General features: G+C 32.5%; 53 protein-coding genes, 3 pseudogenes and 1 other annotated feature (1 of these 57 running past the window's edge). Of the genes and pseudogenes, 48 read left to right on the plus strand and 8 right to left on the minus strand.

Going from position 1 to position 57,671, the window contains the following annotated elements; all coding sequences use genetic code 11:
* Positions 1-176: 176 nt before the first annotated feature.
* Entirely contained in the window at positions 177-1,547 is a 1,371-nt protein-coding gene (locus tag HMPREF2953_RS07445) for a MocR-like pyridoxine biosynthesis transcription factor PdxR (RefSeq protein ID WP_070672647.1), read from the minus strand.
* Positions 1,548-1,642: 95 nt separating this feature from the next.
* On the opposite strand from HMPREF2953_RS07445, the gene pdxS reads away from it, so the two are divergent.
* Both pdxS and pdxT read left to right on the plus strand, forming a co-directional pair.
* Complete coding sequence (gene pdxS, locus HMPREF2953_RS07450) at positions 1,643-2,530, plus strand: pyridoxal 5'-phosphate synthase lyase subunit PdxS (protein WP_070672650.1); 888 nt, start codon at positions 1,643-1,645, stop codon at positions 2,528-2,530.
* Positions 2,531-2,533: 3 nt separating this feature from the next.
* Entirely contained in the window at positions 2,534-3,088 is a 555-nt protein-coding gene (gene pdxT, locus HMPREF2953_RS07455) for a pyridoxal 5'-phosphate synthase glutaminase subunit PdxT (RefSeq protein WP_002488406.1), read from the plus strand.
* A gap of 36 nt (positions 3,089-3,124) precedes the next feature.
* Here pdxT and HMPREF2953_RS07460 read toward each other — a convergent pair whose 3' ends face one another.
* A complete protein-coding gene (locus HMPREF2953_RS07460) occupies positions 3,125-4,339 on the minus strand; it encodes a NupC/NupG family nucleoside CNT transporter (RefSeq protein ID WP_070672653.1) in 1,215 nt (404 codons plus the stop codon).
* A gap of 154 nt (positions 4,340-4,493) precedes the next feature.
* Between HMPREF2953_RS07460 and HMPREF2953_RS07465 the strand changes: the two genes are divergently transcribed.
* The 28 genes and pseudogenes from HMPREF2953_RS07465 (at position 4,494) to tuf (ending at position 35,227) form a co-directional block, all read left to right on the plus strand.
* Positions 4,494-4,955, plus strand: coding sequence for a CtsR family transcriptional regulator (locus HMPREF2953_RS07465; protein ID WP_070672656.1), 462 nt, complete (start codon positions 4,494-4,496; stop codon positions 4,953-4,955).
* Positions 4,956-4,986: 31 nt separating this feature from the next.
* Complete coding sequence (locus HMPREF2953_RS07470) at positions 4,987-5,550, plus strand: UvrB/UvrC motif-containing protein (protein WP_002449058.1); 564 nt, start codon at positions 4,987-4,989, stop codon at positions 5,548-5,550.
* Complete coding sequence (locus tag HMPREF2953_RS07475; protein WP_002449052.1) at positions 5,543-6,550, plus strand: protein arginine kinase; 1,008 nt, start codon at positions 5,543-5,545, stop codon at positions 6,548-6,550. The genes HMPREF2953_RS07470 and HMPREF2953_RS07475 overlap by 8 nt, the downstream gene beginning before the upstream one ends.
* Before the next feature lie 15 nt (positions 6,551-6,565).
* Positions 6,566-9,037: an ATP-dependent Clp protease ATP-binding subunit gene (locus HMPREF2953_RS07480; protein WP_070672659.1), complete on the plus strand. Its 2,472-nt coding sequence runs from the start codon at positions 6,566-6,568 to the stop codon at positions 9,035-9,037.
* A 131-nt stretch (positions 9,038-9,168) separates the two neighbouring features.
* Positions 9,169-10,542 (plus strand): DNA repair protein RadA, encoded by a 1,374-nt coding sequence (gene radA, locus HMPREF2953_RS07485; RefSeq protein WP_049336749.1) that lies wholly within the window; start codon positions 9,169-9,171, stop codon positions 10,540-10,542.
* Positions 10,543-10,564: 22 nt separating this feature from the next.
* Positions 10,565-11,635, plus strand: a complete 1,071-nt coding sequence (locus tag HMPREF2953_RS07490; protein WP_049336748.1) for a PIN/TRAM domain-containing protein — start codon at positions 10,565-10,567, stop codon at positions 11,633-11,635.
* A 280-nt stretch (positions 11,636-11,915) separates the two neighbouring features.
* Positions 11,916-13,370, plus strand: a complete 1,455-nt coding sequence (gene gltX, locus HMPREF2953_RS07495; RefSeq protein ID WP_002449039.1) for a glutamate--tRNA ligase — start codon at positions 11,916-11,918, stop codon at positions 13,368-13,370.
* 354 nt (positions 13,371-13,724) lie between these two features.
* The gene (gene cysE, locus HMPREF2953_RS07500; RefSeq protein WP_172473782.1) at positions 13,725-14,384 is read left to right on the plus strand and encodes a serine O-acetyltransferase; all 660 of its coding nucleotides are present in this window, start codon (positions 13,725-13,727) and stop codon (positions 14,382-14,384) included.
* Complete coding sequence (gene cysS, locus HMPREF2953_RS07505; protein WP_070672668.1) at positions 14,368-15,768, plus strand: cysteine--tRNA ligase; 1,401 nt, start codon at positions 14,368-14,370, stop codon at positions 15,766-15,768. Before cysE ends, cysS begins: the two co-directional genes overlap by 17 nt.
* A 1-nt stretch (position 15,769) precedes the next feature.
* Complete coding sequence (locus HMPREF2953_RS07510) at positions 15,770-16,156, plus strand: Mini-ribonuclease 3 (RefSeq protein ID WP_049336745.1); 387 nt, start codon at positions 15,770-15,772, stop codon at positions 16,154-16,156.
* A gap of 8 nt (positions 16,157-16,164) precedes the next feature.
* Positions 16,165-16,914 carry a 23S rRNA (guanosine(2251)-2'-O)-methyltransferase RlmB gene (gene rlmB, locus HMPREF2953_RS07515; protein WP_070672670.1) on the plus strand — a complete coding sequence of 250 codons (750 nt, stop codon included), beginning with the start codon at positions 16,165-16,167 and terminating at the stop codon, positions 16,912-16,914.
* Entirely contained in the window at positions 16,911-17,441 is a 531-nt protein-coding gene (locus HMPREF2953_RS07520) for an NYN domain-containing protein (RefSeq protein WP_002449022.1), read from the plus strand. The genes rlmB and HMPREF2953_RS07520 overlap by 4 nt, the downstream gene beginning before the upstream one ends.
* A gap of 67 nt (positions 17,442-17,508) precedes the next feature.
* On the plus strand, positions 17,509-18,099 hold the full coding sequence (locus HMPREF2953_RS07525; RefSeq protein WP_049336740.1) for a sigma-70 family RNA polymerase sigma factor: 591 nt from the start codon (positions 17,509-17,511) through the stop codon (positions 18,097-18,099).
* Between the two features lie 80 nt (positions 18,100-18,179).
* Positions 18,180-18,322: pseudogene (rpmG, locus tag HMPREF2953_RS11075) on the plus strand (50S ribosomal protein L33).
* 43 nt (positions 18,323-18,365) lie between these two features.
* On the plus strand, positions 18,366-18,566 hold the full coding sequence (gene secE, locus HMPREF2953_RS07530; RefSeq protein WP_002449032.1) for a preprotein translocase subunit SecE: 201 nt from the start codon (positions 18,366-18,368) through the stop codon (positions 18,564-18,566).
* A 17-nt stretch (positions 18,567-18,583) separates the two neighbouring features.
* On the plus strand, positions 18,584-19,132 hold the full coding sequence (nusG, locus tag HMPREF2953_RS07535) for a transcription termination/antitermination protein NusG (protein ID WP_002449028.1): 549 nt from the start codon (positions 18,584-18,586) through the stop codon (positions 19,130-19,132).
* A 186-nt stretch (positions 19,133-19,318) separates the two neighbouring features.
* Positions 19,319-19,741 (plus strand): 50S ribosomal protein L11, encoded by a 423-nt coding sequence (gene rplK, locus HMPREF2953_RS07540; RefSeq protein WP_001832298.1) that lies wholly within the window; start codon positions 19,319-19,321, stop codon positions 19,739-19,741.
* Between the two features lie 206 nt (positions 19,742-19,947).
* Positions 19,948-20,643, plus strand: a complete 696-nt coding sequence (gene rplA, locus HMPREF2953_RS07545; RefSeq protein ID WP_002449030.1) for a 50S ribosomal protein L1 — start codon at positions 19,948-19,950, stop codon at positions 20,641-20,643.
* A 125-nt stretch (positions 20,644-20,768) separates the two neighbouring features.
* Positions 20,769-20,922, plus strand: a sequence feature (ribosomal protein L10 leader region).
* A gap of 30 nt (positions 20,923-20,952) precedes the next feature.
* Entirely contained in the window at positions 20,953-21,453 is a 501-nt protein-coding gene (gene rplJ / locus HMPREF2953_RS07550) for a 50S ribosomal protein L10 (RefSeq protein ID WP_002449049.1), read from the plus strand.
* Positions 21,454-21,492: 39 nt separating this feature from the next.
* On the plus strand, positions 21,493-21,861 hold the full coding sequence (rplL, locus tag HMPREF2953_RS07555) for a 50S ribosomal protein L7/L12 (RefSeq protein WP_049336734.1): 369 nt from the start codon (positions 21,493-21,495) through the stop codon (positions 21,859-21,861).
* 171 nt (positions 21,862-22,032) lie between these two features.
* Complete coding sequence (locus HMPREF2953_RS07560) at positions 22,033-22,641, plus strand: class I SAM-dependent methyltransferase (protein WP_070672673.1); 609 nt, start codon at positions 22,033-22,035, stop codon at positions 22,639-22,641.
* Between the two features lie 203 nt (positions 22,642-22,844).
* On the plus strand, positions 22,845-26,396 hold the full coding sequence (gene rpoB / locus HMPREF2953_RS07565) for a DNA-directed RNA polymerase subunit beta (RefSeq protein ID WP_002449020.1): 3,552 nt from the start codon (positions 22,845-22,847) through the stop codon (positions 26,394-26,396).
* A gap of 189 nt (positions 26,397-26,585) precedes the next feature.
* Positions 26,586-30,179, plus strand: a complete 3,594-nt coding sequence (gene rpoC, locus HMPREF2953_RS07570; RefSeq protein ID WP_176746040.1) for a DNA-directed RNA polymerase subunit beta' — start codon at positions 26,586-26,588, stop codon at positions 30,177-30,179.
* 147 nt (positions 30,180-30,326) lie between these two features.
* On the plus strand, positions 30,327-30,587 hold the full coding sequence (locus HMPREF2953_RS07575; RefSeq protein ID WP_002449063.1) for a ribosomal L7Ae/L30e/S12e/Gadd45 family protein: 261 nt from the start codon (positions 30,327-30,329) through the stop codon (positions 30,585-30,587).
* Positions 30,588-30,676: 89 nt separating this feature from the next.
* On the plus strand, positions 30,677-31,090 hold the full coding sequence (gene rpsL / locus HMPREF2953_RS07580) for a 30S ribosomal protein S12 (protein ID WP_049336728.1): 414 nt from the start codon (positions 30,677-30,679) through the stop codon (positions 31,088-31,090).
* Between the two features lie 69 nt (positions 31,091-31,159).
* Positions 31,160-31,630, plus strand: a complete 471-nt coding sequence (gene rpsG, locus HMPREF2953_RS07585) for a 30S ribosomal protein S7 (RefSeq protein WP_001137495.1) — start codon at positions 31,160-31,162, stop codon at positions 31,628-31,630.
* Positions 31,631-31,751: 121 nt separating this feature from the next.
* On the plus strand, positions 31,752-33,833 hold the full coding sequence (fusA, locus tag HMPREF2953_RS07590) for an elongation factor G (protein ID WP_070672679.1): 2,082 nt from the start codon (positions 31,752-31,754) through the stop codon (positions 33,831-33,833).
* Between the two features lie 209 nt (positions 33,834-34,042).
* Entirely contained in the window at positions 34,043-35,227 is a 1,185-nt protein-coding gene (tuf, locus tag HMPREF2953_RS07595) for an elongation factor Tu (RefSeq protein ID WP_070672682.1), read from the plus strand.
* Between the two features lie 182 nt (positions 35,228-35,409).
* Here the strand turns inward: tuf and HMPREF2953_RS07600 are convergent, their stop codons facing one another.
* Positions 35,410-36,576 carry a M20 family metallopeptidase gene (locus HMPREF2953_RS07600; protein WP_070672685.1) on the minus strand — a complete coding sequence of 389 codons (1,167 nt, stop codon included), beginning with the start codon at positions 36,574-36,576 and terminating at the stop codon, positions 35,410-35,412.
* A gap of 182 nt (positions 36,577-36,758) precedes the next feature.
* Between HMPREF2953_RS07600 and HMPREF2953_RS07605 the strand changes: the two are divergent.
* From HMPREF2953_RS07605 to HMPREF2953_RS07630, 6 genes and pseudogenes are all read left to right on the plus strand, one after another.
* Positions 36,759-36,899 (plus strand): annotated as a pseudogene (locus HMPREF2953_RS07605) (8-amino-7-oxononanoate synthase); the annotation flags it as partial.
* A 156-nt stretch (positions 36,900-37,055) separates the two neighbouring features.
* Positions 37,056-37,568 carry a GNAT family N-acetyltransferase gene (locus HMPREF2953_RS07610; protein ID WP_070508223.1) on the plus strand — a complete coding sequence of 171 codons (513 nt, stop codon included), beginning with the start codon at positions 37,056-37,058 and terminating at the stop codon, positions 37,566-37,568.
* 4 nt (positions 37,569-37,572) lie between these two features.
* On the plus strand, positions 37,573-37,992 hold the full coding sequence (locus HMPREF2953_RS07615; RefSeq protein ID WP_070672720.1) for an NUDIX hydrolase: 420 nt from the start codon (positions 37,573-37,575) through the stop codon (positions 37,990-37,992).
* Positions 37,993-38,301: 309 nt separating this feature from the next.
* Positions 38,302-39,255 carry an ornithine cyclodeaminase family protein gene (locus HMPREF2953_RS07620; protein WP_070672687.1) on the plus strand — a complete coding sequence of 318 codons (954 nt, stop codon included), beginning with the start codon at positions 38,302-38,304 and terminating at the stop codon, positions 39,253-39,255.
* A 389-nt stretch (positions 39,256-39,644) separates the two neighbouring features.
* Positions 39,645-40,601, plus strand: a complete 957-nt coding sequence (locus HMPREF2953_RS07625; protein ID WP_070672690.1) for an NAD-dependent epimerase/dehydratase family protein — start codon at positions 39,645-39,647, stop codon at positions 40,599-40,601.
* Between the two features lie 173 nt (positions 40,602-40,774).
* Complete coding sequence (locus HMPREF2953_RS07630) at positions 40,775-41,854, plus strand: branched-chain amino acid aminotransferase (protein WP_049431103.1); 1,080 nt, start codon at positions 40,775-40,777, stop codon at positions 41,852-41,854.
* A gap of 86 nt (positions 41,855-41,940) precedes the next feature.
* Here HMPREF2953_RS07630 and HMPREF2953_RS11660 read toward each other — a convergent pair.
* Positions 41,941-42,381 (minus strand): annotated as a pseudogene (locus HMPREF2953_RS11660) (tyrosine-type recombinase/integrase); the annotation flags it as partial.
* Between the two features lie 30 nt (positions 42,382-42,411).
* Between HMPREF2953_RS11660 and HMPREF2953_RS11665 the strand changes: the two are divergent.
* The 3 genes from HMPREF2953_RS11665 (at position 42,412) to HMPREF2953_RS07650 (ending at position 43,513) form a co-directional block, all read left to right on the plus strand.
* Complete coding sequence (locus tag HMPREF2953_RS11665; RefSeq protein WP_070672693.1) at positions 42,412-42,609, plus strand: hypothetical protein; 198 nt, start codon at positions 42,412-42,414, stop codon at positions 42,607-42,609.
* Between the two features lie 340 nt (positions 42,610-42,949).
* Complete coding sequence (locus HMPREF2953_RS07645; protein WP_070672696.1) at positions 42,950-43,135, plus strand: hypothetical protein; 186 nt, start codon at positions 42,950-42,952, stop codon at positions 43,133-43,135.
* A 195-nt stretch (positions 43,136-43,330) separates the two neighbouring features.
* Positions 43,331-43,513: a hypothetical protein gene (locus HMPREF2953_RS07650; RefSeq protein ID WP_033079969.1), complete on the plus strand. Its 183-nt coding sequence runs from the start codon at positions 43,331-43,333 to the stop codon at positions 43,511-43,513.
* 580 nt (positions 43,514-44,093) lie between these two features.
* Here HMPREF2953_RS07650 and HMPREF2953_RS11480 read toward each other — a convergent pair.
* Positions 44,094-44,270, minus strand: a complete 177-nt coding sequence (locus tag HMPREF2953_RS11480) for a hypothetical protein (protein ID WP_176746039.1) — start codon at positions 44,268-44,270, stop codon at positions 44,094-44,096.
* 176 nt (positions 44,271-44,446) lie between these two features.
* Between HMPREF2953_RS11480 and HMPREF2953_RS07655 the strand changes: the two genes are divergently transcribed.
* The 3 genes from HMPREF2953_RS07655 to HMPREF2953_RS07665 all read left to right on the plus strand — a co-directional run bounded on the left by HMPREF2953_RS07655 (position 44,447) and on the right by HMPREF2953_RS07665 (position 47,509).
* A complete protein-coding gene (locus HMPREF2953_RS07655; protein WP_070672699.1) occupies positions 44,447-44,701 on the plus strand; it encodes a hypothetical protein in 255 nt (84 codons plus the stop codon).
* A 658-nt stretch (positions 44,702-45,359) separates the two neighbouring features.
* Entirely contained in the window at positions 45,360-46,124 is a 765-nt protein-coding gene (locus tag HMPREF2953_RS07660; protein ID WP_070672702.1) for a hypothetical protein, read from the plus strand.
* 269 nt (positions 46,125-46,393) lie between these two features.
* Positions 46,394-47,509 (plus strand): hypothetical protein, encoded by a 1,116-nt coding sequence (locus tag HMPREF2953_RS07665; protein ID WP_070672705.1) that lies wholly within the window; start codon positions 46,394-46,396, stop codon positions 47,507-47,509.
* 1,531 nt (positions 47,510-49,040) lie between these two features.
* On the opposite strand, the gene HMPREF2953_RS07675 is transcribed toward HMPREF2953_RS07665, so the two are convergent.
* Entirely contained in the window at positions 49,041-49,235 is a 195-nt protein-coding gene (locus tag HMPREF2953_RS07675) for a hypothetical protein (RefSeq protein WP_049336707.1), read from the minus strand.
* 693 nt (positions 49,236-49,928) lie between these two features.
* On the opposite strand from HMPREF2953_RS07675, the gene HMPREF2953_RS07680 reads away from it, so the two are divergent.
* Together HMPREF2953_RS07680 and HMPREF2953_RS07685 are read left to right on the plus strand one after the other, a co-directional pair.
* Positions 49,929-50,159 (plus strand): hypothetical protein, encoded by a 231-nt coding sequence (locus tag HMPREF2953_RS07680; RefSeq protein ID WP_070672711.1) that lies wholly within the window; start codon positions 49,929-49,931, stop codon positions 50,157-50,159.
* Between the two features lie 280 nt (positions 50,160-50,439).
* On the plus strand, positions 50,440-51,141 hold the full coding sequence (locus HMPREF2953_RS07685) for an HAD family hydrolase (RefSeq protein WP_070548009.1): 702 nt from the start codon (positions 50,440-50,442) through the stop codon (positions 51,139-51,141).
* Between the two features lie 142 nt (positions 51,142-51,283).
* On the opposite strand, the gene HMPREF2953_RS07690 is transcribed toward HMPREF2953_RS07685, so the two are convergent.
* Positions 51,284-51,946 (minus strand): deoxynucleoside kinase, encoded by a 663-nt coding sequence (locus HMPREF2953_RS07690; protein WP_002449060.1) that lies wholly within the window; start codon positions 51,944-51,946, stop codon positions 51,284-51,286.
* Positions 51,939-52,556, minus strand: coding sequence for a deoxynucleoside kinase (locus HMPREF2953_RS07695; protein ID WP_070672714.1), 618 nt, complete (start codon positions 52,554-52,556; stop codon positions 51,939-51,941). Before HMPREF2953_RS07695 ends, HMPREF2953_RS07690 begins: the two co-directional genes overlap by 8 nt.
* A gap of 63 nt (positions 52,557-52,619) precedes the next feature.
* Here HMPREF2953_RS07695 and tadA point away from each other — a divergent pair, with 63 nt between their 5' ends.
* From tadA to HMPREF2953_RS07715, 4 genes are all read left to right on the plus strand, one after another.
* The gene (gene tadA, locus HMPREF2953_RS07700) at positions 52,620-53,108 is read left to right on the plus strand and encodes a tRNA adenosine(34) deaminase TadA (RefSeq protein ID WP_017175352.1); all 489 of its coding nucleotides are present in this window, start codon (positions 52,620-52,622) and stop codon (positions 53,106-53,108) included.
* A gap of 117 nt (positions 53,109-53,225) precedes the next feature.
* Positions 53,226-54,092: a Cof-type HAD-IIB family hydrolase gene (locus HMPREF2953_RS07705; RefSeq protein ID WP_070672718.1), complete on the plus strand. Its 867-nt coding sequence runs from the start codon at positions 53,226-53,228 to the stop codon at positions 54,090-54,092.
* A 28-nt stretch (positions 54,093-54,120) separates the two neighbouring features.
* Positions 54,121-54,687 (plus strand): NADPH-dependent FMN reductase, encoded by a 567-nt coding sequence (locus HMPREF2953_RS07710; protein ID WP_002455716.1) that lies wholly within the window; start codon positions 54,121-54,123, stop codon positions 54,685-54,687.
* 305 nt (positions 54,688-54,992) lie between these two features.
* Positions 54,993-57,671: part of an SdrD B-like domain-containing protein coding region (locus tag HMPREF2953_RS07715; RefSeq protein WP_141754093.1), annotated on the plus strand (this coding region is incomplete at its 3' end). The annotated region continues 912 nt past the right edge of the window; the window shows 2,679 of its 3,591 annotated nt.

The following is a 57,671-nucleotide window of genomic DNA, read 5'->3' on the forward strand; positions in this document are numbered from 1 at the left end:
GCCGATATTGAGACCGTGAGGTCTCTTTTTTTATTTTAAAATATATATCTATATATAATTAATTAAAAGATGACTAAATGAATATACACTATGGATGGTTAGCATAGTGACTTTCATAAAAAAGTCCACATTCAATGACTACCAATCCAAAATGAGTCAGAACTCATTTCCTCTATTTAAACTGTAAGTGCTTTAATAAGAGCATTAACATGCTTCTCTAATTTTTCTTCTGGGATACCTCCAAAGCCAATTAAGAAGGTAGGATGTTGTAGTTTTTCGTTGTTGTAAGGATAAGGTGTTAATTTAAGATTGCATTTTTTTGTTCTTTTTATGCATTCATTTATTGTCAAATTATTTTTAACTACAAGTGTGAAGTGCATTCCTGTTAGTGCGCCTTCAATTTTCAATTGTTCTTTATATGGTGTTAGTTTTTCTAAAATAAAAGTTAATTTATTTTTATATATTCTTCTCATTTTATTAAGATGACGTTCAAAGCTACCAGTTGCCATAAATTGTGCGACCATGTGTTGTAAATGTACAGGCACAGTATTGCTTTCAACATACTGCATCTCTCGGAATAATTTTAGCAGTTTATTTGGTAAGACAATGTAAGCCATACGACAACTTGGATAAAGCGATTTCGAAAATGTACTAATATATATTACTTTTTGTTTTTTATCTAAATTCTGTAATGCTGGAATAGGTTTTCCGAAATATCTAAATTCTGAATCATAATCATCTTCAATAATATATCGTTCCTTCTTTTGTTGTGCCCATTTTATAAGTTGTGTGCGCTTCTTTAAACTCATCACATATCCTGTTGGAAATTGATGAGATGGCGTGATATATAAAATATCATTATTTTTTTGAAAGACGTCATCGATATTAATTCCATCTTTTTCTACTCTAGCTTGTGTATAACTTATTCTATGCTTATCCAGTACATGTTTAATAGGTGGATAACTAGGTTGTTCTATAATAAATGATGAATCTTTTAATAAGTCAGTAACCATATTTAATAATTGTTCAGTTGAAGAGCCAATTATAATTTGATTTGGATGACAAGATACTCCTCTACTATTAAATAAATAATGAGAAATTTGTTGTCTTAAGTTAAATTCTCCTTGAACGCTTCCTTTACTCAAAAGAGCAAGTTGATCTTCTTCAAATACTTCTTTAGCATACTTTTTAAATAAATGACTAGGAAAATGTTTAGCATCAATTTCAGCTAAATTGAATTGATACTGATACATATTTTCCTGTGTAGCTTTATCAGTTTCTAATATATCACTTATTTCAGGATAACTATTTGTTACTGGTAATGATTGAATTTCTGAAACATAATAACCTGAACGTGGTTTTGAATATATAAATCCTTCATCTAAAAGTAACTGATAGGCATGCTCAATTGTAGTATGACTAAGTGATAAATGTTCGCTCAACTGTCTTTTAGATGGAAATTTATCGTTTGATTCGTATACACCTTCAATAATTTGTTTTTTTAACTTTTCATATAAAGAAATATATAATGATTGTTTCTTTGCCATAAATCTGACCCCTAATTTTTTATTGAAATTGTACCTTTTTAAACATCAGTTTATATTTTAAAATGGATTTAATCAATTGAAAAGGGGTTTTATAAATGTCTAAAATTGTAGGATCTGAAAGAGTTAAACGCGGTATGGCTGAAATGCAAAAAGGCGGCGTCATTATGGATGTTGTTAATGCTGAACAAGCTAGAATCGCAGAGAAAGCTGGAGCAGTAGCAGTTATGGCCTTAGAACGCGTACCATCTGATATTAGAGCAGCTGGTGGTGTAGCACGTAGTGCCAATCCTAAAATTGTTGAAGAAGTAATGAATGCTGTTTCAATTCCAGTAATGGCTAAAGCACGTATCGGTCATATTACAGAAGCACGTGTATTAGAAGCTATGGGTGTAGACTATATTGATGAATCTGAAGTTCTTACTCCTGCAGATGAAGAATTTCATTTAAGAAAAGATCAATTTACTGTACCATTTGTTTGTGGTTGCCGTAATTTAGGCGAAGCAGCACGACGTATTGGCGAAGGTGCAGCGATGTTACGTACTAAAGGAGAACCTGGAACAGGTAATATTGTAGAAGCTGTACGTCACATGAGAAAAGTTAATTCAGAGGTTAGTCGTCTAACTGTAATGAATGACGATGAAATTATGACTTATGCTAAAGAATTAGGTGCACCATATAATGTATTAAAACAAATTAAAGAAGAAGGTCGTTTACCAGTAGTAAACTTTGCAGCGGGTGGTGTAGCAACACCTCAAGATGCTGCCTTAATGATGGAATTAGGCGCTGATGGGGTATTTGTGGGTTCAGGTATTTTTAAATCTGAAGATCCAGAAAAATTTGCAAAAGCTATTGTTCAAGCTACAACTCATTATCAAGATTATGAATTAATTGGAAAATTAGCAGCTGAATTAGGAACTGCAATGAAAGGTTTAGATATAAATAAAATCTCATTAGAAGAACGTATGCAAGAGCGTGGTTGGTAATTTATGAAGATTGGTGTATTAGCGTTACAAGGTGCAGTACGTGAACACATTCGTCACATTGAATTAAGTGGTCACGAAGGTATAGCAGTTAAGAAAGTTGAACAATTAGATGAAATTGATGGTCTTATTCTCCCTGGCGGTGAATCTACAACTTTAAGAAGACTTATGGATTTATATGGCTTTAAAGAAAAATTACAACAATCTGATTTACCAATGTTTGGAACTTGCGCAGGTCTTATTGTGCTTGCAAAAGATGTAGAAGGTGAGACAGGATATCTAAAAAAATTAGATATTACTGTTGCGCGTAATTCCTTTGGTAGACAAGTAGATAGTTTTGAAGCTGAGTTAGATGTTAAAGGTATTGCAAAAGATATAGAAGGTGTCTTTATAAGAGCACCACATATTGTTAATGTAGAAAATAATGTAGAAATATTAAGTTCTATTAGTGATAAAATAGTAGCTGTTAAGCAAGGGAAGTACCTAGGGGTGTCTTTCCATCCAGAATTAACAGATGACTATCGTATAACTCAGTATTTTATTGAACATATAGTTAAATAAAAAAAGCTTGAGATCAAAATCTCAAGCTTTTTCTTATTAAATGAAGAATCCAGCGATAGCAGCTGAAATAAATGATACAAGTGTTGCACCGAATAATAACTTAATACCAAAACGTGCTACGACATCACCTTTTTCAGAGTTAAGTGATTTAATCGCACCAGAAATGATCCCAATAGAACTAAAGTTAGCAAATGAAACTAGAAATACAGACGTAATACCTTTTGCATGCTCAGAAATACCCTTCAAGCTTCCAAGTGATTGCATAGCAACAAATTCGTTAGATAATAATTTTGTTGCCATCACAGAACCTGATTTAACTGCATCTTGCCAAGGAACACCTGCTAAGAAAGCAAATGGTGCAAATACAAAACCAATTAACGTTTGGAAATCCCATTTGATTGCTCCGCCAGAAATTAAACTAAAAATACCACTTACAAGGCCATTTAATAAAGCAATGATTGCAATATAGCCAATTAACATTGCACCAACGATAACTGCTACTTTGAAACCATCTAAAATATATTCACCTAACATTTCAAAAAACGCTTGTTTTTTAGTTTCTGATTCATCCACTAGCAATTTATCATCTTCTTCATTAACTTTATAAGGGTTAATAATAGAAGCAATAATGAAGCCACCAAATAAGTTTAATACAACCGCTGTAACAACATATTTAGGTTCAATCAATGTAAAATATGCACCGATAATAGATGCAGAGACAGTAGACATTGCAGAAGCAGTTAAAGTATATAAACGTTGTTTAGGTATATATGGTAATTGTTGTTTTAATGAAATAAATACTTCAGATTGTCCAAGAATCGCAGCTGCTACTGCATTATATGATTCTAAACGCCCCATACCATTAATTTTAGAAATTAAGAACCCTAACACATTAATAATCCATGGAAGAATTCTAGTATATTGTAAAATACCAATTAATGCCGAAATAAATACGATTGGTAATAAAACACTAAAGAAGAACGGTGGATTGTTTGGATCTACAAATTTAAATCCTCCAAAAACAAAATTAACCCCTTCAGCAGCTTTTTGTAACAAATAGTTAAATCCATTTGAAATACCACCGATAATTGTAATACCAGCAGTCGTTTTCAAAAGAATAAATGCGAATATAAGTTGAATAATTAATAATAATCCAACATAGTGCCAACGAATATTCTTTTTATCTGAACTAAATAAAAATGCTAGCGCTAGAAAGACAATAATCCCAATAATCCCAATAAGAATATGCATAATTCTACTCCTTTAAAATTCTCTTTATCTTATATAATACAATAAAATAATAGAAGTAACATTAATATTTTTAAATAAAAAAAACAAATTGGTTGAAAAAGGTCAAAGTTGGTCATATAATATAGTCAAAGAAGGTCAAAAGAGGTGGTAAATCATGCACAACATGTCTGACATCATAGAACAATACATTAAACAACTATTTGAAGAAAGTAATGAAGATATGGTAGAAATTCAAAGAGCTAATATTGCTCAACGTTTCGATTGTGTGCCTTCTCAACTCAACTATGTTATTAAAACAAGATTTACAAATGAACATGGTTATGAAATAGAAAGTAAACGTGGTGGAGGAGGATACATCCGAATCACGAAAATTGAAAATAAAGATGCAACGGGTTATATTAATCATCTATTGCGATTAATTGGTCCTTCTATATCTCAACAACAAGCATATTATATAATTGATGGTTTGTTAGATAAAGGATTAATTAGTGATAGAGAAGCAAGAATGATTCAAGTGATTATTGATCGTGAAACACTCTCAATGGATGTTGTTTCTAGAGATATTATTAGAGCAAATATTCTCAAACGGTTATTACCTATCATTAATTACTATTAATAAATAATAAAGAAAAGCGAGGTGTCTATGTGTGCTTTGCGAAAATTGTCATTTAAATGAAGCAGAGGTTAAACTCACAGTAAAAAGTAAAGATGGTACCTCTGAAAAGTGGGTGTGTTCAGAATGTGCGCAAGGAGAGCATCCTTGGAATCAACAAGAACATGCTGCGTCACATTCAGAGTTCCAAGATGATATTGAAGAAGCCTTTGTAGTCAAACAAATCTTACAACATTTAGCAACTAAACACGGATTAAATTTTCATGAAGTAGCATTTCAAGAAGAAAAACGATGTCCTACATGTAATATGACATTGAAAGATATAGCTCATGTAGGTAAATTTGGATGTGCAAATTGCTATGCAGTATTTAAAGAGGATATTGTTGATATTGTAAGACGAGTACAAGGTGGACAATTTGAACATGTAGGCAAGATGCCTCGTTCTTCACATCATAAACTGGCAATAAAAAAACAAATTGAAGAAAAAACGAATTACTTAAATATATTAATTGAAAAGCAAAAATTTGAAGAAGCAGCTGTCATTAGAGATGAAATTAAAGCCTTGAAACATGAAAGCGAGATGGAGCATGATGAATGATATGGGTGCACATATTAGTGAATGGATGAAAGAAACAGATGAATCTCCCATTGTAATGTCTTCGCGTATTCGTTTAGCACGTAATTTAGAAAATCATGTTCATCCTTTAATGTTTCCATCTGAACAAGCAGGTTTTAGAGTAATCAATGAAGTGCAAGATGCACTACCTAATTTATCTTTAATGCGTTTAGATACCATGGACCAACAAAGTAAGATGAAGTTAGTGGCTAAACATCTAATTAGTAAAGAATTGATTAAACAACCAGCTTCAGCGGTGTTATTAAATGAAGATGAATCTTTGAGTATTATGATTAATGAAGAAGATCATGTACGAATTCAAGCAATGGGTAATGATTTATCTCTGATAGATTTATATCAAAAGGCTTCAGACATTGATGATATTCTTGATGAACAATTAGAAATTAGTTTCGATGAAGATTTAGGTTATTTAACGACTTGTCCTACAAATATTGGGACTGGAATGCGAGCAAGTGTGATGCTTCATTTACCTGGATTATCTATAATGAAACGTATGAATCGTATTGCACAAACAATTAATCGTTTTGGATTTACGATTCGAGGTATATATGGAGAGGGTTCACAAGTTTATGGTCATATTTATCAAATTTCTAATCAACTTACATTAGGTAAGACGGAAGAAGATATTATTGATCAGTTGACAGAAGTAGTTCAACAAATTATTAATGAAGAAATGCAAATTCGTGAACGTTTAACACAATATAGTGAATTAGAAACACTTGACCGTATTTATCGTTCGTTAGGAATATTACAAAATAGTCGTATGATATCAATGGAAGAAGCGTCATATAGATTAAGTGAAATTAAGTTAGGCATAGATTTAGGATATTTAAATTTAAGTAACTTTAAGTTTAATGAATTAATGGTAAGTATCCAATCTGCGTTTTTATATAATGATGAAGATGAAAACGTATCTGTAAATGAAAAACGGGCAAATATATTAAGAAAACATACAAATTAGGAGGTTGTAAACGATATGTTATTTGGTAGATTAACTGAACGCGCACAACGTGTATTAGCACATGCACAAGAAGAAGCAATTCGTTTAAATCATTCGAACATTGGTACTGAGCACTTACTACTTGGATTAATGAAAGAACCAGAAGGTATTGCTGCTAAAGTACTTGAAAGTTTTAATATTACTGAAGATAAAGTTATTGAAGAAGTTGAAAAATTAATCGGTCATGGTCAAGAACATTCAGGTACGTTGCACTATACACCAAGAGCTAAAAAAGTCATTGAACTATCAATGGATGAGGCAAGAAAATTGCATCATAACTTTGTAGGTACAGAACATATTTTATTAGGATTAATTCGTGAAAATGAAGGAGTAGCAGCACGTGTATTTGCTAACTTAGATTTGAATATTACTAAAGCACGTGCACAAGTAGTGAAAGCATTAGGTAGTCCTGAAATGAATACTAAAAATGCAACTGCAAATAAATCAAACAACACTCCTACATTGGATGGACTAGCACGAGACTTAACAGTTATTGCTAAAGACGGTACTTTAGATCCAGTTGTGGGTAGAGATAAAGAAATTACACGTGTTATTGAAGTATTAAGTCGTAGAACTAAAAATAACCCTGTACTTATTGGTGAACCAGGCGTAGGTAAAACAGCCATTGCTGAAGGTCTTGCACAAGCTATTGTAAATAATGAAGTACCAGAAACCTTAAAAAATAAACGTGTAATGTCACTAGATATGGGAACAGTCGTGGCAGGTACTAAATATCGTGGTGAATTCGAAGAACGTTTGAAAAAAGTCATGGATGAAATCCATCATGCAGGTAATGTCATTTTATTCATTGATGAATTGCATACACTAGTTGGTGCTGGTGGTGCAGAAGGTGCAATTGATGCATCTAATATTTTAAAACCAGCGTTAGCGCGTGGTGAGTTACAATGCATTGGTGCAACAACATTAGATGAATATCGTAAAAACATTGAAAAAGATGCTGCATTAGAACGTCGTTTCCAACCTATTCAAGTTGATGAACCATCTGTAGAGGATACTGTTGCTATTCTAAAAGGTTTACGTGATCGCTACGAAGCGCATCATCGTATTAATATTTCTGATGAAGCACTGGAAGCGGCTGCTAAATTAAGTAACCGTTATGTATCTGATCGTTTCCTACCAGATAAAGCAATTGATTTGATTGATGAAGCAAGTTCGAAAGTAAGACTAAAAAGTCACACAACTCCAAGTAATTTAAAAGAGATTGAACAAGAAATTGAAAAAGTTAAAAATGAAAAAGATGCTGCCGTCCATGCACAAGAATTTGAAAATGCAGCTAACTTAAGAGATAAACAATCAAAACTTGAAAAACAATATGAAGATGCTAAAAATGAATGGAAGACATCTCAAGGCGGACAATCAACATCATTATCTAAAGAAGATATTGCTGAAGTTATTGCAGGATGGACAGGGATTCCATTAACTAGAATTAATGAAACAGAGTCAGATCGTTTGCTTAATTTAGAAGAAACATTACATGATCGAGTAATTGGACAAAACGATGCTGTAACTTCTATTAGTAAAGCAGTTCGTCGTGCACGTGCAGGCCTAAAAGATCCTAAACGTCCAATCGGTAGTTTCATTTTCTTAGGACCAACTGGTGTAGGTAAAACAGAACTTGCCCGTGCATTAGCTGAATCAATGTTTGGTGAAGAAGACGCAATGATACGTGTTGATATGAGTGAATTTATGGAGAAACATGCTGTGAGTCGTTTAGTTGGAGCGCCTCCAGGTTATGTAGGCCATGATGATGGTGGTCAATTAACTGAAAAAGTTAGACGTAAGCCATATTCTGTTATCCTATTTGATGAAATTGAAAAAGCACATCCAGACGTGTTTAATATCTTATTACAAGTACTTGATGATGGACATCTAACTGATACAAAAGGACGTCAAGTTGATTTCCGTAATACTGTTATTATTATGACATCAAATGTAGGAGCACAAGAACTACAAGATCAACGTTTCGCTGGATTCGGTGGCGCATCTGAAGGACAAGATTATGAAACAATTCGTAAAACGATGATGAAAGAACTTAAAAATTCATTCCGTCCTGAGTTCTTAAACCGTGTAGATGATATTATTGTTTTCCATAAATTAACAAAAGATGAACTTAAAGAAATTGTGACTATGATGGTAAATAAATTAACAAAACGTTTATCAGAACAAGATATTAATATTGTAGTTACTGATAAAGCTAAAGAAAAAATTGCTGAAGAAGGATATGATCCAGAATACGGCGCTCGTCCATTAATTAGAGCAATTCAAAAAACGGTCGAAGATAATTTAAGTGAATTGATACTTGATGGTAATCAAATTGAAGGAAAAGAAGTCACAATTGATCATGATGGCAATGAATTCAAGTATGATATCCATGATAAACAAGACAATAATATAGAAGATACAAAAGAACCAGCAACAGAAGAATAAAATGAGTTTAAATTCAGAGTCTAGGAGTCATTAAATCCTAGGCTCTTCTTTTTATTTATATATATTTAAATTTGTCATTATAACTGGATACATATAAAATAGATATGTTCAAAAAAATCGGAGGTGCAGTTTTGGCCAAGAAAAAAGTAATTTTCGAATGTATGGCTTGTGGATATCAGTCTCCTAAATGGATGGGAAAATGTCCAAATTGTGGTGCTTGGAATCAAATGGAGGAAATTATTGAAAAGACTTCCAATCCAAAACATGGTGTAAAGACAAAAGAGACACAAGCAAAAGTACAGAAATTAAATAGTATTAAGCATGAGACAACACCAAGAGTTCAAACGGACTCTAAAGAATTTAATCGTGTACTTGGTGGCGGAATTGTTAGTGGATCGCTCGTACTGATTGGCGGCGACCCAGGTATTGGGAAATCTACATTATTATTACAGATTTGTGCATCGTTATCACAGAAACTTAATGTACTTTATATCACGGGTGAAGAATCACTAAATCAAACGAAATTGCGTGCAGATCGTCTAGAGGAAGACTCTAGTAATTTAAATGTACTAGCTGAAACAGATTTAGAAGTTATTCATCAAACCGTGGAACAAGAGCGCCCAGATATACTTGTTGTCGATTCAATTCAAACGATTTATCATCCTGAGATTAGTTCAGCACCTGGCTCAGTATCACAAGTTCGAGAAAGTACACAAAGTTTAATGAATATTGCAAAACAAATGAATATAGCAACTTTTATAGTAGGTCACGTAACAAAAGAAGGACAAATTGCTGGTCCAAGACTATTAGAACATATGGTAGATACAGTTTTATACTTCGAAGGTGATGAACACCATGCTTATCGAATTCTAAGAGCAGTTAAAAATCGTTTTGGTTCAACGAATGAAATGGGTATTTTTGAAATGAAACAAAGTGGTTTGAAAGGTGTACAAAATCCTTCAGAAATGTTTTTAGAAGAACGCTCTACAAATGTTCCAGGATCAACAATTGTGGCTACTATGGAAGGCACACGACCACTATTGATTGAGGTGCAATCTCTCGTAACACCTACTACATTTAATAATCCAAGACGAATGGCCACAGGCATCGACCACAATCGACTTAGTTTGCTTATGGCTGTTTTAGAGAAAAAAGAAAATTATCTTTTACAACAACAAGATGCTTATATTAAAGTAGCGGGTGGAGTGAGACTGACTGAACCGGCTGTAGATTTAAGTATTATTGTAGCGACTGCTTCAAGTTTTAAAGATAAAGCCGTAGATGGTTTGGATTGTTATATTGGTGAAGTGGGATTAACTGGTGAAGTAAGACGAGTATCGCGTATTGAGCAACGTGTACAAGAAGCGGCAAAACTAGGATTTAAGAGAGTGATTATTCCCCAAACGAATATAGGTGGATGGACATTCCCAGAAGGTGTTCAGGTCGTTGGAGTGACAACGGTACATGATGCCTTAAAATATGCGTTTAGTAATCGCTCATCATAGGCATTTAAAGGGGTGATAACGTATGAAGGTATTAAAAGGAATTGTTATTATAATCTACATCATTCTTGGTGCATCATTTGGAATCATGTTAATTCCAGAAATTTTAAATGATTTAGGTATGAACACCCCTCCCATTTATACTAATCATTATGTTGATGGTTTAGTAGGGATGATTGTATTCTTTCTAATATTTGGTCTATTTATTAATAAAGTAACACGATTACTTAAAGACGCTGAAATGTGGATTATGAAACGTAGTGCAGTCGAAATTTTGTTTGCTACACTAGGATTAGTCGTTGGTTTATTTATTTCAGTAATGGCTTCATTTATTTTAGAAATGATAGGAAATTCTATATTAAATCACCTTGTGCCTATTATTATTACACTATTATTATGTTATTTAGGATTTCAGTTTGGTTTGAAAAAGCGTGATGAAATGCTTATGTTTTTGCCAGAAAATATAGCACGTTCAATGTCTAAAAATAATATCAGCGCTATACCTAAACTGTTAGATACAAGTGCAATTATTGATGGAAGAATTTTAGATATTATTAAATGCGGATTTATAGATGGAGAAATACTTATTCCTCAAGGAGTTATAAATGAATTGCAAGTAGTTGCAGATGCTAATGATAGTATCAAACGTGAAAAAGGACAACGTGGATTAGATATTTTAAATCAACTTTATGATTTAGACTATCCAACTCGTGTGATTCATCCTCAAAAATCTCATAGTGATATTGACAAACTGTTAGTTGAATTAGCTCAAGTCTATCATGCCCATGTCATTACAACCGATTTCAATTTGAATAAGGTATGTCATGTTCAAGGGATTACTGCATTAAATGTTAATGATTTATCAGAAGCAATTAAACCCAATGTTCATCAAGGTGACCGACTTAATATTTTATTAACTAAAATGGGTAAAGAACCTGGCCAAGGGGTAGGATATCTAGATGATGGAACAATGGTTGTTGTAGATCATGCCAAATCTCTTATAGGGAAACAGGTTGAATTAGAAGTCATTAGTTTATTACAAACATCATCTGGTCGTATTATATTTGCTAAGACTATAGAGGGGTCCTTAAGTTAATAGAAAAAAAGGTTTCATGTGAAACGTAGTCATTGATGAATTATTGTATAATATTTTTCGTTATGAGATATTGCTGAGTAACGTAACAACAGTAGCAATAGACTTATCAAACCAGCCAATTAATGCTACAATAATAAGGAAATGCGAAGTTGATCTAAGTATAGATTAGAAGTTAAAGTTATTCAAAAACGACTCTTTAAAGATTGTTTGGGATAACTTTTTTCTAATGAAAAAAATCATTCGCTATAAAGAATGAATAACAAAATTAGGAGTGAAACGAATGAGTGAACGCGTAAGAGTAAGATATGCGCCAAGTCCAACTGGATATTTACACATCGGAAATGCAAGAACTGCATTATTTAATTATTTATTTGCTAAACATTATGATGGAGATTTTGTAGTACGTATTGAAGATACAGATAGTAAAAGAAATCTTGAAGATGGAGAATCTTCACAATTTGATAACTTAAAATGGTTAGGATTAGATTGGGATGAATCTATCGATAAAGACAAAGGTCATGGTCCTTATCGTCAATCTGAACGTGCAGACATCTATAATCCACTTATTCAACAATTATTAGATGAAGATAAAGCATACAAATGCTACATGACTGAAGAAGAATTAGAAGAAGAACGTGAAGCTCAAATTGCTCGTGGAGAAATGCCACGATATGGCGGTAAACATGCACATCTCACCGAAGAACAACGTCAACAATTTGAAGCTGAAGGACGCAAACCCGCTATTCGTTTCCGTGTTCCAAAAGATAAAACATATACATTTGATGATATGGTTAAAGGAGAAATTTCTTTTGACTCTAATAATATTGGAGATTGGGTTATCGTGAAAAAAGATGGCGTCCCTACGTATAATTTCGCGGTAGCAGTAGATGATCACTACATGGAAATTTCTGATGTTATTCGTGGAGATGATCATGTATCAAATACACCTAAGCAATTAATGATTTATGAAGCATTTGGTTGGGAACCACCACGTTTTGCGCATATGTCATTAATTGTAAATGAACAACGTAAAAAATTAAGTAAACGAGATGGCCAAATTTTACAATTTATCGAGCAATATCGTGATTTAGGTTATTTACCTGAAGCGTTATTCAATTTTATTGCTTTACTCGGTTGGTCTCCTGAAGGTGAAGATGAGATCTTTTCTAAAGAAGAATTTATTAAGATTTTTGATGAACAACGTCTTTCTAAATCTCCAGCAATGTTTGATAGACAAAAATTAGCTTGGGTTAATAACCAATATATGAAAACAAAAGATACAGAAACAGTATTTGAGCTTGCTTTACCACACTTAATCAAAGCAAATTTAATTCCTGAAAATCCAAGTGAAGAAGATAAAGAATGGGGACGCAAATTAATTGGTCTTTATCAAAAAGAAATGAGTTATGCAGGAGAAATTGTTCCGTTATCAGAAATGTTTTTCCATGATATGCCTGAATTAGGTGAAGAAGAACAAGAGGTATTAAATGGCGAACAAGTTCCTGAATTAATGTCTCATTTATATGGTAAATTAGAAGCGCTTGAACCATTTGAAGCTGCTGAAATTAAAAAAACGATTAAAGAAGTACAAAAAGAAACGGGTATTAAAGGTAAACAATTATTTATGCCTATTCGTGTAGCAGTGACTGGTCAAATGCATGGTCCTGAATTACCGAATACAATTGAAGTATTAGGAAAAGAAAAAGTACTATCTCGTTTAAAAAAATATGTTTAAAACAATGTTAATATAATAAGTCAGACACACATGTTTAAACTTGAAATTTTATAAAAAACTTCTTATGATAAGATTAAACATATGTTAGTTAAAGGATTAGTAAATATACGATAATGTTGTTAGAGAGTATGCGGTTGCTGTGAGCATATCATTATCTATATCGAATGCACCTTTGAATGTTCAATTAAATATAGAAATGAGTATGATAAGGTAGACTAGTATGTTCATCAACTTACTTTATCTAAAATGAAGAGTGGAACCGTGCAATAGCGCCTCTAGCAGTTAATGTTAGGGGCGCTTTTTTTAAATATTTGAATGATACATGGACTGTAAGATATTCATAATATATAGAAAATGGGGAGGGCGAGCGTCTTGATAAAAAGAATGAAAGATGATGTAAAAATGGTATTTGAACAAGACCCTGCAGCACGTACAACATTTGAAGTAATCACAACTTATGCAGGCTTGCATGCGGTATGGAGTCACTTAATTGCACATAAATTATATAATAAAAAACACTACGTTTTGGCGAGAATGATTTCACAAGTATCTCGCTTTTTTACAGGAATTGAAATTCATCCTGGAGCGAAAATCGGAAAACGTCTATTTATTGATCATGGTATGGGTGTAGTCATTGGTGAAACATGTACGATTGGAGATAACGTAACGATTTATCAAGGCGTGACACTTGGAGGTACAGGTAAACAAAAAGGAAAGCGTCATCCAGATATTGGAGATAATGTTTTAATTGCAGCAGGATCAAAGGTTTTAGGAAATATCCAAATTGATTCTAATGTTAATATTGGTGCGAATTCAGTAGTCTTACAATCTGTGCCAAGTTATACAACAGTTGTAGGCATTCCAGGTCATATTGTTAAACAAGAAGGAAAACGAATTGGGAAAACATTTGATCATCGTAATTTGCCTGATCCTTTATTTGAACAAATTAAGCAACTAGAACGACAATTAGAAAAAGCTAAGAACGGAGAGATTAAAGATGATTACATTATATAATACTTTAACACGTCAAAAAGAGGCGTTTAAGCCTATTGAGCCTGGTAAGGTTAAGATGTATGTATGTGGACCTACAGTATATAATTACATTCATATCGGTAATGCTCGTCCAGCAATTAATTATGACGTCGTACGTCGATATTTTGAATATAAAGGCTATACGGTTGATTACGTATCTAATTTTACTGATGTAGATGATAAACTCATTAATCGTTCTAAAGAATTAAATGAAAGTGTGCCAGAAATTGCTGATCGATATATCAAGGCATTCTATGAAGATGTAGGGGCACTTAATGTTAAAAGAGCGACATCTAATCCACGAGTAATGAATCATATGGATGAAATCATTGACTTCATTAAACAACTTGTAGATGACGGTTATGCATATGAAAGTAATGGAGATGTGTATTTTAGAACCCGTAAATTTGATGGATATGGTAAATTAAGTCATCAGTCTATTGATGATTTAAAAGTTGGCGCGCGTATAGAAGCAGGTGAACAAAAAGAGGATGCATTGGATTTTACGCTATGGAAAAAGGCAAAACCTGGAGAAATTAGTTGGGAGAGCCCATTTGGACAAGGACGTCCAGGATGGCATATTGAATGCTCTGTAATGGCTTATCATGAATTGGGAAAAACAATTGACATCCATGCGGGAGGATCAGATTTACAATTTCCACATCATGAAAATGAAATAGCGCAATCTGAAGCACACAATCATGCACCTTTTGCTAATTATTGGATGCATAATGGTTTTATTAATATAGATAATGAAAAAATGAGTAAATCATTAGGTAACTTTATTTTAGTACACGATATTATTAAAGAAATTGATCCAGATGTATTACGTTTCTTCATGATCAGTGTTCATTATAGAAGTCCAATCAACTATAACGTTGAATTAGTGAATGCTGCTAAAAGTGGATTAGAGCGTATACGTAATAGTTATCAATTAATTAAAGAAAGAGAAGCAATCGCAACTGATTTAGAAACACAAACAGACTATATTGATCAAATTAATAATATTTTAAAACAATTTGAAGCTGTAATGGATGATGATTTTAATACAGCAAACGCTGTAACTGCATGGTATGATTTATCAAAATTAGCTAATAAATATATGTTAGAAAATACAACATCAACTAAAGTGATTCAGCGCTTTAAAGAAGTATATCATATTTTTAGTGACGTATTAGGCATGCCATTAGAAGGAAAAGAAAATGATGTATTACTTGATGAAGACATAGAAAAACTTATCGAAGAACGTAATGAAGCACGTAAAAATAAAGATTTTGCTCGAGCTGACGAAATTAGAGATATGTTAAAAGAACAAAATATTATTCTTGAAGATACGCCTCAAGGTGTAAGATTTAGAAGGGGTTAATATGAATGCCAAGCTACTAAACCCATTAACGCTAGCTTATATGGGAGATGCTGTATTAGACCAGCATGTACGTGAATATATTGTGCTTAAATTACAGAGTAAACCGAATCGCTTACACCAAGTATCGAAACAATATGTGTCTGCAAAAAGCCAAGCACAAACGCTTGAGGTATTAATAACAAAAGAATGGTTTACTGAAGAAGAACTAGATATTGTTAGAAGAGGCCGTAACGCTAAAAGTTATACGAAAGCTAAAAATACAGATGTACAAACCTATCGTAAAAGTTCAGGTTTAGAAGCTGTTATAGGATTTCTTTATTTAGACCATCGAAATGAACGATTAGATGCGTTACTTGATACGATTGTACAAATTGTTGATGAAAGGTAGTGAACATAGTGGAAGATATCGTTATTGTCGGTAGACACGCTGTTAAAGAAGCAATTGTGTCTGGTCATACAATAAATAAAATTTGGATACAAGAAGGAATAAGAAAGCAGCAAATTAATGATATTTTAAAAAATGCTAAAGCACAGAAATTGATTATACAAACTGTTCCAAAATCCAAATTAGATAATTTAGCAAATGCACCTCATCAAGGTGTAGCTGCACTGATTGCACCATACGAATATGCAGATTTTGATCAGTTTATTCAATCTCAAAAAGAAAAAGAAGGCCTTTCTACAATAATTATTTTAGATGGGTTAGAAGATCCACATAATCTTGGTTCGATCATTAGAACGGCAGATGCAAGCGGAGTAGATGGAGTGATTATCCCTAAGAGACGTTCTGTTTCGCTCACACAAACTGTTGCAAAAGCGTCAACTGGTGCGATTCAACATATCCCAGTGATGCGTGTTACAAATTTATCAAAAACAATTGATGAGTTGAAAGATAATGGATATTGGGTAGCAGGAGCTGAAGCGGATAATGCTACAGATTATCGAAATATGGCTGCTGATATGCCACTGGCTATCGTAATTGGTAGTGAAGGGCAAGGTATGAGTAGATTGGTTAAAGGTAAATGTGATTTCTATATTAAAATTCCTATGGTAGGCCATGTTAATAGCTTAAATGCTTCGGTAGCTGCTAGTTTAATGATGTATGAAGTATATCGTAAACGATATCAAATTGGAGATACCCAATGAAAGATAGATATCTAATTATTGATGGATACAATATGATTGGTCAATCAAGGGAATTGAGTAAAGTAGCAAGAGAAAGTTTAGAGGAAGCACGTGAACAACTCTTAGATGTGATTGCCAATTACAATGCAGTTGTCGCTGATGAGATTGTATGTGTATTTGATGCATATGAACAATCTGGTATAGAAAGAGAATACATTTATCATGGTGTTAAAACAGTTTTTACGAAAGAAAAAGAAACTGCAGATAGCTATATTGAGCGTTATGTATACAATTTATACAATAAACATACGACACATATTACAGTAGTGACCAGCGATATGAGCGAGCAACATGCTATTTTTGGAGCAGGTGCATATCGTGTTTCATCTAGAGAAATGTGGCGAGATTTAAAAGAGAATGCAATGACGGTTAGTAAATCAGTAGATGATTTTAATGAACGTAAACCAAGAACTCGAATTTCGTTATCAAAAGATGTACTTGCAGAATTTGAAAAAATACGACGAGGATATGGTAAAAAACGTAAATAATACAGTCTTGCTATTCAAAAGATGCGTCTTATACAATGTGCCTAACTTATAAAGAAAGGTTTTGTATATGACTTATTATTTTCGACAACTAGAAGATATATTTAAAGCTTTTCAATATAGCCAAAATACATTGGAGAAAGAACAGTTATTCGCAAATATAATGAATGTGATACGTCCTAAACTTATGATGAAGTTTAGGATGCTAGGTATAGATCATCAAGAACTAGAAGATTTAATTCAAGATACCTCGTTAAAGATATATTTAGCTTTACACACATTTAATTTTAATACGAATGTTCCATTCGAACATTATTTAAATCGTCTAGTTTATTCTGTAAAAAAAGATTTTTGGAGAAAACGTTATGCGTTTAATCAACGTCAACAATTGTTAATCAATGAATGTGTAGTAGAATCTCGTTTGAATCAAATGATAAAAAGAACGGAAGAACTATATTTAACTAGGTCAAGTAAAGAAGACTTGATAGACAGTTTTAAGAAGTTAAGTATGTTTGAAAGAGAAGTTGCAAATTTACTTCTACTGGATTATTCCCCATCAGAAATAGCAAAAAGACTAAATGTAAAAGATAAAGTAGTTTACAATAGTATTCAACGTTGTAAAATAAAAATGAAACAATATTTATTGAAATACAAACGTTAAGTATTTTAGTACGAGTTTGACAGTTTATTATAAGTTTATGTATAGTAGACTGGTATTAATATGAGTAAAGGTGAATTGATGTGAGAAAAGTACCTTTAGTTTGTGAAATGTGTGGTAGCAGAAATTATAATGTACCTAAAAAAAAACATCAGCTAAGAGATTACAACTGAAGAAATATTGTTCCAGATGTAATGAACACACGATGCATAAAGAATCAAAGTAATGAGTTTATAAGTATATACTTTGAAAAGCATGGAGGTAAGGTTATGGCTAAAGATAAAGACGCAAGTAAGAATAAAGAAAGTTTCTTCCAAGGCGTTAAAAGCGAAATGGAAAAAACAAGTTGGCCTACGAAAGAAGAACTTTTTAAATATACTGTCATTGTAGTAGCTACAGTAATTTTCTTTATGGTCTTTTTCTGGGTATTAGACGTAGGTATTGGTAATTTAATTCAATTATTTAGATAAAAGTAAGGAGTGACAACATGTCTGAAGAAGTTGGGGCTAAGCGTTGGTACGCAGTGCATACGTATTCTGGATATGAAAATAAAGTTAAAAAGAATTTAGAAAAAAGAGTAGAATCAATGAATATGACAGAGCAAATTTTTAGAGTTGTCATACCTGAAGAGGAAGAAACACAAGTTAAAGATGGGAAAGCAAAAAAACAGGTTAAAAAGACATTTCCTGGATATGTTTTAGTAGAGCTTATTATGACAGATGAATCATGGTATGTTGTACGTAATACTCCAGGTGTCACAGGATTTGTTGGTTCAGCAGGTGCAGGTTCAAAACCTAATCCATTACTTCCTGAAGAAATGAGATTCATCTTAAAACAAATGGGACTTAAAGAAAAAACAATTGATGTAGAATTAGATGTAGGTGAACAAGTCCGCATCAAATCAGGACCATTTGCAAATCAAGTTGGTGAAGTTCAAGAAATCGAAGCAGATAAATTTAAATTAACTGTATTAGTCGATATGTTTGGTAGAGAAACACCAGTTGAAGTAGAATTCGATCAAATAGAAAAATTATAATCATTTTAAATTATAAAGTATGATTTGCTTAAAAAGATGAAATTTTACTATTGATTTTTAATTAAGTTTAATGTTAAAATAATGTGGTCGCGTTTTTAGAACGCTCATTTCGTCACGAAATGTTTATGAGTGGGAGGGCAAAACTGAGCCCTGTGACCACATCACGATATCAAGGAGGTGCACATCGTGGCTAAAAAAGTAGAAAAAGTAGTTAAATTACAAATTCCTGCAGGTAAAGCGAACCCAGCACCACCAGTTGGTCCAGCATTAGGTCAAGCAGGTGTGAACATCATGGGATTCTGTAAAGAATTCAATGCACGTACACAAGAACAAGCAGGTTTAATCATTCCGGTAGAAATCAGTGTATATGAAGATCGTTCATTTACATTCATTACTAAAACTCCACCGGCTCCAGTACTACTTAAAAAAGCAGCTGGCGTTGAAAAAGGTTCTGGTGAACCAAACAAAACTAAAGTTGCTACAGTAACTAAAGATCAAGTACGTGAAATTGCTCAAACAAAAATGCAAGACTTAAACGCTGCAGACGAAGAAGCAGCTATGCGTATTATCGAAGGTACTGCACGTAGTATGGGTATCACTGTACAATAATTATTAAATGAAAATGAGTTTGAATTTGAAATAAACTGATAGACGATAGCAGGTAACAGAAACGACAACATATATTGTCTATGATTAGTCATTAGTAAATTAATATTTATTAATGACATCATCTGTTATCTGCTCTTAACTTGTGTAAATCACACAAGTAAGCGTGGGAGGAAATTCCGCTAAAACCACTAAAGGAGGAACAATAAATGGCTAAAAAAGGTAAAAAGTATCAAGAAGCAGCTAATAAAGTTGACCGTACTAAATACTATAGTGTTGAAGAAGCAATTAAATTAGCTAAAGAAACTAGTATCGCTAACTTTGATGCGTCAGTTGAAGTAGCATTCCGTTTAGGTATTGATACACGTAAAAATGACCAACAAATCCGTGGTGCAGTAGTGCTACCAAACGGTACTGGTAAATCACAACGTGTATTAGTTTTCGCTAAAGGCGATAAAATTACAGAAGCAGAAGAAGCAGGCGCAGATTACGTAGGTGAATCTGAATATGCTCAAAAAATCCAACAAGGTTGGTTCGACTTTGACGTAGTAGTAGCTACACCTGACATGATGGGTGAAGTTGGTAAATTAGGTCGTGTATTAGGACCTAAAGGTTTAATGCCAAACCCTAAAACTGGTACAGTAACTATGGACGTTAAAAAAGCTGTAGAAGAAATTAAAGCTGGTAAAGTTGAATATCGTGCTGAAAAAGCAGGTATCGTACATGCTACGATTGGTAAAGTATCTTTCGACGAAGAAAAATTAGTTGAAAACTTTAATGCTTTACAAGATGTTTTAGCTAAAGCTAAACCAGCATCTGCTAAAGGTACTTACTTCAAATCTGTTGCTGTAACTACAACAATGGGTCCTGGAGTTAAAGTAGATACTTCATCTTTTAAACTTTAATTTCAAATATATGAATAGATTGTAGACTGGTAGATAATCATTGCTTATTTTGAAAAAGATAAGATCATTTTCTTCCAGTCTTTTTAAAAAAACAATTGACATATTACAATAAACAAGTTATATTATTTATTGTGATTATTTTACCTAAGACAGTAGGAGTTAATCTTTAACTTAAAACAATATCCTACCGAGGCTAAAATTGACTTGAACGTGATGATTATTATAATGATCTTTCAAGCACTTTTTGCCGTGGGTAGAAAGTGCTTTTTTTATTAAAAAAGCACCAAAAATAAAAATGGAGGTGTCTGAATGTCTGCTATTATTGAAGCTAAAAAACAACAAGTTGACGTTATCGCTGAACAACTTAAAAATTCAGTTTCAACTGTTATCGTGGACTACCGTGGTTTAACTGTTGCGGAAGTAACTGATTTACGTGCTCAATTACGTGAAGCTGGTGTTGAGTATAAAGTATACAAAAACACATTAGTTCGTCGTGCAGCTGAAAAAGCAGGTATCGAAGGCTTAGATGAATTCTTAACTGGTCCTACAGCTATCGCTACAACTACTGATGATGTAGTTGCTCCAGCGAAAGTGATCTCAGGATTTGCTAAAGAACATGAAGCTTTAGAAATTAAAACAGGCGTTATGGAAGGCAACGTTATCTCAGCAGAAGAAGTTAAAACTGTTGGTTCATTACCTTCACACGATGGTCTTGTATCTATGCTTTTATCAGTATTACAAGCTCCAGTACGCAACTTCGCTTATGCGGTTAAAGCTGTTGGAGAACAAAAAGAAGAAAGCGCTGAATAATTGCGCATAAAATTTTAAAATAAATGGAGGAATAATAAAATGGCTAATCAAGAACAAATCATTGAAGCAATTAAAGAAATGTCAGTATTAGAATTAAACGATTTAGTAAAAGCAATTGAAGAAGAATTTGGTGTAACAGCAGCAGCTCCTGTAGCAGCAGCTGGTGCAGCTGGTGGCGGAGACGCTGGTGCAGAAAAAACTGAATTTGACGTTGAATTAACTTCAGCTGGATCTTCAAAAATCAAAGTTGTTAAAGCAGTTAAAGAAGCAACTGGCTTAGGCTTAAAAGACGCTAAAGAATTAGTAGACAACGCTCCTAAAGTAATCAAAGAAGCTGTTTCTAAAGAAGATGCTGAAAAACTTAAAGAACAATTAGAAGAAGTTGGAGCTACTGTAGAATTAAAATAATTCTAGTATCTTAACTTAATATATAAGTAAATCATTTTAACTTAGTCACTTTAGAGTGAAAGTGTTAATGATTACTTGCATTCTTTGAGAAATTAAAACCCCGTTATTGTTGATAACGGGGTTTTAATTCATTTTCTAATCAAATAGATGAACGAATAAAGAGGTGAAATCATGAGTCACTATTATGATGAAAATCCTGAAGTACAAAGTGATGAAAAAACAATTCAATACTTTTATCATAAATCTCAGTTAAAACTAACGACAGATGCAGGCGTTTTTTCAAAAGGAAAAGTAGACTTTGGGTCTGATTTATTAGTACAAACGTTTTTAAATGAATATCCACCAGGTCCAAGTAAACGTATCATTGATGTTGGCTGTGGTTATGGTCCTATTGGTTTAATGATTGCTAAAGTGTCACCACACCATCAAATGACTATGGTAGATGTGAATCATCGAGCTTTACATTTAGCTGAAAAGAACAAAAAACAAAATCAAATTGATAACGTCATCATTACAGAAAGTGATGGTCTGTCACAAGTTGAGAATGAATACTTTGACTTTGTATTAACAAATCCACCAATTAGAGCTGGAAAAAATGTTGTTCATCGAATCTTTGAAGAAGCATATCAAAAGCTAAAAAATCAAGGTGAACTCTATGTTGTCATTCAGAAAAAGCAAGGTATGCCTTCTGCTAAAAAGAAAATGGAAGAAATATTTAATAATGTAGAAACTGTGAACAAAAGTAAAGGGTACTATATATTGAAGAGCCAAAAAGGTTGATTTCAAAATGGTATTCTGATATAGTTATAAAATGTAAAAATTTATGTTCAACAAGTGTGTACTTTTACGCAAAATGAGCACGATAAACAAGAATAAGAAAAGAATCGAAAATGGTGTCATCAATTGTGTTGCCGTTTTCTTTTTGTCTTGTTATGTGAAATTTTGTGTATAAGTTCAACACAATATTTGAGGGGTGAATCTGTTTGGCAGGTCAAGTTGTCCAATATGGAAGACATCGTAAACGTAGAAATTATGCGAGAATTTCAGAAGTATTAGAATTACCTAACTTAATAGAAATTCAAACTAAATCTTATGACTGGTTCTTAAAAGAAGGTTTATTAGAAATGTTCCGTGATATTTCACCAATTGAAGATTTCACTGGAAACCTATCTTTAGAATTTGTGGATTATAGATTAGGTGAACCAAAATATGATTTAGAAGAATCAAAAAACCGTGACGCTACTTATGCTGCACCTCTTCGTGTTAAAGTACGTCTTATTATCAAAGAAACTGGTGAAGTTAAAGAACAAGAAGTTTTCATGGGTGACTTCCCATTGATGACGGATACTGGTACGTTCGTAATTAATGGTGCAGAACGTGTTATCGTTTCACAATTAGTACGTTCACCATCAGTATATTTTAATGAAAAAATAGATAAAAATGGACGTGAAAATTACGACGCAACGATTATTCCAAACCGTGGTGCGTGGTTAGAATATGAAACAGATGCTAAAGACATCGTTTACGTTCGAATTGATAGAACACGTAAATTACCTTTAACAGTATTATTACGTGCTTTAGGATTCTCTAGTGATCAAGAAATTATCGATTTATTAGGAGACAGTGAATACTTACGTAATACGCTTGAAAAAGATAGTACTGAAAATACTGAACAAGCTTTATTAGAAATCTATGAACGTTTACGTCCTGGTGAACCACCAACAGTTGAAAACGCAAAAAGCTTATTATATTCACGTTTCTTCGACCCTAAACGCTATGATTTAGCAAGTGTTGGTCGCTATAAAACAAATAAAAAGTTACACCTAAAACATCGTTTGTTTAACCAAAAATTAGCGGAACCAATCGTTGACAGCGAAACAGGTGAAATTGTTGCTGAAGAAGGAACAGTTTTAGATCGTCGTAAATTAGACGAAATTATGAATGTTTTAGAGTCAAATGCAAACAGTGAAGTGTTCGAGTTAGAAGGTAGCGTTATTGATGAACCTGTAGAAATTCAATCAATTAAAGTGTATGTTCCAAATGATGAAGAAGAACGCACTACAACAGTGATTGGTAATGCATTACCTGATTCAGAAGTGAAATGTATTACACCAGCAGATATTATTGCCTCAATGAGTTATTTCTTTAACTTATTGAATGGTATTGGTTATACAGATGATATTGACCATTTAGGTAATCGTCGTTTACGTTCAGTAGGTGAACTGTTACAAAACCAATTCCGAATTGGTTTATCTAGAATGGAACGTGTCGTTCGCGAAAGAATGTCTATTCAAGATACTGATTCAATTACACCACAACAATTAATTAATATTAGACCTGTAATTGCTTCAATTAAAGAATTCTTTGGTAGTTCTCAATTGTCTCAATTCATGGACCAAGCTAACCCATTAGCAGAGTTAACACATAAACGTCGTCTTTCTGCTTTAGGACCTGGTGGTTTAACACGTGAACGTGCACAAATGGAAGTTCGTGACGTACACTATTCTCACTATGGTCGTATGTGTCCAATTGAAACACCAGAGGGACCAAACATTGGTTTAATTAACTCATTATCTAGTTATGCACGTGTAAATGAATTTGGTTTTATCGAAACACCATATCGTAAAGTAGATATTGATACCAATTCAATTACTGATCAAATTGATTATTTAACTGCTGATGAAGAAGATAGCTATGTAGTTGCACAAGCCAATTCTCGTTTAGATGAAAATGGTCGTTTCCTAGATGATGAAGTGGTATGTCGTTTCCGTGGTAACAACACTGTGATGGCAAAAGAAAAAATGGACTACATGGATGTATCTCCTAAACAAGTAGTATCAGCGGCGACAGCTTGTATTCCATTCCTTGAAAACGATGACTCTAACCGTGCGTTAATGGGTGCGAACATGCAACGTCAAGCAGTACCATTGATGAATCCTGAAGCTCCATTTGTGGGTACAGGTATGGAACATGTGGCAGCTCGTGACTCTGGTGCAGCAATTACTGCAAAACATAGAGGTCGTGTTGAACACGTTGAATCTAATGAAATCTTAGTTCGTCGTTTAGTTGAGGAAAATGGAACTGAACATGAAGGCGAATTAGATCGTTACCCACTAGCTAAATTTAAACGTTCAAACTCTGGTACTTGTTATAACCAACGTCCAATCGTTTCTGTAGGTGACGTTGTAGAATATAATGAAATTTTAGCTGATGGTCCTTCAATGGAATTAGGAGAAATGGCATTAGGTCGTAACGTCGTTGTAGGTTTCATGACTTGGGACGGATATAACTATGAGGATGCCGTTATCATGAGTGAACGATTAGTTAAAGATGATGTATATACTTCAATTCATATTGAAGAATACGAATCTGAAGCACGTGATACTAAATTAGGACCTGAAGAAATCACACGTGATATTCCTAACGTTTCTGAAAATGCACTTAAAAACTTAGACGATCGTGGTATTATATACGTTGGTGCAGAAGTTAAAGATGGAGATATCTTAGTTGGTAAAGTAACGCCAAAAGGCGTTACAGAATTAACTGCAGAAGAACGATTATTACACGCTATCTTTGGTGAAAAAGCAAGAGAAGTTCGTGATACTTCATTACGTGTCCCACATGGTGCAGGTGGTATCGTTCTAGACGTTAAAGTATTTAATCGTGAAGAAGGCGATGATACGTTATCACCAGGTGTGAACCAACTTGTTCGTGTATATATCGTTCAAAAACGTAAAATCCATGTTGGGGACAAAATGTGTGGTCGTCATGGTAACAAAGGGGTTATCTCTAAGATTGTTCCTGAAGAAGATATGCCTTACTTACCAGATGGACGTCCAATCGATATCATGTTAAACCCACTAGGTGTACCATCACGTATGAACATTGGACAAGTTTTAGAGTTACATTTAGGTATGGCTGCTAAAAACTTAGGTATTCATGTTGCTTCTCCAGTATTCGATGGTGCAAACGACGATGATGTATGGTCTACAATCGAAGAGGCTGGTATGGCACGTGATGGTAAAACAGTATTATATGATGGACGTACTGGTGAACCATTTGATAATCGTATTTCTGTTGGAGTAATGTATATGCTTAAACTTGCTCACATGGTTGACGATAAATTGCATGCACGTTCAACTGGACCTTACTCACTTGTTACACAACAACCACTTGGTGGTAAAGCACAATTCGGTGGACAACGTTTCGGTGAGATGGAGGTATGGGCACTTGAAGCTTATGGTGCAGCATACACATTACAAGAAATCTTAACTTATAAATCTGACGATACTGTAGGTCGTGTTAAAACATACGAATCTATCGTTAAAGGTGAAAACATTTCAAGACCAAGTGTTCCTGAATCATTCCGAGTATTGATGAAAGAATTACAAAGTTTAGGTTTAGATGTAAAAGTTATGGATGAACATGATAATGAAATCGAAATGGCCGATGTTGATGATGAAGATGCAACTGAGCGCAAAGTAGATTTACAACAAAAAGATGTTCCAGAAACTCAAAAAGAAACTAACGAATAATAAAATTATAAATTTAAGATGAATAAACATGAGTTGCGTAATTTTAATCTCATCAAGATTTAGATTGCGCACTGATGTGCATCTTATGTATGTGATGTCAGTTTCAGTAAATGTAAATCAATCAAATAGCACAGCTAATCTAAATTGAAGGAGGTAGGCTCCTTGATTGATGTAAATAATTTCCATTATATGAAAATCGGTTTAGCCTCACCTGAAAAAATCCGTTCTTGGTCATATGGTGAAGTGAAAAAACCAGAAACAATAAACTATCGTACTTTGAAACCTGAGAAAGATGGTCTTTTCTGTGAAAGAATTTTTGGACCTACAAAAGACTGGGAGTGTAGTTGTGGTAAGTACAAACGTGTACGCTACAAAGGCATGGTTTGTGACCGTTGTGGTGTAGAAGTCACAAAATCTAAAGTTCGTCGTGAAAGAATGGGTCATATTGAATTAGCAGCACCTGTTTCTCACATTTGGTACTTTAAAGGTATCCCAAGTCGCATGGGTCTTTTATTAGATATGTCTCCAAGATCATTAGAAGAAGTTATTTATTTTGCTTCTTATGTGGTTGTAGATCCAGGTCCAACTGGATTAGAGAAAAAATCATTATTATCTGAAGCTGAATTCAGAGAATATTATGATAAATACCCAGGTCAATTTGTAGCAAAAATGGGTGCAGAAGGTATTAAAGACCTATTAGAAGAAATTGACTTAGATGAAGAATTAAAAGCATTACGTGATGAATTAGAATCAGCAACTGGACAAAGATTAACACGTGCAATTAAACGTTTAGAAGTTGTGGAATCATTTAGAAATTCTGGAAATAATCCTTCATGGATGATTTTAGATGTACTACCAATTATTCCACCAGAAATTCGTCCTATGGTTCAATTAGATGGTGGACGTTTTGCAACAAGTGATTTAAATGATTTATATCGTCGTGTTATTAACCGTAATAATCGTTTGAAACGTTTATTAGATCTTGGTGCTCCTGGTATCATCGTTCAAAACGAAAAACGTATGTTACAAGAAGCAGTAGATGCACTAATCGATAATGGTCGTCGTGGTCGTCCAGTAACTGGTCCAGGTAATAGACCATTGAAATCTTTATCACATATGTTAAAAGGTAAACAAGGTCGTTTCCGTCAAAACTTACTTGGTAAACGCGTTGACTACTCAGGTCGTTCAGTTATCGCGGTAGGACCAAACTTGAAAATGTATCAATGTGGTCTTCCAAAAGAAATGGCACTTGAATTATTTAAACCTTTCGTAATGAAAGAATTAGTTCAACGTGAAATCGCAACAAACATTAAAAATGCGAAAAGTAAAATTGAACGCATGGATGATGAAGTATGGGATGTATTAGAAGATGTCATTAGAGAACACCCAGTATTACTTAACCGTGCACCAACGCTTCATAGATTAGGTATTCAAGCTTTCGAACCTACTTTAGTAGAAGGACGTGCAATCCGTTTACATCCACTTGTAACAACAGCTTATAACGCTGACTTTGATGGTGACCAAATGGCGGTACACGTACCATTATCTAAAGAAGCACAAGCTGAAGCACGTATGTTAATGTTAGCGGCGCAACATATCTTGAACCCTAAAGATGGTAAACCAGTTGTTACACCATCACAAGATATGGTATTAGGTAACTATTACTTAACTTTAGAACGTAAAGATGCTGTAAATACTGGTATAATCTTTAATGATACAAATGAAGTGCTTAAAGCATATGCAAATGGTTATGTGCATCTACACACTCGTATAGGTTTACATGCACGTTCACTTAATAACCCTACATTTACTGAAGACCAAAATAATAAAATTTTAGCTACTTCTGTAGGTAAAGTGATCTTTAATGAAATCATTCCAGATTCATTTGCATATATTAATGAACCTACTCAAGAAAACTTAGAAGATAAAACACCTGATAAATATTTTGTTGATCCAACACAATTAGGTGAAGGTGGTCTTAAAGCTTACTTCGAAGAGCAAGAACTTACTGCACCTTTCAACAAAAAATTCTTAGGTAATATTATTGCTGAAGTATTTAACAGATTTAGCATCACAGATACATCAATGATGCTTGACCGTATGAAAGATTTAGGATTCAAATTCTCATCTAAAGCTGGTATCACAGTTGGTGTATCTGATATCGTAGTACTTCCAGATAAACAACAAATTTTAGATGAACATGAAAAATTAGTAGAACGTGTATCTAAACAATTTAATCGTGGTTTAATCACTGAAGATGAACGTTACAACGCAGTTGTTGAAATTTGGACAGATGCTAAAGATCAAATTCAAGACGAATTAATGCAATCACTTGAAAAAACAAACCCAATCTTTATGATGAGTGACTCAGGTGCCCGTGGTAACGCATCTAACTTCACACAATTAGCCGGTATGCGTGGATTAATGGCTGCGCCATCAGGTAAAATTATTGAGTTACCAATTACTTCATCATTCCGTGAAGGTTTAACAGTATTAGAATACTTCATTTCAACGCATGGTGCGCGTAAAGGTCTTGCCGATACAGCACTTAAAACAGCTGATTCAGGTTATCTTACTCGTCGGCTTGTTGACGTTGCACAAGATGTTATCGTTCGTGAAGAAGATTGTGGTACGGACCGTGGTTTATTAGTTTCTGATATTAAAGAAGGTACAGAAATGATTGAACCATTTGTCGAACGTATTGAAGGACGTTATTCTAAAGAAACAATTCGTCATCCTGAAACGAATGAAATCATTATTCGTCCTGATGAATTAATCACACCTGAAATTGCTAAGAAAATTACAAATGCAGGTATTGAAAAAATGTATATCCGTTCAGCATTTACATGTAATACTCGTCATGGTGTATGTGAAAAATGTTACGGTAAAAACCTTGCTACAGGTGAAAAAGTTGAAGTAGGTGAAGCAGTTGGTACTATTGCCGCTCAATCAATTGGTGAACCTGGTACTCAACTTACAATGCGTACTTTCCATACAGGTGGGGTAGCAGGAAGCGATATCACTCAAGGTCTTCCTCGTATCCAAGAGATCTTTGAAGCACGTAACCCTAAAGGCCAAGCGGTAATTACTGAAATCGAAGGTGTCGTTGAAGATATTAAATTAGCAAAAGATCGCCAACAAGAAATTGTGATTAAAGGCGCTAATGAAACAAGATCTTATCTTGCTTCAGGTACTTCAAGAATTAAAGTAGAAATTGGCCAATCAGTAGAACGTGGAGAAGTATTAACTGAAGGTTCTATTGAACCTAAGAACTTCTTAGCTGTTGCTGGTTTAAACGCGACTGAAAGCTACTTACTTAAAGAAGTGCAAAAAGTTTATCGTATGCAAGGTGTAGAAATTGACGATAAACACGTTGAAGTAATGGTTAGACAAATGTTACGTAAAGTAAGAATTATTGAAGCTGGTGACACTAAACTTCTACCAGGTTCATTAGTAGATATTCATAACTTTACTGATGCTAATAGAGAAGCGTTTAAAGAACGCAAACGCCCAGCTACTGCAAAACCAGTATTACTTGGTATTACTAAAGCATCTCTTGAAACAGAAAGCTTCTTATCTGCGGCTTCTTTCCAAGAAACTACTCGTGTACTTACTGATGCTGCTATTAAAGGTAAACGCGATGACTTACTTGGACTTAAAGAGAATGTTATTATTGGTAAACTTATCCCAGCTGGTACAGGTATGAGACGTTATAGTGACGTTAAATACGATAAAGTGGGTACTCCAGTTGCTGAAACTGACGAAGCAGAAGTGACTGAGTAATTAATGTGAAAGTAACTTGGAACTTTAATTTGTTCCAAGTTCTTTTCTTTTAATATTTACAGAAAATGATAAAAAATGTTGACTAATTATTATATAAAGTGTTATTATTGTAAAGGTTGATGCAAGCAGAACTTTGGAGGATATTTAATGTCTAATGAAAAAGTTGCACGCTTTAACAAACAACATTTTGTAGTTGGTCTTAAACAAACGTTAAAAGCGTTGAAAAAAGATCAAGTTACATCATTGATTATTGCTAAAGATGTTGAGATATATTTATTAGCTCAAGTATTTAGCCAAATCAATCATAAAAGCATACCGATTACTTATTTCGAAAGCAAATCGGCTTTAGGAAAAGCAGTAGGTATTAATGTTAATGCGACAATTGTTGCGTTATTGAATGAGAATTAGTAAGTATAAAAACTTACTAAATTTTATTTAACCTAAAAATGAACCACCTGGATGTGTGGAATTAAAAAATGAAGAGAGGAGGACATTCAATGCCAACTATTAACCAATTAGTACGTAAACCTAGACAAAGTAAATCTAAAAAATCAGATTCACCAGCGTTAAACAGAGGTTTCAATAGTAAAAAGAAACAATTTACTCACTTAAACTCACCTCAAAAACGTGGTGTTTGTACTCGTGTAGGTACAATGACACCTAAAAAACCTAACTCAGCGTTACGTAAATACGCTCGTGTGCGTTTATCAAACAACATTGAAGTCAACGCATACATTCCTGGTATCGGCCATAACTTACAAGAACACAGTGTTGTACTTGTACGTGGTGGACGTGTAAAAGACTTACCTGGTGTGCGTTACCATATTGTACGTGGTGCGCTTGATACTTCAGGTGTAGATGGACGTAGACAAGGACGTTCATTATACGGAACTAAAAAACCTAAAAATTAAGTTTAAGATTGTGTAAATTTTACTATCAATTTTTAAGAATATATTATAATAGGAAGGGAGGACTTTATAATGCCTCGTAAAGGATCAGTACCTAAAAGAGACGTATTACCAGATCCAATTCATAACTCTAAGTTAGTTACAAAATTAATTAACAAAATTATGTTAGATGGTAAACGCGGAACAGCACAAAGAATTCTTTATTCTGCATTTGACCTTGTAGAACAACGCAGTGGTCGTGATGCTTTAGAAGTATTCGAAGAAGCTATTAACAACATTATGCCAGTATTAGAAGTAAAAGCGCGTCGTGTAGGTGGTTCAAACTACCAAGTACCTGTTGAGGTGCGCCCAGAACGTCGTACGACTTTAGGATTACGTTGGTTAGTAAACTACGCTCGTCTTCGTGGTGAAAAAACTATGGAAGATCGTTTAGCTAACGAAATCTTAGATGCTGCTAATAATACAGGTGGTGCAGTCAAAAAACGTGAGGACACTCACAAAATGGCTGAAGCGAACAAAGCATTCGCTCACTATCGTTGGTAAGATTAAAGCTTTAACCCTGAGTGTGTTCCGTCATATTGGTTTACCAAGAAAAATGGTTCATGCTTAGGGCATCGCCATATTCTATAGTACTTATTCAGTAATAACTGGAAGGAGAAAAACAATGGCTAGAGACTTTTCTTTGAAAAACACTCGTAATATCGGTATCATGGCTCACATCGATGCTGGTAAAACTACAACGACTGAACGTATTCTTTATTATACAGGTCGTATCCACAAAATTGGTGAAACACATGAAGGTGCTTCACAAATGGACTGGATGGAACAAGAACAAGATCGTGGTATTACAATCACATCAGCTGCAACAACAGCTTCTTGGAAAGACCACCGCGTTAACATTATCGATACACCAGGACACGTAGACTTCACTGTAGAAGTTGAACGTTCATTACGTGTACTTGATGGAGCGGTTACTGTACTTGATGCTCAATCAGGTGTAGAACCTCAAACTGAAACAGTTTGGCGTCAAGCTACTACTTATGGTGTTCCTCGTATTGTATTCGTTAACAAAATGGATAAACTTGGTGCAAACTTTGAGTATTCAGTAAGCACATTACATGATCGCTTACAAGCAAATGCAGCACCTATCCAATTACCAATTGGTGCCGAAGATGAATTTGAAGCAATCATCGACTTAGTTGAAATGAAATGTTTCAAATATACAAATGACTTAGGTACAGAAATTGATGAAATTGAAATTCCTGAAGATCACAAAGAAAGAGCAGAAGAAGCTCGTTCTAATTTAATCGAAGCAGTTGCAGAAACTAGCGACGAATTAATGGAAAAATATCTTAGTGACGAAGAAATTTCAGTAGCTGAATTAAAAAATGCTATCCGCCAAGCCACTACTGACGTAGAATTCTACCCAGTACTTTGTGGTACAGCATTCAAAAACAAAGGTGTTCAATTAATGCTTAATGCAGTAATTGATTACTTACCATCACCATTAGATGTTAAACCTATCGTAGGTCATCGTGCTGAAAATCCTGATGAAGAAGTCATTGCAAAAGCTGACGATAATGGCGAATTCGCGGCATTAGCTTTCAAAGTTATGACTGACCCTTATGTTGGTAAATTAACTTTCTTCCGTGTATATTCAGGTACGTTAACATCTGGTTCATACATTAAAAACTCAACAAAAAATAAGCGTGAACGTGTAGGTCGTTTATTACAAATGCATGCGAACTCTCGTCAAGAAATTGACACTGTTTACTCAGGAGATATTGCTGCAGCTGTAGGTCTTAAAGAAACAGGTACTGGTGACACTTTATGTGGTGAGAAAAATGACATTATCTTGGAATCAATGGAATTCCCAGAACCAGTTATTCACTTATCAGTAGAACCTAAATCTAAAGCTGACCAAGATAAAATGACTCAAGCTTTAGTTAAATTACAAGAAGAAGACCCTACTTTCCATGCACATACTGACGAAGAAACTGGACAAGTTATCATCGGTGGTATGGGTGAGTTACACTTAGATATCTTAGTAGACCGTATGAAAAAAGAATTCAACGTTGAATGTAACGTAGGTGCACCAATGGTTTCATATCGTGAAACATTTAAACAATCTGCTCAAGTTCAAGGTAAATTCTCTCGTCAATCAGGTGGTCGTGGACAATATGGTGATGTTCATATTGAATTCACTCCAAATGAAACTGGCGCAGGGTTCGAATTCGAAAACGCTATCGTTGGTGGTGTAGTTCCTCGTGAATATATTCCATCAGTTGAAGCTGGTCTTAAAGATGCTATGGAAAACGGTGTATTAGCTGGTTATCCATTAATTGATGTTAAAGCTAAATTATTTGATGGTTCATACCATGATGTCGATTCATCAGAAATGGCCTTCAAAATTGCTGCATCATTAGCACTTAAAGAAGCTGCTAAAAAATGTGATCCAGTTATCTTAGAACCAATGATGAAAGTTACAATCGAAATGCCTGAAGAATACATGGGCGATATCATGGGTGACGTAACAGCTCGTCGTGGACGTGTTGATGGTATGGAACCACGTGGTAATGCACAAGTTGTTAACGCTTATGTACCACTTTCAGAAATGTTTGGTTATGCAACTTCATTACGTTCTAACACTCAAGGTCGCGGTACTTACACTATGTACTTTGACCATTATGCAGAAGTTCCAAAATCAATTGCTGAAGAAATCATCAAAAAAAATAAAGGTGAATAATATAACTTGTTTTAACTAGTAAATCTAGGTAAAATACAGCTTGAGCTTATTAATTAAGCATTCATCTTTATGAATTGATTTTTTATCCAAAATGCATTATAAAAGAACTATGAATTCTTTTTAGAACAATCATTATGTCTCATGATAGTGAGTAACTATCATGAGAGATAATATTGAAATAACTTAACTAGAATAGGAGAGATTTAATAATGGCAAAAGAAAAATTTGATCGCTCAAAAGAACATGCCAATATTGGTACTATCGGTCACGTTGACCATGGTAAAACTACTTTAACAGCTGCTATCGCAACTGTATTAGCTAAAAATGGTGACAGTGTAGCACAATCATATGACATGATTGACAACGCTCCAGAAGAAAAAGAACGTGGTATTACAATCAATACTGCACACATCGAATATCAAACTGACAAACGTCACTATGCTCACGTTGACTGCCCAGGACACGCTGACTATGTTAAAAACATGATCACTGGTGCTGCTCAAATGGACGGCGCTATCTTAGTAGTATCTGCTGCTGATGGTCCAATGCCACAAACTCGTGAACACATTCTTTTATCACGTAACGTAGGTGTACCAGCATTAGTAGTATTCTTAAACAAAGTTGACATGGTTGACGATGAAGAATTATTAGAATTAGTTGAAATGGAAGTACGTGACTTATTATCTGAATACGACTTCCCAGGTGACGACGTACCTGTAATCGCTGGTTCAGCTTTAAAAGCTTTAGAAGGCGATGCTCAATACGAAGAAAAAATCTTAGAATTAATGCAAGCAGTTGATGATTATATTCCAACTCCAGAACGTGACTCTGATAAACCATTCATGATGCCAGTTGAGGACGTATTCTCAATCACTGGTCGTGGTACTGTTGCTACAGGCCGTGTTGAACGTGGTCAAATCAAAGTTGGTGAAGAAGTTGAAATTATTGGTATCAAAGAAACTTCTAAAACAACTGTTACTGGTGTAGAAATGTTCCGTAAATTATTAGACTACGCTGAAGCTGGTGACAACATCGGTGCTTTATTACGTGGTGTTGCTCGTGAAGATGTACAACGTGGTCAAGTATTAGCTGCTCCAGGTTCAATTACACCTCACACAAAATTCAAAGCAGACGTATACGTTTTATCAAAAGATGAAGGTGGACGTCATACTCCATTCTTCTCTAACTATCGTCCACAATTCTATTTCCGTACTACTGACGTAACTGGTGTTGTTAACTTACCAGAAGGTACTGAAATGGTAATGCCTGGCGACAACGTTGAAATGACAGTAGAATTAATCGCTCCTATCGCGATTGAAGACGGTACTCGTTTCTCAATCCGTGAAGGTGGACGTACTGTAGGATCAGGCGTTGTAACTGAAATCTTCGAATAATTTATTATTTGATATGGAAGACTCCCTTAGTGGGGGTCTTTTTTTATTTGAAAATAAGACTTGAGTTCACTGCGCTTTCATTTAGAAAAGAATATTAATAAAATAGCCCATAGATAAATACTATCTATGAGCTGGTTCAATCGTTTATATTCTAAGATTTACGATACATATTTAACAATGAATTAAAAAACGCTTTCAAGTTCTAAGATTTTAAGAAATTCACTTGCAGCATATTTAAATGATGCTTCATCAATATCAAAATGAGGATTGTGATGTGGGGCTGTAATACCTTTATCAGCATTGCCACATCCAGTTAAGAAAAATGCACCAGGTCGGACTTTTAGATAGTGTGAAAAGTCTTCACCAATCATCATCAGTTCTGATTTATTAAAACGTAAATGTAAATCATTTGCCGCTTGTTTAACTGTTTCATAAGCTGCTTCATGATTATGAACTGGTAAATACCCTCTAATATACTCCATGTCATAAGTGATATCATTCGCTAATGCAAGACCTTGTAATAACTTGTCCATTTTCTCTTGAACATGAGCTTGTAGTTTTGTATCAAAGGTACGTACGGTCCCTTTACAAAATGCTGAATCTGGAATAACACTATCAGAAGAACCTGCTTGTACCATACCAAAGGTTAATACTGCTTCTTTTACAGGATCAATGGTACGAGAAATGATTTTTTGAGCACTTAGTATAAACTCAGCCATAATTACAATTGGATCAATTGTTTCATGAGGTTTAGCTCCATGACCTCCTTTACCTTTAATGGTAATCGAGAATTCATCTGGAGAAGCCATGATTGCACCTGGTCTTGAATAAATTGTACCAGTAGGATAACCACTCCAAAGATGAGTACCATAAATTTTATCAACATCGTTTAAACAGCCATCATCAATCATTTCTTGAGAGCCGCCTGGCATAATCTCTTCACCATATTGAAAAATAAATACAACATTTCCTTTTAATAAGTGACGATGTTCGTGAACAATTTCAGCAACACCTAATAAAATAGCAGTATGACCATCGTGACCACATGCATGCATAAAACCATCGTTTTTAGATTTATATGGAACGTCGTTTAATTCTTGGACTGGTAATGCATCGAAGTCTGCACGAAATGCAATAGTTGGACCATTTTCTTTTCCTTTAAAAGTTGCTTTGATACCATTTCGTCCTACAGGTGACACAATCTCACAGTCTAAATGACTTAACTGATTGAGAATGTAGTTATGTGTCCACGTTTCTTCAAATGAAGGCTCTGGATATTGATGCATATAGCGACGCATTTGAATCATTCTATTTTCTTTTTCACTGGCTAATTGAAACCAATCAAACACATTGACCACTTCTTCCTAATTATTATGAACTTTAGTATAACAAATTCTACTTAAACTCAGTAGTCACTCATTATAATTTTAATAAAAGATACACTATCAGGTATTAAATGAATGAATTATCTTATAATATAAAATGATTATGATGATAATAAATGATGATGAATCAATAATAAAAGAGAAATGATGAGACACATGGTTTTGTGATAGATAAAGGTGCAGGAATAGTAAAACATTTAGACTTACAAGACAAAATTGATTTCCAAATCGGTACATTATCTAAAGCTATCGATGTCGTAGGTGATTATGTCGCACGCACTAAAAAATGTTAGATCAAGCACTTAAAGTATTAAAAAGTTGGAAAAGGTTAAATAGTATTAAATAAACATTTAATTAATTTGAGTCATCTATTAGTTTAAATGTATAAATGGATTGTTTTTCATTTTTAGTGGTACACTAATTGTAAAAAAAGAGGTGTATACATGCTTGAATTAAGAAAACTAGAGTATAAAGATAAAGAAAGTTTAATTCGATATTTACAATATTGGTATGACAACAATGAGAAAATTGTTCCATCTAATGTCGATGTCGCACATTATCAATCTTTTCAACAAATGGTCGAACAATTGAATCATCCACCCGTAAATATGAATACCGTTCCTTCTACAACATTATTTTATTTTAAAAATGATGATATTGTTGGTGCAGTAAATATTCGTCATGAACTTAATGATAAATTAAAAAACATTGGAGGACATGTAGGCTATGGCGTCGCCAAACCATACAGAGGAAATGGTTATGCTTCAAGCATGTTAGAAGAAGCACTAAATAGACTAAATAAAATGGGGATACATAAAGTATTGATGACATGTAATCCTTATAATGATGCTTCACAAAAAGTAATAAAAAAACATGGAGGATATGAAATTAATTCGTACATTAAAAAAAACGGCCAGCCAGTAAGTCGATTTGAAATTCCAAATGATGGAAGGTGAAACTGTGAAAGATTTAAAAGTAGTATATGCGCTCATACAAAATCAAGAAAGAAAAGTATTACTTGTTAATAATACAGATGGCGGGGGGTGGTCATTACCAGGAGGAAAGGTAGAAAAGGGAGAGACACTAGTTGAAGCTTTGAAACGTGAAGTAATGGAAGAAACAGGTCTTAATGCTAAGATTGGAGATATCGTAAGTATTAATGAAGGTAAATCCACTCAAATGAATGTACACACATTATTTATTATGTTTAAAGCTACAATTAAAAATGAAGTCATAGATATACAGATGAAAAATGAAATTTCAGAAACAAAATGGATGACTATCGAAGAAGCAGACCAAAAACTTACATACTATAATCATAGTTTAAAAGTATTTTTAGATAATAAAGCTACCTATTATAATGAAGGTATTATAGATTAAACAACAAGTATTATAGCAATCATTTATAGAAAGATAAAAAAATCACTTTTCTCATAAGAAAAGTGATGGTGTCAAAAGTTTATAAATAGTTTCATATTGTTATGAAATCGCAAGGCACTATACTATATAAATAGTACCTTTTATTTATAATATAAAGATATCATCAATTTTATATCATCACAATAATAAGTTAATAAAATCTATAAAAAATATTAATATTCAATTGATTAGAATATATAATGATTAAATTGGATGATTGCTACTTCTACTCTATTAATTAACAATATCCAAACAATGGGGGTCTACGAAATGCTCGTTTTAAATGAACAGGATCAACAAAACTTATTAGATATGAAAGAAGTGATTGAAGAAGTCGGTCACGCGTTACAGGTGTTTTCAGAAGGAAAAACTGAAACGCCATTACGTTATGTATTACCTTTTAATAAAGAAAATAGATACTTAGTGATGCCAGCTTTATCAGATGAATTAAATATTGTCGGTATTAAAACAGTCACTTTCGCACCTAATAATCCTAAACTAGATAAAAAAACAATTACTGGATCAGTCTTGCTGAGCGATTATGAGACAGGAGAAACCCTTGCTGTACTTGATGGTAGTTATTTAACTAAGATTCGTACGGGCGCCATTTCAGGTGTAGCTACAAAATATTTAGCACGTGAAGATGCAAAAACATTGTGTGTGATTGGCGCTGGAGATCAAGCTGAGGGGCTCATTGCAGCAATATTAGCAGTGAGAGATATTGAAATGCTTCATATCTCGAGTCGTACAAGAGCTAAAGCTGAAAAATTGGCTGAATTTGTGAAACAAACGTATCACGTGTCAACAAAAGTCTTCGATGAAGCAGATCAAGCTATGGAAAACGCAGATATTGTTGTGACAGCTACAAATTCAAATAAACCGGTGTATTCTCATTCATTACATCCCGGTGTTCATTTAAATGCAGTAGGTTCATTTAAACCTGAAATGCAAGAACTCCCTTCAGAAACGATGTTGATTGCTAATAAAATAGTTGTTGAATCTACAGAAGCAGCAATGGAAGAAACAGGTGATTTAAAAGTACCATTAGAAGAAGGCATCCTTACTGAGCGATCACTACATAGTGAACTAGGAGATATTGTAAGTGGAAAAATATCTGGACGTGATGATGAAGAAGAAGTGACAGTATTTAAATCAGTAGGTTTAGCTATTGTAGATATAGTGGTGGCACAATACTTTTATAAAAAAGCCCAACAAACTAATTAACCCTATACTGTATAAAACATAGATACCGTATCAGTGATAACGTAGACATGGCTGATGCGGTATTTTTATTGTATAAAGAAAATCAATAAGAGTGATACAAAATATTTCTTCATGTTAGCCTCCTTTTAAAAATAATTTACAAGTTTATAGTAGCATATAGGCGCTGAAATATAAGAAGAAAAAAATAATTTAAGATAATTTTAAAAATAATTAACCAACAAAACGTAAGTTAAATCAAATAAGTAATTTATTAGAAGAATAAAATTATTACTTTAACGTACAATCTAATGATATATGTAAATAGTTTTATAATATAGTAGTGGAACTAAGAATATGGGGAGTTCTAAAAAGCTGCTACTAGGATAGATAAGATAAAGGGAGAAATGAGAATGAAGAGAATTGTAATTACAGGAGCACTAGGACAAATAGGAACTGAATTGGTACTAAAATGTAGACAATTATATGGGAAAAATAATGTATTAGCCACTGATATTAGAAAGCCAGAACCACATTCATTGATTAGTGACAGCCCATTTGAATTACTTGATGCAACAGATCGTGACGCAATGATGGCTGTAGTAGAAGACTTTAGAGCAGATACACTTATGCATATGGCTGCGTTACTTTCTGCAACAGCTGAAAAAAATCCTTTGCAGGCTTGGGATTTAAATATGGGTGGGTTAATGAATGCTTTAGAAACTGCAAGAATGTATGGCTTACGTTTCTTTATGCCAAGTTCAATTGGGGCATTTGGTGCGTCTACACCTAAGAAAAACACACCTCAAAATACGATTCAACAACCGACAACAATGTACGGTATAAATAAAGTTACAGGTGAATTATTATGCCAATATTACTTTAAAAAATTTGGTGTCGACACACGTAGTGTAAGATTTCCAGGGCTCATTTCACATGTCAAAGAGCCAGGTGGAGGTACTACAGATTACGCAGTAGAAATATACTTCGAAGCGGTTAGACATGGTCACTACACGAGCTATATTGCTAAAAATACGTATATGGATATGATGTATATGGACGATGCCGTTGATGCGATTATTCAACTTATGGAAGCGGATAGTAAGACACTTGTAACACGCAATGGTTATAATTTAAGCGCAATGAGTTTTGAACCTGAGATGATTAAGAAAGAAATTCAGAAACATATTCCAGAATTTACATTAGATTATGATGTCGATCCAGTAAGACAAATGATTGCAGATACGTGGCCAGATAATATTGATACCAGTTATTCTCGAAAAGAATGGGGCTTTAATCCAAAGTATCATTTGGCTAAAATGACAGAAACAATGATACGAACGATTAAAGAAAATGAAGAAAAGACATAAGTTCATAATTAAAAAGGTGCTTTGGAATTTGACTCTCTTTTAAAGAGCAAAAAAAGAAAAGGGTTTCATTTTTTATTTTATTTGAATTTTTAGAAAATTTATTGAATAGACTATATGAGATTGCTATAATTTATATTAAATCTTATTCATGAAATATATTAGGAGGCTTCAACATGTCAGAAAAAGTTAAATTTGAACAACGTGACACACTTAAAGAAAAACCAGAAGGAAATCTTGGATTTGGGCAATATTTTACTGACTATATGTTAAGTGTAGATTATGATGAAGAAAAAGGCGGTTGGCAAGAATTAAAAATTGTTCCTTATGCACCGTTTGAAATTTCTCCAGCAGCACAAAGTTTACACTATGGTCAAGCTGTATTTGAAGGTTTAAAAGCATATAAACATAATGGTGAGGTCGTATTATTCCGTCCAGATCAAAACTTCAAACGTATCAATGATTCATTAGCGCGTTTAGAAATGCCTAAAGTAGATGAAGAATTATTATTAGATGGTTTGAAACAACTTGTTGATATCGAACGTGATTGGGTGCCAGAAGGCGAGGGTCAATCTTTATATATTCGTCCATTCGTATTCGCTACAGAAGGCATCTTAGGTGTTCGTGCTTCTAAAAAATACAAATTATTAATTATCTTATCTCCATCAGGCGCTTACTACGGCGGTGATACATTAAAATCAACAAAAATTTATGTTGAAGATGAATATGTACGTGCAGTTCGTGGGGGGGTAGGTTTTGCTAAAGTAGCAGGTAACTATGCAGCAAGTTTATTAGCACAAACCAATGCGAATAACTTAGGATATGATCAAGTATTATGGTTGGACGGTGTTGAACAAAAATATGTTGAAGAAGTAGGTAGTATGAACATTTTCTTCGTTGAAAATGGCAAATTAGTAACACCTGCGTTAAATGGTAGTATTTTACCTGGTATTACACGTAAATCAATTATCGAATTAGCAAAAGAATTAGGCTATGAAGTCGAAGAACGTAAAGTATCTATTGATGAATTATTTGAAGCTTACGATAAAGGTGAATTAACAGAAGTATTTGGTTCTGGTACGGCAGCGGTCATCTCTCCAGTAGGTACATTAAAATATGAAGATAGAGAAATTGTGATTAATCATAATGAACCTGGAGAAATCACTAAAAAATTATATGACACATACACTGGTATCCAAAGTGGTAAATTAGAAGATAAACATGGTTGGAGAGTCATTGTGCCAGAATATAAATAACTTGTAAAAACAAGCTAGAAACGTTATAACTACGCGGTTTCTAGCTTGTTATTTTTTTAATTAATTTAAAATTGAATACGTTATTGTTAAAAGCTAATATAATTAGCAAACTTCTTAGCAACTTTTTCACATTGTTTTTCGATAATATGAGCATAAATATCCATGGTTGTATTAATATCGTTGTGTTCGAGCCGAGTCTATCTTGCACTTCTTGAATAGATAAGCTCGCTTCAAATAATAATGAACAATGAGTATGTCTAAAACCATGAATTTTAATTTTTTTAAAGTTTATATCTTCCCAAGTTAAAGTCATTCCTCCCTCTACGCATACCAGTAAATCCTAAAAGTCGAAACATAGCATTATCCATTAAATCAACTTTAATACGTTCTAGAAATTGTTTTAATTCATCGCTAGAATAATAGGTTAAAGGTTCATTACTTTTATTTCTTATTCTTTTAGACAATTTAGTATATTTAAATAGATTCTCATGTATTATTTTTAACATAACGGCATATTCAAATACATTATAGAACGTATAGAGCAATATCGAAAAGAGATGAAATTTACTCACTTTGAATTATTAAATGATACTAACAGTGAAGCAAACATCATAGGTATGACAAATAAGTATGAGAGATTGTGTAATATAGTCAATGATTTAGATCAATTAATAGATGAAGCGGACAATGAAACTAAAGAGATGATGTTAGATATTAGCTGTGTACGATTGGCTGTTACGATTAGCAAGATATAGCCGACTACTTCGGCACAAGTAAAACAAGTATATTGCGTAGATGTGACGCTATAATCAGACGTTTAAAAATACTTATAGACTATGTGTAAAGATTAATTACGCGTTTTGTATATTAAGTATTAAATAAGAATTTAATTTGTTAGTATCTAGAGTAAAGGTTTGTTTTTCTAATTTTTTAAATTTAACTTTTATTTGCTTTTTAAGAGCCATTAAATAAAAATATATGAAATTCTCTAAATGCTCTAAAAAGTATCTTAAAATTACAAATAAGGGTATTATAAATTTTATTAAATCTTTAAATATTTTGTTAGCATAAAAAATAAGGAGCGTGAAAAAAGATATGCCTAAAAAATCAAAATTAGGAAATTCATTAGCTTTTAATTATTTTTTATTATTTGTAGGTGTATTAACTTTTCTTGGTTATTATTTTTTAGGAGATGTTAACGTTATGATGAGTGGGTTAATGGCAATGTTTCCGATAACTGTTGGAATTACAAACATAGGTAGGATAAAAAATGAAAAGTAGAACACGCATTTATTCCGAAAAAATTTATTGATCGTTGAGAAAAACTTTTAACTAAATTTACAGACGTATAGCGAATAGCATGCACTATCCGAAAAGTTGTTGATTTTGGTTTAATAAAGCTTCAGAGTCTCAAAATTAATAAAGCATTTGGAATAAAGCAATAATCTTTAGTACCCTTTAAAAAAGGAGTAATTTATGTCTGGTTTGAAAATTTTATTAGTAATTTGTATTTCTGTTTTTGTAGGAAATGTCGTATTAATGCTTTTAGAAAATGCTCCTATGAATATTTGGATCATTCGACTTATTGGTGGAGTAGCATGTGCTATTTCAGGTATTTTATTGACTAATTATTTTCAAAAAAAGAAGAGTCAATCGTAGGGTGTTTTGAAACGAGTTAAAAACGATTTTCTTCTTGTCTTGATACTATATAGAAATAATGCAAAGATAAAAAATAATGTAAGTATGACGTGAAAAATTTTTATTTATAAAAAGTAAGCGTTTTCTATTTACGTGTAGAGCCTTTTATAAGATAATAACCGTATCTACTAAAACTTACTACTCAAAATTGAGTATCCTTTAATAAACTGACTGTATCCTTTGGATGCAGTCTTTTTTATTTATAACTTGTCAAAACTTTACATTTCATACAATAACAACCGTACTTAAAAGTCCACTTGTAACCAGTACCTTAAAATAAGGAAGTGGTTTAACCAGTTCAAATATGCCCATAAGTGGACTTATTAACCACTTCTTTTACTCGGCTCAAGTGTGAGCTTAGTAATCAATTCAATAGCTGACGCACTAAGTTAGTGCATTAGAAATCGAAAATATTCGTTCTCTAAAATTAAGATGAATACAGCCGAAATATCGGCTCAATAGAAAATGAGTAGTAAGTTAGAAAAATCTATTTATAAAAAGTCGTTTATAACTTCTCTGCATAGTCAAAATGGCAACGCAGCTATTTATTATCTAAACGACGCCCTATATAACCTAAAATAGCACCAACAACAAATAAAAATACAATATAAAATAAGTTAATTAATTGATTATCTGTATTAAGCATAGGTTGAATATGAAAAGTAGCAATGAGAACGATTATAGCGAATATTACGACTGCAATTAATCTATACTTCATTTTATACACCTCAATGTTTAATAGTATCTATCACTTTATAATAATACATTATCTAATATGATCTCATGGCGCAAATGTGCGCAGTGAATTTCATATTCCAAATCTGGACAGTGAAATTATTAAAATATAAGTAATACAATGATATGCTAATGTAAAGTTAAAAAGGAGTATTAGCAATGGCAAAAGCTTTAATGTTAATCATAACTATTGTTTGTATAGCTTATATTGTGTATAACTTCATTAAAGATAAACCAATCATTAATATTTTCTTTGCTTTAATAATACAATCAACTTTATTATTTCTAATCCGCTTCTTTTGGATAAAGCAATCTTTTAGTAAATCACTTTTATCGTCTTTTGACTTATTTACGATTATAGTTGTAGTTATTTATTTGATATATAAATTAAGTAAGAAAAGAAAAAGAGGATAAATAATTACTGATAGCTGCGTATTCAACTTGAGTACGCAGCAACATAATGATCTAGTAGCGAATTTCATTCCTAAAATATTGGGAATGAGATTGTAAATATTTTACAGATACTGTAAACGTTGTAGACAAATATATAAATAATGAGATAATAGCAAAAGAGGTTTGATGACCTCTAACTTCTTTACGTACATATAGAGTTTTTACTCTATCTCAACTACAATGTGGCTAACCTTAATTGGTGGCCACTTTTTTTGTATAAAAAAACCTCATTAATCAAATGACTAATGAGGCAAAAAGAATACTTAATTATGAAAGTATATTTTAATTTACCTTGCTTCAATATAAATAAACATAATTTACCGTATATTAATGTAATTATTTATAACGGTAGCTGCAAGAATACGGATATCAAAGGGAGTAGGGAAACACGACGCCCTTTATTAGTTGATCTAAATAAGGAGTGAACGAAACGTTCCCCCTTATTCATGAGGTCGTGAAACGCTACCCCATAGATGAGTGAATACAGCAACCGCTTCGATACATAGGTACATTCACAATTTATATTAGTGCACGGGTGCAGTCCTAATTTAGGACTACAAATAAATTATTTGCAATGATATATTAAATAAAAATATATCATTGATTGAAGGAGTTTATAATGACAGGAAAAAAACCAAAAGCTCTTTTTTGGGCAATAGCAATTTTAATTTCATTAGGCGTTATTGCTCTGTTAATTATTGGATTTATTTGTAATTTTGATAATGAGCATAACGATAAATTTGTTGGTCTTTGTACATTATTCACAGGAATATTAGCTATAACAGGTGTTTGTTTTACTATTTTTAATAGTCAAAGGCTTAAAAATAAAGAACTATTAAATGATTTAGACCAAAAATCAGAATGGCGTAAAGAATTAATGAATATTGCTGCTAAGCCAGTAATACGATTAGAAGACGTATATAGAATTTTAGCTTCGCTTAGATTTTTACCTAAAAGAAAAGATGAAATTGAAGGTAATGAAAAGAAAAATATAAAAGAATCTGAGCAAAAAGATTTTGATAAGATTTCAAATTATATATACAAAGAATTACACGAAATACTTGATAAACATTATGGTGGATTATACACCGATATTGTATATAGTAAAAAATTTTTAAATAGAGTTTTAAATATTAAAGACGCTGATATAGTTAGATTATATACTAAGTTCTTACTTAAACATCATTGGGAATATAACCAAAGTGAAAAAGATAAAAAGAAGTTTAAAAAGAAAGAATTAAAAGAATTTAAAAATGTTATGGAAGAAATATATAGATTAAATCAAGAAGATAATATAAAGAATGATTATTATAAAATCGATGATATATATATTGGAGTTTTAAACGATTATACTAAAGAAATAGAAAAAAAAATACAAAGATAAAAAATAAATATTATTTATAGGCTAGCAATGAGCTAGCTTTTTTTATTTGAAATAATAGTTATTTTTAACCAGCTTGTCGATTTAGCAATGTGGTTTAAAATATACCGAGCTATTTATATTAGCACCTAGTACTAAAATAGGTTATAATTAAATCGTGTAGTTGCAGCTAGTATCTTTCTCCGATGCTAGTTGTTTTTTTATCCTCTTTTTTTAACAAGTAATTAAATATATAATATTGTCAACTACACAATGAAAGAGGTAAGAATAATTTGAATAAACGTATAAAATTCTATGTATATAAAATAGATACACCAATTTTAAGGTATAATAAAGCCAAAGATGATTGGCAATATTTACCTACTTATTTTAACTTTAATATCCTTTTGTACAATATAAAAAATGTTTTATTTAAGATTAGAATTGATAGAATTCAGACATATAAAAATAGTAAAACTATAGTTTTAAATAATTTTGATGAAGATTATAGCATAAATCTTGCGTATGGAGAGTTTTTAACAATAGCTCATGGTTATGAAGCTTCTAGTGTTGAAATAAAGAAACTTACTAAAACAAAAGATTTTGAAGAAAATGAGGGTATCTTAAATAAAGTGCATTTTTTTATAGATAAAAGAAATGGGCATATGTACGTTGAACACGATAGGAATAGCGTTTTAACAATGAATAGAATTCGAAGTTATTTTAATAATAATTCAACTAGAAAATTTTATTATAAAGAATTTAATAAATTGAATGAAAATGTCTTTCAATTAGATACTAGAAAATCTTTATTTACAATTAATTTGTTAGAGCCTATAGATTTTATACAACAATTAAAATCTATAAAAAAAATGAAAGATATTACTATACCTTTAAATATAGAAAATTATAAAAGTGAAAAGAAAGGTATTATATCTAAATTAAGAGCAAAAGCGGAAAAAGAAAAAGTTGGTACACATAATGCTAAGATAGTATTAGAAAATTTTGATTTTAGTAAAATGTCTGAAGAACTTTTAAATTTCATTAAATTCTTGAAAGCTAATAATACTTTTGGCGAATTAAAAGTTAAGGGTACTATTGATGAAAATATAACTAGAGTATTTACGCCTGAAACATCAACTAGAGATATAGTTTTCGAAGCAAATAAAAATATAAATGGTTGGGCAAGTAAAGTTGAAGTCTTTACTAAACTAAAAGAAATTATAGACACTGACAACCAATTAAATATAAATTCATTAACCCTTGAGGCTAAAGAAATAAATGTAGTAAATGTTATATACAATCAATTGAATTCTCGATTGACGTTAAAGTGCAATCGAGAAAATACTTCTTATAAAATTACAAAATTAGAAAGAGGTGGAGATTATAAATACTTACGATCCAACTAAAGATGCAGCTGAAGTTAGAAACCAGTCAATATTGACAAAAAGTAAACTAGTTTTATCAATATGGTTCGAAAGGTTTAAAAAAAATTTTAATGAAGATAGACATGAACTATTAATAGCGAACATAATTATATGTTTATTTAGTGTAATCATAAGTCTCATAATTACCTTTCTTTCAAATGATGCTTTTAAAATTGTTAGTACTATAATAGATAGTCTTATAACATATTTTTCAATCACAATTGGTTTTAGTCTTGCTACTCTTACATTTATTATTGAAAATTTGAGAAAGATTAACAAAGAGAATGAAAAAGATGAAAATGATTTATTAAAAAAAATTCTATCACTCATTGTTATTTATATACTTCACGGTGTTTTTATGATTGGAATATTTATATTAGAATTAATTCTAGGTAATATAATTTTCTTTAATGGAATAATGTATTATATTATAAATATAGGCGGTATAACTTTTTATTCAATAATGGTAATATTTAATTTATATATATTTTGTAAAATAGTTATAATTTTGTATTATTTTGCTATACTCATTCTTAAGAAATAATCATTTAACATGCAGGCAAGTTAAATTTCTCATCTTAAACGTCAATCATTGAGTGGCGTTTTTTATTTTGAATACGTTTTGAATACGTTATTTAAAAATATATATTAAATATAAGTAAAGATAACACTAAGTAAACCTAATATAACAATGTTTATAAATAGTCATAGATACATATAAAATATATTTATTGTTGGAGAGTCATTGTTCCGAAATATAAATAACTTGTAAAAACAAGCTAGAAACGTTATAACTACGTGATTTCTAGCTTGTTGTTTTTTATTTTAGAACAACTTTTGGGGGTATAAAAGTGAGTTGGCTTCCTTTTTGTATAAAGAAACCACTCTTAACATAGCTTATGTCGAACTAAGTAAGAGTGGTGATGTAAAATAAATAAGGAGCAAAATATTATAACAAAATATTCTGATAATTAAATTATACTATTTACAAATAAAGATAGACATTTTTTATCATTTTAATAATTAATTAGATTTAAATGTAAAAAATATTATTTTTTATTTCAATAGCATAGATAATTAAATTTTATTATGTAATAATAAGTAATGAGATTACCTAAATGACAACCCTTGACTTAGTGTTTGTCTTCTATTACAAATACCATATACCTAATACCATTATTACTTAGGTAATCTCAGCATTTGAAATTCATTTAAATAATATAGATCTTTAGGGGCATAAAGCCCCTTTTTTTATGCGAAAAAAAGCCTCACTCGTACACGACTAGTAAGACTAAGTTTCAATGAAAGTAATGCTAACTATGATGTTGCTCTATTTGATTACCTTAATCCAATTTTTATCCGTGATTTGGATCATCTTAGAGTAATTAATACGATATATATTTGATTCAAGTATCTTCAAGAGACCAATAATAAAATAAAGTAAATTGAAAAAGTGGAAAGACAACTTTAAATGATGTCTTTCCACTTTGTTGAGAATAGAAAATATAAGGAATTAGATATTTAAATAATGTGAAGAAATAAAATTAATGAGATACCCCATTAATGCTAATATACCAAGTGATACAAATAATGCAGAAAATCCTCTGCTAATTGTTTTATAAGCGAGTCCTTCATTTTGTGCTAAGAAGAAACTTAATATAAATAATCCAATTCCGATTCCGAATAAAATAAAAATAACGATTAACATGAATATATCCTTTCATTTTTAGTAATGATATGATGAATATCATTGTTAAAATTACTCAATAGCATATCACAAAGATATGTTATGGAATTTGATGAATCAGTTCATTCATTTTTTAAGTGAAGATTGTAATCACTGTATTATCTATTAATTAAACCACTTATAGATATAAAAGCAATAAGGCAAATTTTTTATTATTTTTCAATACATCTTTTTCATTTTTTTGGGAACTTGATGAATAATTTGGACTTCTAGGCAACATTTAATATGAAATAATAGGGAAATCAAGACACTTTAGCATGAATCATATCAATTTAGGCAGAAATCCCCTATAAATTAAAATATGTACTAAACTATTAGTTGTAAACATATTTAAGGAGATGAAAACCATGTTAGATATCTTTAGTTTCATTAAAAAAGTATATGATTTAGTAAGTGGTATTCTTGTAAATGGTGAACCGAGAAATTAATTAATTGTTTCCCCCTAATCGAATTGAATATATATTTTCATTAAATACTAGTAAAGCACGCTTTTTATTTAGATATAGTTACTAAATAAAAAGCGTGTTTCTTAATATATAATTTAAATTATAGCGAATTAACATTTAGGTATTAAAAGTAAACAATTAAGGAATTGTACACAATTTTTAATCGTTTATGATAAAGTTGAAACACATTCAATAAGAGGTGATGATAATGACTGAAGCTAAATATTCAAACAATGAAATTGAAACAATGTCTGATTTTCATAAGAAAAAACATCGTGATACATGTTGTATAGCACCTAAAATTAACTATCATGAAGATAAATTTGTATTTTTTCCAGTTTCTGACGATACTGAAACATCAGATATAAAAACATTTATTACAGAATGTAAAAACTGTGGAAAAGTAGAATTTTTTAATATAGCACTTGTAAGATTATAAATATATGATGAAATAGAATGTTGATACGTATCAACTTGTTGTAGACAATAAAAATGAAGTGATGTATGATATTTTTAGAGACTATCCCCTTACACATAGTCTCATTCCCGTTGAGGCATTAATGCCAAAGTTATTCAAAACTAGTTTTATATATTCTTAGTTGAGTCATACCTAGAGAGGTATGGCTTTTTTTATAAACCTATGCTAAGCAGTTCTTTTACTATACTTAAAAGAACAATGTATATTACAATGAAATACAAAATAAGGAGTGTATATATAAATGGAATGGATATTATTTGATAAAGATGGTACATTAATTGAATTTGATCATAGTTGGGAAAAAATTGGCGTACGCCTGGTAAATAGTTTCCTAGAGACATTTCCTGTAGCGAATAAAGAAGCAACGCTTCGCAAACTAGGCGTTGTTAAAGATACGATTAGTCCGGATTCTGTTATGGGTTCAGGATCGTTAGATGAAATTGTTCATGCGTTTAATGACGAATCAGGAAAAGATGTTTCTAAATGGACGCGTGATACAAGTCAAGCATTAGTAGATAGTCGTGAACCAGAAAATAACTGGATAGATGGCGTTTATGATATGATTCAATCATTACGACAAGAAGGCTATAAAATTGGTATTGTGACTAGTGACTCTGAAAAAGGAGTGACACAATTTTTAGAAGAAACACATTCTAAAGATGCGTTTGATTTAGTCATTTCTACTGAAGCGCATGCGGCTGAAAAACCCAATCCTGAAGTTCTTAAGCCACTTTTTGATCATTATGATGTTAAACCGGAAGATGTAGCCATCGTAGGTGACACAAATAATGATATGAAGACTAAAGTGAATGCAAAGTTAGGTTTAGCCATTGGTGTATTAAGTGGTATCGCAAAAAAAGAGGAACTTGTGGATGCTGATTACGTGATTGAAACAGCTGTGAGTGTACCAGAAGTATTAAAAAAGTATACACAAAATAATTAAACAAAAAGAGATTAAAGTATAATGGTTATTTTCTACATTTATAACATATTGGCAGCCAAGGACTGAATTAAACATGGGTTTACACCCATGTTTAATTCTAGTCCTTCTTGCCTAGATGAGACAGTAAAGTCTGTCTCTTTTTTTATCGATGATCGACATTTCGATATGTTTGAATAATATGTGCAATTTTGTCGATAATTGGATCTAAAGAGTCGGGGTTTTCATGAATATCATATTCATTAATATTCACTCTTACTACGGGACAAGCATTAAAATTGTTAATCCAATTTTCATAGCGTTTAAATAACTTTTTCCAATATACCGGATCAGTATTCATTTCCATATCGCGGCCACGTTGATGAATACGATCAATCACTTCATCATAGTCACAATCTAAATAAATTAAAACATCTGGTTTAGGGAAATAGGGTGTCATAACCATTGCTTCAAATAACTCCGAGTAAGTTTTAAAATCTTCTTTACTCATTGTTCCTTGTTCTTCATGCATTTTTGCGAAAATATCAACATCTTCATAAATAGAACGATCTTGTATAAAGCCTCCTCCGTATTCAAACATGCGTTTTTGTTCTTTAAAACGTTCAGCTAAAAAATAAATTTGCAGATGGAAACTCCAACGTTCAAAATCATTATAGAATTTATCTAAGTAGGGGTTATGGTCTACATTTTCAAAGGAAGTTCTGAAATTGAGTTTATCAGCAAGCGCTTGAGTTAATGTAGATTTTCCTACGCCTACAGTTCCAGCAATTGTAATAATCGCATTTTGAGGGATACCGTAATTATTCATATTTTATATCTCCTATCATGGGTTTAATTTGGTTTAAAATCAATTGATAATCTGATTCATTTTGTACAAAATCTAAATCAGAAGTGTCGATTAAAATCACATTAGCACCTTCGTTTTTTAATGTTTCATAAAATGATAAATAATCCTTTTTTAAATTAAGTAAGTAGCTATCTTCAATTTGATGTTCAAAGCTACGGTTACGTTTAGCAATACGACGTTTCAGTACATCTAAATCAGCATCTAAAAAGATGATCATATTAGGTAATTCAAGATCTTCAGTTAAAATATTGAAAATACGATTGAATTTATCAAATTCTGATTTGTTAAGTGTATTGCGGGCAAATATTCTATTTTTATAAATATGGTAATCGCTTACCACACCTTGATTAATTTTTGCAATATCTTGTGCTTGTTTATAACGATTACAAAGGAAGAACATTTCAGTTTGAAAACTCCATTTTGAAATATCATCATAAAAATCAGAAAGAAAGGGGTTTTCATTAATGATTTCATTTTCTTCATAATAATTAAAGGTTTGGCTAATTTTATGAGTAAGAGACGATTTGCCAACGCCAATCGGACCTTCTATTGCAATAAATGGTTTATTCATAATTACATCTCCAAATGTTAAAATAGACATTGAGTATTTTATCATAAGTAAGGGATGACACATATGACAAATGATGAATTTTACATGAAATGTGCAATTGAAGAAGCGAAAAAGGCTCGACAGCTTGGTGAAGTTCCAATCGGAGCAGTGATCGTTAAAGATAACGACATTATTTCACGTGCCCATAATTTAAGAGAAACCCTGCAACAGCCTACTGCTCATGCTGAACACTTAGCAATAGAACGGGCAGCTAAAGTCATAGGAAGTTGGCGTTTAGAAGATTGTACATTATATGTCACATTAGAACCTTGTGTCATGTGTGCTGGAACGGTTGTAATGAGTCGTATACCACGAGTTGTATATGGCGCGATGGATCCTAAAGGAGGATGCAGTGGCAGTTTAATGGATTTACTACAACAGCCACAATTTAATCATCGTGCAATTGTTGAACAGGGTGTGTTAGAAGAAGCGTGTAGCAATTTATTGAGACAATTTTTCCGTGATTTAAGAGCTAAAAAAGTTAAAAGAAACACATCACCGTACAAAAGATGATAAATTTGTTAGAATAGGAACGGTAAAACAAATTTAAATTTTGTAATTGTGTTCACTGAATATGTATGTTCTAAAATATAATAGCTGTAAGTTTAGCTAATGAAATGAGGTAACGGCATGATTAAATTGATTGCAACAGATATGGATGGGACACTGTTAAATGCAGCACATGAAATTTCAGAAGAAAATATTAATGCGATTAAATATGCTCAATCAAAAGGGATTACAGTAGTTATTGCAACGGGTCGTGCGTTTTATGAAGCAAGCACGCCCATGGCTGAAACAGATTTAAAAGTGCCTTATATTTGTTTAAATGGTGCAGAAGTACGTGATGAATCATTCAATATTATGAATACCTCTCATTTAAATCATGAATTAGTAGAACGAATTAAAGCGATTCTTGATCAGGAAGACGTGTACTACCAAGTGTATACGAATAGAGGTATTTATACAGAAGATCCAACACGTGATTTAGATATCTATTTAGATATTGCAAGAAATGCAGGCCAACAAGGCGATGTTGAAAAGATTAAAGCAGGGATTCAAAAACGCATTGATAACGGGACACTCAAAATTGTCGATAATTACAAGGATATTGAAGATATTCCAGGCGAACTGATAATGAAAGTACTGGCGTTTAATCCGGATCTTGAAAAAATTGAACGTATTGGAAAAGAATTATCGGCCATATCAAGTCTTGCTATTTCATCATCATCACGTGGTAATTTAGAAATTACGCATTCAGATGCTCAAAAAGGAATTGCATTAGAAACTATTGCTAATCAACTTCATATTGACTTACAAGATGTCATGGCGTTAGGTGATAATTTAAACGATGTATCCATGCTTGAACGCGTAGGTTATCCTGTTGCGATGGACAATGCGATGCCCGAAGTGAAAGTTATAGCTAAATTGGTTACAGATACCAATGAACATAGTGGTGTAGGTAAAGCAATTATGAAAGTTTTAACTGAAGAGAAATAAAATAATATTGAAGAGGTGTTAGAGCAAAATGAAAGGACTTATCGTAGTAGGAAGTGCACAAGTAGGTTCACATACCAACGCACTAGCTAAATATTTAACAGGACAATTCGATAATCATGATGTCGACGTAGATATTTTTGATTTAGCTGAAAGACCATTAAATCAACTTGATTTTTCAGGAACAACACATTCAACAGAGGAAATTAAAGCCAATACAAAAGAGTTCCAAGATAAAGCGATGGAAGCGGATTTCCTAATTTTTGGTACGCCAAATTATCATGGTTCATATTCAGGCATTTTAAAAAATGCGTTAGATCACATTAATATGGATTATGTCAAAATGAAACCAGTGGGCTTAATTGGTAACAGTGGCGGTATCGTAAGTTCAGAACCACTCTCACATTTACGTGTCATTGTTCGTAGTTTATTAGGTATTGCTGTACCTACACAAATTGCAACACACGATTCGGACTATGCAAAATTAGAAGACGGTACACTGTATTTAAATGACGAAGAATTCCAATTACGCGCAAAACTATTTGTCGATCAAATTGTATCATTTGTCAATAACAGTCCGTACGAACATTTAAAATAAATTATAATAATGTAAAAAAATACATTTATAAAGGAAGAAACGAGTTTAAAGAGCGATAGATATCGCTCTTTTTTTATATTTAAAAGGAAAAATATAAGTAATTATCATTTGCTCAAATTATTGGAAATAAAATAGTTGACTAAGCTTATTATTTGTTAGACTTAATATTTATTTTTTTATTGTAAAAATTTAAAAAAGTATTGTGTTAAAGTGTAATTTGCATTAGTCTATAATTGTATTTACATATAAAAATATATGTAGTTTACTTACAAAGAAATGTTAATTTATTTACCAGGAGGTAAAGTATGAGTAAAAGAAAACAAGGACCAATTAACAAGAAAGTAGATTTCTTACCTAATCGTCTGAACAAGTACTCAATTAGAAAATTCACTGTAGGCACTGCCTCTATCTTAGTTGGTGCATCATTAGTATTTGGCGTAAGCGAAGAAGTGCAAGCAGCAGAAAACACAAATGATTCAACAACTGAAAGTAATGAAAGCACGCAAAAAAGTACAGTTGACACAACAGAAGTAACTACAACACAAGAAGAGAGACCTTCGACAAAAGAAACAACAACATCTGAACAATCAGTGTCAACCGAAGAAGCGAGCACACAAAATAACACAACTCAAGCAACAACAGAACAACCATCAACAGAAGAAAAAGCAACAACAGAACAACCATCAACAGAAGAAACAACAACTAAACCGGCTGATTCAACACAATCAGAATCATCAAGCAATGAAGACAAAGAAAGCAATAAAAATCTAACTGATGATAACAAGACAACAAATGATAGTGTGACAAGTGATACGAAAGCTATCGCTTCAAAAATGAATAAACCTACGGTATCCGATGATAGTTCTGTAACAGATAAAAAAGCTTATACAGATGATATTGTCAGTAATTTAAATGTAGATACGGATAATAAAGAAGCTATTACAAATGCTGTAAGCAATGATATTGATTTAGAAAATGCGTCGCAAGATGAGATTAATAATGCAATTGTAGCAGAAGCGTTAAAAACTGATTTCACAAATCCAGATTATGGTGTAAATACACCGATTGCCTTAGCGTCGACATTAAATACAACAAGTTCAACGTCACCAACACGTAGCTTTAGCCCTTATATGAGTTTAATGACTTACGCAGCAGAAACACCAACTTCTGGAACAAATGTGAATAATAAAATAACAATTACTGATGCTTCTATGACAGTTAAGAAAAGAACTTCACATGCAGATGATTATATTGTTCCTACAAATGAAGAACAATTTAATATTAAAGCAAATTATACATTAGATGATAGTATCACTGAAGGTGATACCTTTACAATTAAATATGGTGACTATATAAGACCAGGTGCATTAGAACTTCCAGCAACGAATACACAATTGCGTAGTAATAAAGGAGAAATAGTAGCTAACGGCGTGTATGATCAATCTACTAATACTACAACATATACATTCACAAACTACGTAGATCAATATCAAAATGTTAAAGGTAGTTTTAGTCTTATTGCTACACCTAAAAGAGAAACTGCAAATGTTGATGGTCAATCTTATCCAATGAGTGTTAAAATTGCTGGACAAGAGATTGATGGAAAACCATATAAAGTTGAATATGGAAACCATAAAAATCAACTTACAAATGCAGCAGTTGCTTATGTAGACAATACAAAAAATGAACATGTAGAAGTAGCATATTTGAACCAAAATAATCTTAATCCTAGACCAGCTCATTATTTCTCAACTGTCAAAAATGGTCAGTTTGGGGAAGTCAAAGTATATAAAGTATTAGATAATAGTGCGTTCGTAGATAGCTTTAATCCAAATTTAAATAGCTCTTCAGTTAAAGAAGTAACAAGCAGTTTTACGCCAGATGTTAATAATGATAAAACTAGAGTTGACATAAAATTTGCTGATAAAATGCATAAGGGACAAAAATATATTGTAGTGCAATCAGTTAAACCTAGTGGTACTGGAAATGTTTATACAGAATATTGGGTAACACGGGATGGTACTACAAATGGTTATGCACAATATAATCATGGATCTAAATCTACCACTGTATCATATTTAAATGGTTCTTCAACAGCATCTGGTGATAATCCTATGTATAGCTTAGGAGATAGAGTTTGGAATGATGTAAACCATAATGGCATTCAAGATGATAACGACCAAGGTATACAAGGTGTATACGTTACACTTAAAGATAGTAATAATAGAGAATTACAACGTGTAACAACAGATGCTACTGGTCACTATCAATTTGACAATTTACAAAATGGAACATATACAGTAGAATTCTCAATCCCTAAAGATAGAAATGGAAAAGATTATACGCTATCTCCAGCTAATAATACAAATGATGATACTGTAGATTCTGATGGCGAATTAGACTCTGCTAGAAATATCGTTACAGCTACAGGAATGATTAATAATTCTGACAATATGACAGTTGACACTGGTTTCTATTTAGAACAACCAACATATAAATTGGGTGACTATGTATGGCAAGATACTAATGATAATGGTATTCAGGATGATGGTGACACAGGTATTAGCGGTGTTACGGTTACATTAACAAACAACGAGACTAATGAAACTACGACTACGACAACAGATGCTACTGGTAAATATGAATTTAATGATTTATCTAACGGTAAATATACCGTTACATTTACTACACCAGAAAATATGGTGGATGCTAAAACAGGAACAACAACTTCGGATAAAGATTCTAATCCTTCTACAAGTACGGTAGTTATTAATAATGCAGATGATATGACTATTGATAAGGGATATGTTCCAACATATAATCTTGGAGATAGAGTATGGGAAGATACAGATAAAAATGGTATTCAAGATGCTGGAGAAAAAGGGTTCGCAAATGTTGGTGTAGAATTAAGGGACTCAAATAATAAAGTTATTGATACAGCGACAACGGATTCTAATGGTAACTACTTATTCACTAATGTAAAA

Source organism: Staphylococcus sp. HMSC072E01, assembly GCF_001814125.1.
Classification (GTDB): Bacteria; Bacillota; Bacilli; order Staphylococcales; family Staphylococcaceae; genus Staphylococcus; species Staphylococcus hominis.

What these genes read in the sequence shown, in the direction of transcription:
- HMPREF2953_RS07445 (WP_070672647.1), bottom strand. Translation starts at nt 1,547, where the DNA reads ATGGCAAAGAAACAATCATTATATATTTCTTTATATGAAAAGTTAAAA.
- pdxS (WP_070672650.1), top strand. Translation starts at nt 1,643, where the DNA reads ATGTCTAAAATTGTAGGATCTGAAAGAGTTAAACGCGGTATGGCTGAA.
- pdxT (WP_002488406.1), top strand. Translation starts at nt 2,534, where the DNA reads ATGAAGATTGGTGTATTAGCGTTACAAGGTGCAGTACGTGAACACATT.
- HMPREF2953_RS07460 (WP_070672653.1), bottom strand. Translation starts at nt 4,339, where the DNA reads ATGCATATTCTTATTGGGATTATTGGGATTATTGTCTTTCTAGCGCTA.
- HMPREF2953_RS07465 (WP_070672656.1), top strand. Translation starts at nt 4,494, where the DNA reads ATGCACAACATGTCTGACATCATAGAACAATACATTAAACAACTATTT.
- HMPREF2953_RS07475 (WP_002449052.1), top strand. Translation starts at nt 5,543, where the DNA reads ATGAATGATATGGGTGCACATATTAGTGAATGGATGAAAGAAACAGAT.
- HMPREF2953_RS07480 (WP_070672659.1), top strand. Translation starts at nt 6,566, where the DNA reads ATGTTATTTGGTAGATTAACTGAACGCGCACAACGTGTATTAGCACAT.
- HMPREF2953_RS07490 (WP_049336748.1), top strand. Translation starts at nt 10,565, where the DNA reads ATGAAGGTATTAAAAGGAATTGTTATTATAATCTACATCATTCTTGGT.
- gltX (WP_002449039.1), top strand. Translation starts at nt 11,916, where the DNA reads ATGAGTGAACGCGTAAGAGTAAGATATGCGCCAAGTCCAACTGGATAT.
- cysE (WP_172473782.1), top strand. Translation starts at nt 13,725, where the DNA reads ATGGGGAGGGCGAGCGTCTTGATAAAAAGAATGAAAGATGATGTAAAA.
- cysS (WP_070672668.1), top strand. Translation starts at nt 14,368, where the DNA reads ATGATTACATTATATAATACTTTAACACGTCAAAAAGAGGCGTTTAAG.
- HMPREF2953_RS07510 (WP_049336745.1), top strand. Translation starts at nt 15,770, where the DNA reads ATGAATGCCAAGCTACTAAACCCATTAACGCTAGCTTATATGGGAGAT.
- HMPREF2953_RS07520 (WP_002449022.1), top strand. Translation starts at nt 16,911, where the DNA reads ATGAAAGATAGATATCTAATTATTGATGGATACAATATGATTGGTCAA.
- HMPREF2953_RS07525 (WP_049336740.1), top strand. Translation starts at nt 17,509, where the DNA reads ATGACTTATTATTTTCGACAACTAGAAGATATATTTAAAGCTTTTCAA.
- secE (WP_002449032.1), top strand. Translation starts at nt 18,366, where the DNA reads ATGGCTAAAGATAAAGACGCAAGTAAGAATAAAGAAAGTTTCTTCCAA.
- nusG (WP_002449028.1), top strand. Translation starts at nt 18,584, where the DNA reads ATGTCTGAAGAAGTTGGGGCTAAGCGTTGGTACGCAGTGCATACGTAT.
- rplA (WP_002449030.1), top strand. Translation starts at nt 19,948, where the DNA reads ATGGCTAAAAAAGGTAAAAAGTATCAAGAAGCAGCTAATAAAGTTGAC.
- rplJ (WP_002449049.1), top strand. Translation starts at nt 20,953, where the DNA reads ATGTCTGCTATTATTGAAGCTAAAAAACAACAAGTTGACGTTATCGCT.
- rplL (WP_049336734.1), top strand. Translation starts at nt 21,493, where the DNA reads ATGGCTAATCAAGAACAAATCATTGAAGCAATTAAAGAAATGTCAGTA.
- HMPREF2953_RS07560 (WP_070672673.1), top strand. Translation starts at nt 22,033, where the DNA reads ATGAGTCACTATTATGATGAAAATCCTGAAGTACAAAGTGATGAAAAA.
- rpoC (WP_176746040.1), top strand. Translation starts at nt 26,586, where the DNA reads ATGAAAATCGGTTTAGCCTCACCTGAAAAAATCCGTTCTTGGTCATAT.
- HMPREF2953_RS07575 (WP_002449063.1), top strand. Translation starts at nt 30,327, where the DNA reads ATGTCTAATGAAAAAGTTGCACGCTTTAACAAACAACATTTTGTAGTT.
- rpsL (WP_049336728.1), top strand. Translation starts at nt 30,677, where the DNA reads ATGCCAACTATTAACCAATTAGTACGTAAACCTAGACAAAGTAAATCT.
- rpsG (WP_001137495.1), top strand. Translation starts at nt 31,160, where the DNA reads ATGCCTCGTAAAGGATCAGTACCTAAAAGAGACGTATTACCAGATCCA.
- fusA (WP_070672679.1), top strand. Translation starts at nt 31,752, where the DNA reads ATGGCTAGAGACTTTTCTTTGAAAAACACTCGTAATATCGGTATCATG.
- tuf (WP_070672682.1), top strand. Translation starts at nt 34,043, where the DNA reads ATGGCAAAAGAAAAATTTGATCGCTCAAAAGAACATGCCAATATTGGT.
- HMPREF2953_RS07610 (WP_070508223.1), top strand. Translation starts at nt 37,056, where the DNA reads ATGCTTGAATTAAGAAAACTAGAGTATAAAGATAAAGAAAGTTTAATT.
- HMPREF2953_RS07620 (WP_070672687.1), top strand. Translation starts at nt 38,302, where the DNA reads ATGCTCGTTTTAAATGAACAGGATCAACAAAACTTATTAGATATGAAA.
- HMPREF2953_RS07625 (WP_070672690.1), top strand. Translation starts at nt 39,645, where the DNA reads ATGAAGAGAATTGTAATTACAGGAGCACTAGGACAAATAGGAACTGAA.
- HMPREF2953_RS07630 (WP_049431103.1), top strand. Translation starts at nt 40,775, where the DNA reads ATGTCAGAAAAAGTTAAATTTGAACAACGTGACACACTTAAAGAAAAA.
- HMPREF2953_RS11665 (WP_070672693.1), top strand. Translation starts at nt 42,412, where the DNA reads ATGAAATTTACTCACTTTGAATTATTAAATGATACTAACAGTGAAGCA.
- HMPREF2953_RS07645 (WP_070672696.1), top strand. Translation starts at nt 42,950, where the DNA reads ATGCCTAAAAAATCAAAATTAGGAAATTCATTAGCTTTTAATTATTTT.
- HMPREF2953_RS07650 (WP_033079969.1), top strand. Translation starts at nt 43,331, where the DNA reads ATGTCTGGTTTGAAAATTTTATTAGTAATTTGTATTTCTGTTTTTGTA.
- HMPREF2953_RS11480 (WP_176746039.1), bottom strand. Translation starts at nt 44,270, where the DNA reads ATGAAGTATAGATTAATTGCAGTCGTAATATTCGCTATAATCGTTCTC.
- HMPREF2953_RS07655 (WP_070672699.1), top strand. Translation starts at nt 44,447, where the DNA reads ATGGCAAAAGCTTTAATGTTAATCATAACTATTGTTTGTATAGCTTAT.
- HMPREF2953_RS07660 (WP_070672702.1), top strand. Translation starts at nt 45,360, where the DNA reads ATGACAGGAAAAAAACCAAAAGCTCTTTTTTGGGCAATAGCAATTTTA.
- HMPREF2953_RS07675 (WP_049336707.1), bottom strand. Translation starts at nt 49,235, where the DNA reads ATGTTAATCGTTATTTTTATTTTATTCGGAATCGGAATTGGATTATTT.
- HMPREF2953_RS07680 (WP_070672711.1), top strand. Translation starts at nt 49,929, where the DNA reads ATGACTGAAGCTAAATATTCAAACAATGAAATTGAAACAATGTCTGAT.
- HMPREF2953_RS07685 (WP_070548009.1), top strand. Translation starts at nt 50,440, where the DNA reads ATGGAATGGATATTATTTGATAAAGATGGTACATTAATTGAATTTGAT.
- HMPREF2953_RS07690 (WP_002449060.1), bottom strand. Translation starts at nt 51,946, where the DNA reads ATGAATAATTACGGTATCCCTCAAAATGCGATTATTACAATTGCTGGA.
- HMPREF2953_RS07695 (WP_070672714.1), bottom strand. Translation starts at nt 52,556, where the DNA reads ATGAATAAACCATTTATTGCAATAGAAGGTCCGATTGGCGTTGGCAAA.
- tadA (WP_017175352.1), top strand. Translation starts at nt 52,620, where the DNA reads ATGACAAATGATGAATTTTACATGAAATGTGCAATTGAAGAAGCGAAA.
- HMPREF2953_RS07705 (WP_070672718.1), top strand. Translation starts at nt 53,226, where the DNA reads ATGATTAAATTGATTGCAACAGATATGGATGGGACACTGTTAAATGCA.
- HMPREF2953_RS07710 (WP_002455716.1), top strand. Translation starts at nt 54,121, where the DNA reads ATGAAAGGACTTATCGTAGTAGGAAGTGCACAAGTAGGTTCACATACC.